Annotated in this window: 48 protein-coding genes and 1 riboswitch (2 of these 49 cut by a window edge); of the genes, 31 read left to right on the forward strand and 17 right to left on the reverse strand. The window is 72.2% G+C overall.

Annotation, left to right across the window (positions count from 1 at the left end):
- Window positions 1-40: the 3' end of a glycoside hydrolase family 9 protein gene (locus tag ACH4U7_RS02830; protein ID WP_398526449.1), read on the forward strand. Its footprint begins 1,832 nt before the window's first position; 40 of the gene's 1,872 nt are visible here — the last part of the coding sequence; its start codon lies off the left edge, out of view; it ends in the stop codon at window positions 38-40.
- 131 nt (window positions 41-171) lie between these two features.
- On the opposite strand, the gene ACH4U7_RS02835 is transcribed toward ACH4U7_RS02830, so the two are convergent.
- Entirely contained in the window at window positions 172-1,959 is a 1,788-nt protein-coding gene (locus ACH4U7_RS02835; protein ID WP_398526227.1) for a DUF6055 domain-containing protein, read from the reverse strand.
- 189 nt (window positions 1,960-2,148) lie between these two features.
- On the opposite strand from ACH4U7_RS02835, the gene ACH4U7_RS02840 reads away from it, so the two are divergent.
- Window positions 2,149-2,592, forward strand: a complete 444-nt coding sequence (locus ACH4U7_RS02840) for a spore-associated protein A (RefSeq protein WP_398526228.1) — start codon at window positions 2,149-2,151, stop codon at window positions 2,590-2,592.
- Window positions 2,593-2,715: 123 nt separating this feature from the next.
- Window positions 2,716-3,123: a PPOX class F420-dependent oxidoreductase gene (locus ACH4U7_RS02845; RefSeq protein ID WP_398526229.1), complete on the forward strand. Its 408-nt coding sequence runs from the start codon at window positions 2,716-2,718 to the stop codon at window positions 3,121-3,123.
- A 71-nt stretch (window positions 3,124-3,194) separates the two neighbouring features.
- Here ACH4U7_RS02845 and ACH4U7_RS02850 read toward each other — a convergent pair whose 3' ends face one another.
- A complete protein-coding gene (locus tag ACH4U7_RS02850) occupies window positions 3,195-3,767 on the reverse strand; it encodes a rhodanese-like domain-containing protein (RefSeq protein WP_398526230.1) in 573 nt (190 codons plus the stop codon).
- Window positions 3,768-3,848: 81 nt separating this feature from the next.
- On the opposite strand from ACH4U7_RS02850, the gene ACH4U7_RS02855 reads away from it, so the two are divergent.
- A complete protein-coding gene (locus ACH4U7_RS02855) occupies window positions 3,849-4,136 on the forward strand; it encodes a metal-sensitive transcriptional regulator (protein WP_014174404.1) in 288 nt (95 codons plus the stop codon).
- A 3-nt stretch (window positions 4,137-4,139) separates the two neighbouring features.
- On the opposite strand, the gene ACH4U7_RS02860 is transcribed toward ACH4U7_RS02855, so the two are convergent.
- Both ACH4U7_RS02860 and ACH4U7_RS02865 read right to left on the reverse strand, forming a co-directional pair.
- Entirely contained in the window at window positions 4,140-4,886 is a 747-nt protein-coding gene (locus ACH4U7_RS02860) for a sulfite exporter TauE/SafE family protein (RefSeq protein WP_398526231.1), read from the reverse strand.
- Window positions 4,883-6,676: a rhodanese-like domain-containing protein gene (locus ACH4U7_RS02865; protein ID WP_398526232.1), complete on the reverse strand. Its 1,794-nt coding sequence runs from the start codon at window positions 6,674-6,676 to the stop codon at window positions 4,883-4,885. The genes ACH4U7_RS02860 and ACH4U7_RS02865 overlap by 4 nt, the downstream gene beginning before the upstream one ends.
- Window positions 6,677-6,945: 269 nt before the next feature.
- Here ACH4U7_RS02865 and ACH4U7_RS02870 point away from each other — a divergent pair, with 269 nt between their 5' ends.
- Complete coding sequence (locus ACH4U7_RS02870) at window positions 6,946-8,673, forward strand: right-handed parallel beta-helix repeat-containing protein (RefSeq protein ID WP_398526233.1); 1,728 nt, start codon at window positions 6,946-6,948, stop codon at window positions 8,671-8,673.
- Between the two features lie 94 nt (window positions 8,674-8,767).
- On the forward strand, window positions 8,768-9,973 hold the full coding sequence (locus ACH4U7_RS02875; protein ID WP_398526234.1) for an XRE family transcriptional regulator: 1,206 nt from the start codon (window positions 8,768-8,770) through the stop codon (window positions 9,971-9,973).
- 32 nt (window positions 9,974-10,005) lie between these two features.
- Here the strand turns inward: ACH4U7_RS02875 and ACH4U7_RS02880 are convergent, their stop codons facing one another.
- Together ACH4U7_RS02880 and ACH4U7_RS02885 are read right to left on the reverse strand one after the other, a co-directional pair.
- Window positions 10,006-12,705 carry a carbohydrate-binding protein gene (locus ACH4U7_RS02880; protein WP_398526235.1) on the reverse strand — a complete coding sequence of 900 codons (2,700 nt, stop codon included), beginning with the start codon at window positions 12,703-12,705 and terminating at the stop codon, window positions 10,006-10,008.
- Complete coding sequence (locus tag ACH4U7_RS02885; protein WP_398526236.1) at window positions 12,702-14,450, reverse strand: DUF2264 domain-containing protein; 1,749 nt, start codon at window positions 14,448-14,450, stop codon at window positions 12,702-12,704. Before ACH4U7_RS02885 ends, ACH4U7_RS02880 begins: the two co-directional genes overlap by 4 nt.
- Window positions 14,451-14,636: 186 nt before the next feature.
- Here ACH4U7_RS02885 and ACH4U7_RS02890 point away from each other — a divergent pair, with 186 nt between their 5' ends.
- On the forward strand, window positions 14,637-15,665 hold the full coding sequence (locus ACH4U7_RS02890; protein WP_398526450.1) for a LacI family DNA-binding transcriptional regulator: 1,029 nt from the start codon (window positions 14,637-14,639) through the stop codon (window positions 15,663-15,665).
- Here ACH4U7_RS02890 and ACH4U7_RS02895 read toward each other — a convergent pair.
- Both ACH4U7_RS02895 and ACH4U7_RS02900 read right to left on the reverse strand, forming a co-directional pair.
- On the reverse strand, window positions 15,644-16,138 hold the full coding sequence (locus tag ACH4U7_RS02895; RefSeq protein WP_398526237.1) for a hypothetical protein: 495 nt from the start codon (window positions 16,136-16,138) through the stop codon (window positions 15,644-15,646). The two genes, ACH4U7_RS02890 and ACH4U7_RS02895, sit on opposite strands and share 22 nt — an antisense overlap.
- Window positions 16,139-16,148: 10 nt before the next feature.
- Window positions 16,149-17,357, reverse strand: a complete 1,209-nt coding sequence (locus tag ACH4U7_RS02900; RefSeq protein ID WP_398526238.1) for an ROK family protein — start codon at window positions 17,355-17,357, stop codon at window positions 16,149-16,151.
- A gap of 150 nt (window positions 17,358-17,507) precedes the next feature.
- On the opposite strand from ACH4U7_RS02900, the gene ACH4U7_RS02905 reads away from it, so the two are divergent.
- The 5 genes from ACH4U7_RS02905 to ACH4U7_RS02925 all read left to right on the forward strand — a co-directional run bounded on the left by ACH4U7_RS02905 (window position 17,508) and on the right by ACH4U7_RS02925 (window position 21,953).
- Complete coding sequence (locus ACH4U7_RS02905) at window positions 17,508-18,521, forward strand: substrate-binding domain-containing protein (protein WP_398526239.1); 1,014 nt, start codon at window positions 17,508-17,510, stop codon at window positions 18,519-18,521.
- A gap of 74 nt (window positions 18,522-18,595) precedes the next feature.
- Window positions 18,596-19,570: an ABC transporter permease gene (locus ACH4U7_RS02910; protein ID WP_398526240.1), complete on the forward strand. Its 975-nt coding sequence runs from the start codon at window positions 18,596-18,598 to the stop codon at window positions 19,568-19,570.
- A complete protein-coding gene (locus ACH4U7_RS02915) occupies window positions 19,567-20,352 on the forward strand; it encodes an ATP-binding cassette domain-containing protein (protein ID WP_398526241.1) in 786 nt (261 codons plus the stop codon). The genes ACH4U7_RS02910 and ACH4U7_RS02915 overlap by 4 nt, the downstream gene beginning before the upstream one ends.
- Before the next feature lie 36 nt (window positions 20,353-20,388).
- Window positions 20,389-21,273, forward strand: a complete 885-nt coding sequence (locus ACH4U7_RS02920; RefSeq protein WP_398526242.1) for a sugar phosphate isomerase/epimerase family protein — start codon at window positions 20,389-20,391, stop codon at window positions 21,271-21,273.
- Window positions 21,270-21,953, forward strand: coding sequence for a nucleoside/nucleotide kinase family protein (locus ACH4U7_RS02925; RefSeq protein ID WP_398526243.1), 684 nt, complete (start codon window positions 21,270-21,272; stop codon window positions 21,951-21,953). The genes ACH4U7_RS02920 and ACH4U7_RS02925 overlap by 4 nt, the downstream gene beginning before the upstream one ends.
- Here ACH4U7_RS02925 and ACH4U7_RS02930 read toward each other — a convergent pair.
- Window positions 21,916-22,821, reverse strand: coding sequence for a lytic polysaccharide monooxygenase (locus tag ACH4U7_RS02930; RefSeq protein WP_398526244.1), 906 nt, complete (start codon window positions 22,819-22,821; stop codon window positions 21,916-21,918). The two genes, ACH4U7_RS02925 and ACH4U7_RS02930, sit on opposite strands and share 38 nt — an antisense overlap.
- 185 nt (window positions 22,822-23,006) lie before the next feature.
- A complete protein-coding gene (locus tag ACH4U7_RS02935) occupies window positions 23,007-23,906 on the reverse strand; it encodes a lysostaphin resistance A-like protein (protein ID WP_398526245.1) in 900 nt (299 codons plus the stop codon).
- Window positions 23,907-24,154: 248 nt separating this feature from the next.
- On the opposite strand from ACH4U7_RS02935, the gene ACH4U7_RS02940 reads away from it, so the two are divergent.
- Window positions 24,155-25,786: a TROVE domain-containing protein gene (locus ACH4U7_RS02940; RefSeq protein ID WP_398526246.1), complete on the forward strand. Its 1,632-nt coding sequence runs from the start codon at window positions 24,155-24,157 to the stop codon at window positions 25,784-25,786.
- A gap of 34 nt (window positions 25,787-25,820) precedes the next feature.
- On the opposite strand, the gene ACH4U7_RS02945 is transcribed toward ACH4U7_RS02940, so the two are convergent.
- A complete protein-coding gene (locus ACH4U7_RS02945; RefSeq protein ID WP_398526247.1) occupies window positions 25,821-27,311 on the reverse strand; it encodes a PQQ-binding-like beta-propeller repeat protein in 1,491 nt (496 codons plus the stop codon).
- Window positions 27,312-27,431: 120 nt separating this feature from the next.
- Between ACH4U7_RS02945 and ACH4U7_RS02950 the strand changes: the two genes are divergently transcribed.
- From ACH4U7_RS02950 to cobM, 13 genes are all read left to right on the forward strand, one after another.
- Window positions 27,432-27,932 (forward strand): MarR family winged helix-turn-helix transcriptional regulator, encoded by a 501-nt coding sequence (locus ACH4U7_RS02950; protein ID WP_398526248.1) that lies wholly within the window; start codon window positions 27,432-27,434, stop codon window positions 27,930-27,932.
- 119 nt (window positions 27,933-28,051) lie between these two features.
- Window positions 28,052-29,323, forward strand: coding sequence for an MFS transporter (locus ACH4U7_RS02955; protein ID WP_398526249.1), 1,272 nt, complete (start codon window positions 28,052-28,054; stop codon window positions 29,321-29,323).
- Between the two features lie 185 nt (window positions 29,324-29,508).
- Window positions 29,509-29,685 (forward strand): hypothetical protein, encoded by a 177-nt coding sequence (locus tag ACH4U7_RS02960; RefSeq protein ID WP_014174380.1) that lies wholly within the window; start codon window positions 29,509-29,511, stop codon window positions 29,683-29,685.
- 235 nt (window positions 29,686-29,920) lie between these two features.
- On the forward strand, window positions 29,921-30,448 hold the full coding sequence (locus tag ACH4U7_RS02965; RefSeq protein WP_398526250.1) for a helix-turn-helix domain-containing protein: 528 nt from the start codon (window positions 29,921-29,923) through the stop codon (window positions 30,446-30,448).
- Window positions 30,435-31,088 carry a hypothetical protein gene (locus ACH4U7_RS02970; RefSeq protein WP_398526251.1) on the forward strand — a complete coding sequence of 218 codons (654 nt, stop codon included), beginning with the start codon at window positions 30,435-30,437 and terminating at the stop codon, window positions 31,086-31,088. The genes ACH4U7_RS02965 and ACH4U7_RS02970 overlap by 14 nt, the downstream gene beginning before the upstream one ends.
- A complete protein-coding gene (locus ACH4U7_RS02975; protein WP_398526252.1) occupies window positions 31,081-32,271 on the forward strand; it encodes an MAB_1171c family putative transporter in 1,191 nt (396 codons plus the stop codon). The genes ACH4U7_RS02970 and ACH4U7_RS02975 overlap by 8 nt, the downstream gene beginning before the upstream one ends.
- A 197-nt stretch (window positions 32,272-32,468) precedes the next feature.
- On the forward strand, window positions 32,469-33,776 hold the full coding sequence (locus ACH4U7_RS02980) for a cytochrome P450 (RefSeq protein ID WP_398526253.1): 1,308 nt from the start codon (window positions 32,469-32,471) through the stop codon (window positions 33,774-33,776).
- A gap of 227 nt (window positions 33,777-34,003) precedes the next feature.
- Window positions 34,004-35,902: a methylmalonyl-CoA mutase small subunit gene (mutA, locus tag ACH4U7_RS02985; RefSeq protein ID WP_398526254.1), complete on the forward strand. Its 1,899-nt coding sequence runs from the start codon at window positions 34,004-34,006 to the stop codon at window positions 35,900-35,902.
- A 53-nt stretch (window positions 35,903-35,955) separates the two neighbouring features.
- Window positions 35,956-38,115, forward strand: a complete 2,160-nt coding sequence (gene scpA / locus ACH4U7_RS02990; protein WP_398526451.1) for a methylmalonyl-CoA mutase — start codon at window positions 35,956-35,958, stop codon at window positions 38,113-38,115.
- A gap of 4 nt (window positions 38,116-38,119) precedes the next feature.
- Window positions 38,120-39,133, forward strand: a complete 1,014-nt coding sequence (meaB, locus tag ACH4U7_RS02995) for a methylmalonyl Co-A mutase-associated GTPase MeaB (protein WP_398526255.1) — start codon at window positions 38,120-38,122, stop codon at window positions 39,131-39,133.
- Entirely contained in the window at window positions 39,126-39,860 is a 735-nt protein-coding gene (locus tag ACH4U7_RS03000) for a (2Fe-2S)-binding protein (RefSeq protein ID WP_398526256.1), read from the forward strand. The genes meaB and ACH4U7_RS03000 overlap by 8 nt, the downstream gene beginning before the upstream one ends.
- An 86-nt stretch (window positions 39,861-39,946) precedes the next feature.
- Entirely contained in the window at window positions 39,947-41,224 is a 1,278-nt protein-coding gene (gene cbiE, locus ACH4U7_RS03005; RefSeq protein WP_398526257.1) for a precorrin-6y C5,15-methyltransferase (decarboxylating) subunit CbiE, read from the forward strand.
- On the forward strand, window positions 41,221-41,964 hold the full coding sequence (cobM, locus tag ACH4U7_RS03010; protein WP_398526258.1) for a precorrin-4 C(11)-methyltransferase: 744 nt from the start codon (window positions 41,221-41,223) through the stop codon (window positions 41,962-41,964). Before cbiE ends, cobM begins: the two co-directional genes overlap by 4 nt.
- A 12-nt stretch (window positions 41,965-41,976) precedes the next feature.
- Here the strand turns inward: cobM and ACH4U7_RS03015 are convergent, their stop codons facing one another.
- Window positions 41,977-43,137: a cobalt-precorrin-5B (C(1))-methyltransferase gene (locus ACH4U7_RS03015; protein ID WP_398526259.1), complete on the reverse strand. Its 1,161-nt coding sequence runs from the start codon at window positions 43,135-43,137 to the stop codon at window positions 41,977-41,979.
- Window positions 43,138-43,340: 203 nt separating this feature from the next.
- Between ACH4U7_RS03015 and ACH4U7_RS03020 the strand changes: the two genes are divergently transcribed.
- Window positions 43,341-44,132: a cobalt-precorrin-6A reductase gene (locus tag ACH4U7_RS03020; RefSeq protein WP_398526260.1), complete on the forward strand. Its 792-nt coding sequence runs from the start codon at window positions 43,341-43,343 to the stop codon at window positions 44,130-44,132.
- Between the two features lie 32 nt (window positions 44,133-44,164).
- On the opposite strand, the gene ACH4U7_RS03025 is transcribed toward ACH4U7_RS03020, so the two are convergent.
- Genes ACH4U7_RS03025 through ACH4U7_RS03035 form a run of 3 tightly spaced genes read right to left on the reverse strand, consistent with a single transcriptional unit; the run spans window position 44,165 to window position 48,104 of the window.
- Entirely contained in the window at window positions 44,165-45,661 is a 1,497-nt protein-coding gene (locus ACH4U7_RS03025; RefSeq protein ID WP_398526261.1) for a precorrin-2 C(20)-methyltransferase, read from the reverse strand.
- The gene (locus ACH4U7_RS03030; protein ID WP_398526262.1) at window positions 45,658-46,299 is read right to left on the reverse strand and encodes a precorrin-8X methylmutase; all 642 of its coding nucleotides are present in this window, start codon (window positions 46,297-46,299) and stop codon (window positions 45,658-45,660) included. The genes ACH4U7_RS03025 and ACH4U7_RS03030 overlap by 4 nt, the downstream gene beginning before the upstream one ends.
- On the reverse strand, window positions 46,296-48,104 hold the full coding sequence (locus ACH4U7_RS03035; protein WP_398526263.1) for a nitrite reductase: 1,809 nt from the start codon (window positions 48,102-48,104) through the stop codon (window positions 46,296-46,298). Before ACH4U7_RS03035 ends, ACH4U7_RS03030 begins: the two co-directional genes overlap by 4 nt.
- A gap of 304 nt (window positions 48,105-48,408) precedes the next feature.
- Window positions 48,409-48,572: riboswitch (cobalamin riboswitch) on the forward strand.
- A 33-nt stretch (window positions 48,573-48,605) separates the two neighbouring features.
- On the opposite strand from ACH4U7_RS03035, the gene cobN reads away from it, so the two are divergent.
- Together cobN and ACH4U7_RS03045 are read left to right on the forward strand one after the other, a co-directional pair.
- On the forward strand, window positions 48,606-52,253 hold the full coding sequence (gene cobN, locus ACH4U7_RS03040) for a cobaltochelatase subunit CobN (RefSeq protein WP_398526264.1): 3,648 nt from the start codon (window positions 48,606-48,608) through the stop codon (window positions 52,251-52,253).
- Entirely contained in the window at window positions 52,250-52,678 is a 429-nt protein-coding gene (locus tag ACH4U7_RS03045) for an NUDIX domain-containing protein (protein ID WP_398526265.1), read from the forward strand. Before cobN ends, ACH4U7_RS03045 begins: the two co-directional genes overlap by 4 nt.
- Window positions 52,679-52,733: 55 nt before the next feature.
- On the opposite strand, the gene ACH4U7_RS03050 is transcribed toward ACH4U7_RS03045, so the two are convergent.
- Window positions 52,734-52,985, reverse strand: a complete 252-nt coding sequence (locus ACH4U7_RS03050; protein WP_398526266.1) for a hypothetical protein — start codon at window positions 52,983-52,985, stop codon at window positions 52,734-52,736.
- Between the two features lie 276 nt (window positions 52,986-53,261).
- Here ACH4U7_RS03050 and ACH4U7_RS03055 point away from each other — a divergent pair, with 276 nt between their 5' ends.
- The gene (locus ACH4U7_RS03055) at window positions 53,262-54,275 is read left to right on the forward strand and encodes a cation diffusion facilitator family transporter (RefSeq protein ID WP_398526267.1); all 1,014 of its coding nucleotides are present in this window, start codon (window positions 53,262-53,264) and stop codon (window positions 54,273-54,275) included.
- Between the two features lie 239 nt (window positions 54,276-54,514).
- Window positions 54,515-56,365, forward strand: coding sequence for a BTAD domain-containing putative transcriptional regulator (locus tag ACH4U7_RS03060; protein WP_398526268.1), 1,851 nt, complete (start codon window positions 54,515-54,517; stop codon window positions 56,363-56,365).
- A gap of 19 nt (window positions 56,366-56,384) precedes the next feature.
- On the opposite strand, the gene ACH4U7_RS03065 is transcribed toward ACH4U7_RS03060, so the two are convergent.
- Window positions 56,385-57,444: the 3' portion of a lipase maturation factor family protein gene (locus ACH4U7_RS03065; protein WP_398526269.1), read on the reverse strand. It continues 386 nt past the right edge of the window; only the last 1,060 of its 1,446 coding nucleotides appear in the window; its start codon lies off the right edge, out of view; its stop codon occupies window positions 56,385-56,387.

The following is a 57,444-nucleotide window of genomic DNA, read 5'->3' on the forward strand; positions in this document are numbered from 1 at the left end:
TGCCGACGATCTGGGCAAGGGCATGGCCTACAAGGGCTGAGCCGGTAAGGGCTGAGCCGGTAAGGGCTGAGCCGGTAAGGGCTGAGCCGGTAAGGGCTCAGTCGGCCACACCACGCCGTCGAGGGCGGTCGCGCACAGTGCGCGGCCGCCCTCGACGCATGAGCGGGGGCGTCAGGAGATGGTGATGGCCAGTTCGTCGTCGGTGAAGGTGCCGTGCGCGGGGTTGATGTCCGTTTCCCCGCCGCGGCCGTCGCAGTTTCGGTCCGGGTTGAACAGCAGATAGGTGCCCGAGGAGCAGCTGATGGCCATCTCGGCGTCGCCGCCCAAAACCACGCTCCCCGACAGATTGGCCCCGCCCTGGACGATGGCGTTGTCCTTGACCACGACGTTGCCGCCGACGGTGGCGCCCGAGTTCACCCAGGACAGGCCCTCGATACGGGCGTTGCCGGTGACGGTGGAGCTGCCGTACACCGCGGCGCGCGGGCCGACGTAGACGCTGGCGGCGACGTTGGCGCGGTTGTCGACCCAGCCACCACCGTTGGAGTGCCAGTGTCCGCCACCTGTGGCGGCGGGCTTCTGGTAGCCCGGCTCAAAGCCGGACGGGATGGCGCCGCTGATCCGGAACTCGTACGGATAGCGGTAGTTCTTGGTGTAGCCGTCGAGGTAGGCGTAGTGGTGCACGGTGCTCGGGGCGCCGGTGACCACCAGGTACACCTCCTTCTCGCCGGGCTGGGTCTGGAAGCTGAGCTGGCCGTCGGCGCTGGTGGAGACGGGACCGTAGCGCGGGGTGCCGTTCTTCACCGCGACAAAGCCGTATGACCAGCCGGACCCGGCGGCCGTGTTGGCATGGCCCTTGAGGTGCAGCTTGATCAGCGCCCCGTCGCTGCTGGGCACCAGCTTGATCTTGTTGTAGCCGTAGTCGGACGGAGCGAGCGGGTCCGGGATGGCGTAGTGGCCGGCGGACTGGGTGACGGCGTTCACCGGGACACCGTTGTAGGCGTTGATGAAGCCCGCGCCGTAGACGTTGTTGATGAACGGCATGATGTGGGACCGGTTGGAGTAGTCGTAGGTGACCTGGCGCTGCGCGTACTCCGCGATCCGCGTGTTCAGCTGGGCCTGGCTGAGGTTGTTGATCCGCCGGTAGACCTCCAGCGGGTGTTCGTTGTTCTTGGCCTGGTTCCAGATGTCGGTGAAGGTCTTCATCCCGCCGTAGCGGTCGACCAGGTACTGCACCAGCATCCAGTTGCCGTAGTGGTGGCGGCTGGAGGAGTAGGCGAGGTTCTCGGTGCGCAGGAGCCGGGTCAGATCGCCCGCGCCCCCGTCCGGGTACACCTGCATCGCCATGTACTCGGCGCCGGTCTCCCAGAACGTCCCGGCCGACGGGTCGGTCAGCCCGGCGCCGCCGCCCTTGCCCATGAAGGTGTAGTTCTGGAACACATGGCCCAGCTCATGGGCCAGTCCCCAGGAGCCGGGCTGGGCCGCGCCGGGGGCGATGTTGATCACGCCGACCTTGCCGTCGGCCTGGCCGCCCGAGGCCCAGGCGTTGAGGTTGCTGTTGTTCCAGGTCTGGGTGACGATCACATCGATCTTGTACTGGGACAGCAGGCCGGTCTCCGGCGTGAACTGCAGCGAGTTGACATAGACGGTGTACAGCCGCTCCAGCTGGCTGAGGATGTCATCGGGGTCGAACCGGTACTGTCCCGAGGCGTTCTTGGGGTCGGTGCCCGACTTCTCTCCCCACAGCAGGATGAAATTGTTCGACTCCTTGGTCCGGTTCTGGGCCCATGGCACCTCGCCGGTCGCCGCCCAACTCGGCGGGATGTACACTGTCTTGGCCGCGGCTGCCGTCGGTGCGTGCGGGCGGGCGGTCGCGGGTGTCACGCCCAGGGCGACGGTGAGCGCCAGCAGCGCCGCCGCCGCGATCAATTGTCGCGGCCATGTCAATAATGGGGATCTCATGCCCGATCCTCCGTTTCCGATGGGGTTCCCGTGGGGTGTGAGGGAATAGTGTCACGGGAGCGCTCCCACGGCCATGGCCGCACCTATGGCCAAACCGGTCGAAGACCCGGTCGGCGCCTACAACCATTCAACCCCCTCGCATGTCACCTAGATGACGCAAAAAGCGTCCAGGGGTAATAAGGGGGATACATGAAGCTTTCTCGCTATATGGCCGCCACCGCGGTGCTGGCCTCCGCCGTCGCGGGCACCGCGGCCCTGGCTCCGCAGGCCACGGCCGCCACCAGGGCCGCGTACAACGGGGTCTGCGGCAGTGGCTACAAGGTGGTGAATTCGGCGCCGATCGGCCAGAAGGGCACCGTCTACCTGACGTACAACTCCGCGAAGGGCACCAACTGCGTGGTGACCGTGCGGAACACCACGGGCGCCCCGGTCTCGATGTTCGCCTACCTCTATGCGAACGGTGGCGAGCCGCAGGAGGACAACGGTATGTACAGGTCCTACGCGGGGCCCGTGTACACCTATGCGCGCGGGAAGTGCGTGGACTGGGCCGGCGGTATCGACAACCAGTCCACCTGGACGTACGGGAGCAACTGCGGATCGCTGAGGGAGCACCGGGTGACCAAGGGCTGGTGACCGGCGGCCGGTTCGCCGCCAGGGCCGATGCCTTCGCGCAACCGCGCGGTCGGGTGGGGTGGTACGTTCCGACCGGCACCCCTGTGGTGTCACGACCCTGCCCCCTGCGGAAAGGCTCTGACTGTGGCGGCCAGCCTCTCGGACGGCTTGAAGAAGTACCTCGACGAATCGCGTGCGTTCGTGACCGTGGCGACCATCTCGCCGGACGGTCGCCCGCATCTGACGGTCGTCTGGGTCATCCGCGATGGTGACGACCTGTTGTTCTCCACGACCGTGGACCGGCTGCAGGGCAAGAACCTCCACCGTGACCCGCGGATAACCCTGATGGTCAACCCGCCGGAGAACCCGTACACCTACGCCGAGATCCGCGGCACCGCCACCCTCGCCCCGGACGGCGACAAGGAAGTGCTGAACAAACTGTCGCTGAAGTACACGGGCAAGGACTACGCCACCTTCAACCCGTCCTCCAAGGACGACGGTGAGCGGGTCATCGTGCGGGTCACCCCGGCCAAGGTCGTGGGCCGGCTCTGAAACACCGCACCCCCCGCGTCCCGCCGAGCGGCCCGCTGCCGCTCGGACGGGCGCGGGGGGTGTTCCCGCGCTCAGCGTCCCCGCAGGGCGGCCAGCGTGGCGTCGAGGTCGGCGGGGCGGGGCCGGTTGTGGGGGAGTCTGGCGAGGAGCGCGGCCATGCCGCAGGTGTTGGTGAGCGCCGAGAACACCAGCCCTCCCGCGATCCCCGCCGAGACCAGCTGCCAGGCCGGGTGCAGCAGACCGAGGCCCAGACCGGTCAGTACGACGGCCCCGGCGGTGAAGCGGACCTGACGCTCCATGCTCCAGGTGGCGCGGGAGGCGGTTTCGGGGCGGTGCAGCTCATGGCCGCGGTCCGCCCAGGCGCTGGTCCCCCCGGTCAGGGTCACGGCGGCCACCCCGTGCTCGGCGAGCGTCCGGCACGCCTTCGCGGAGCGTGCGCCGGACGCGCAGACCAGGAGTATGCCGCCCCTCCCGGCGGCCTCCTCGATCGCGGGCAGGGCGCGGCCGAGTTGGTCCAGGGGGATGTTGTGGGCGCCGGGCAGATGTCCCGTGGCGTACTCGCCCGGTGTGCGGACATCGATGACCGTGAGGTCGTGCAGACTGGCGCGGGCCTGGTCGGCGGTGCAGGTGTCGGGAGCGTTCATGGTGGTGCACATCCTGAGGGTTGTCGACGGTGCCCCATGCGGAGGGTAAATTACCCCTAGGGGTATTGTGGAGGTGTTTTCGTGGAACTGGATCTCGCCGGCGCGGAGCTGAAGGCCGTACTGAACCGGCTGCGGCGTGCTCAGGGGCAGATCTCCGGTGTGATCCGGATGATCGAGGAGGGGCGGGACTGCGAGGACGTCGTCACTCAGCTCGCCGCCGCGTCGCGCGCCTTGGACCGGGCGGGCTTCGCCATCATCGCCACCGGTCTGCAGCAGTGTCTGACCGACGTCGAGGCGCGTGGAAACGCGGACGAGGACCGGGATCAGATGCGCGCCAGGCTGGAGAAGCTGTTTCTCTCCCTCGCCTGACGCTCATACGATCACGTCGATCAGCATGAGCGCCGCCACGGCCAGCAGCACCGAGGCGAAGACCCGCCGGAGCACATCACCGGAGACCTTGGCCGCGAGGCGTTTCCCGTCCCAGGCGCCGAGGACCGCGGTCCCGGCGAAGGGCGCGAGGACCGCCCAGTCGATGCCGTGGGCGCTGCCGCCGCGGGCGAGCAGCGCGGCCAGCGAGTTGGCGGTGATGACCAGCAGGCTGGTGCCGACTGCGGCCCGCATCCGCAGGCCGAGCGCGCCCACCAGGGCCGGTACGGCGAGAAAGCCGCCGCCCACGCCCAGGACGCCCGTCACGGCGCCGAGCCCGGCCCCGGCCCCGGCGGCCCGGCCCGGTCGTACCGGTCGGCTGCCCTCCTCTTGGGGCGCGTGCCGGAACATGCGCAGCGCCGCGACGGCCGCGACGAGGGCGAACGCCCCGGTCAGCAGGGAGGGCGGCAGATGGCCGGCGGCCAGTCCGCCCAGGGCCGCGGGCAGCAGGCCCGCGGCCGCGAAGAGCGCCCCCGTACGCCAGCGGACGTTGCCGTCGCGTGCGTGTGCGTACAGCGCGGTGGCGGAGGTGACGGTGACAATGATCAGACTCGCCGTGGTGGCCGCGGCGGGGGTGAAGCCGAGCAGATAGATCAGAGCGGGGACTGCCAGCACGCTGCCGCCGCCTCCGAGGGCGCCCAGCGCGAGGCCGATGACGGCCCCGGCGGCCAGGGCGAGGAGCGCGGTACTCACGCTGTCCGGCCGCCGTCGCCCGCCACCGCGTTGTTGTTGTCGCCCGCGCCGCCCGCCACCGCGCTGCCGTCGCCCGGGCCGGCCACCACCGGCAGGCCCGCCTCGGCCCAGGCCCCCATCCCGCCGGTGACGTCCACCGCGTCGATGCGGCGCCCGACGAGCAGTTCGACCGCCTGCCGGGAGCGGTTGCCGGTACGGCAGATCACCACGAGCGGGCGGCCCTGGATGCCCTGGGGCAGTGGCGCCCCGGCCGTCAGCGCGGACAGTGGCGCGTGCACCGCGCCGGGCGCGTGTCCGGCGGCCCACTCCTCCGGCTCGCGCACATCCAGCAGCACCGCGTCGCCGTCCAGTCCGGTGCGGGTCCGGGCCTGCTCCGCGGTGATCCGCGCAGGGGCACCGCCAGGGACGCCTGATACGTCCGAGACTCCGGAGACGACCGGCAGACCGGCCTCGCGTGCGGCGTCGAACCCGTCTTCCACGGCGACGACGGACCGGCCGGCGGCGTCCAGCAGCGAGGCGGCGATGGCGGCCCGCATGCCCCCGGCGCAGTGCACCCACACGGTGCCCGCCGGGATCTCCGCGAGCCGGTCCCGCAGCTGGTGTACGGGGATGTGCAGCGAACCCGCGATGTGCTCCCGGCCGCGCTCGGACTCCCGGCGGACATCGAGGACGACCGTCCCCCGGTCCGCGGCCCGGGCGGCGAGCTCGGCGAAGGTGGCGCGCGGGAAGGAGCGTGGCCGCTCCCCGTCCCGCAGCCATGCCGCGAGTGGGCCGGTGGCGGCGGCAGCGGGCCGGTCGATGCCGACGCGGACGAGTTCGCGCTGGGCGGCGGCCAGTTGCTCGGGCGACTCGGCGAGCAGGGTGACCGGCTTGCCCCAGGGGAGCAACCAGGCCAGATAGGTGGCGAGTTGACCGTCGGCCGCGAAGTTGAAGGTGCCGCCGACATGGCCCTCGGCGAAGGCGACGCGGTTGCGGAGGTCGACGACCCATTCACCGGCCGCCAGGCGCGCGGCTATCTCGTCGGCGTCCGCGCGTGCGGGCGGGGTCAGATCGACGGGCGCCGGTCCGGCGGCGTTGGCCGGGCCCATGTGCGCGTAGTACGCGGGTATGTCGTCGAGGCCGGACAGCAGCCTGGCGACAAAGGTGTCGGCGTCCTCGGTGACCGCCTCGTTGGTGGCGCGCTGCTCGCCGATCGTCGTCGCGTCGCCCGCGGCCGGCCCGGAGGAGCAGAAGCTTCCGAAGCCATGGGTGGGCAGTACGGCGGTCTCGTCCGGCAGCTCGGCGGCGAGCCTGTGGACGGACGCGTGCTGGGCCCGGGCCAGCCGTTCGGTCAGCCGCGGTTCGACCAGATCCGGACGCCCGACCGTACCGATGAGCAGCGACCCACCGGTGAAGACGGCCATCGCCCGCCCGGCCTCCTCCAGCACGTACGCGGTGTGGTGCGGGGTGTGGCCGGGCGTGGCCAGCGCGCGCAGCGCCAGCCCGTCGCCGATGTCCACGGTGTCCCCGTCGCCGACCGGCACCCGCTCATAGGCCACCCGGGCCCCGGCGGGGACCAGGTAGGCGGCGCCGGTGAGCCGGGCGAGCTCCAGGCCGCCGGTCACGTAGTCGTTGTGCACATGCGTCTCGACCACATGGGAGATGCGCACTCCCCGTCGAGCGGCCATGGCGATGATCCGGTCGATGTCACGCGGCGGGTCGACCACCACGGCCGCTTCGCGGCCGCCGGCCAGATAGCCGCGGTTTCCCAGCCCTGGCACGTCCACGGTGTCGATGAAGAACACGAGCATGCTCCCTTCGTCTCTCATTTACCCCCGGGGGTATGTGGCCGACCTTAGCAGAATTACCCCCGGGGGTATCTGGGGGATGTGCTAGCTCAAGAAAGCGCTGTCTCTTCCTTGAGTGATGAGATCCAAGAAATGACAACCGACGGGCACAATGCGCCAGTGAGCCAACGGTGTTCGGCGGAAGGCATGCGTGATGCCTTGACAGGGGCGGCTGAGAGCGCTTTCTATGACTCGGCCGCAGCGCGGCAACCATCCCGAGGAAGGGGTCGACGATGACACCTACGCACTCAGCCAGACGCGCCAGACGCGCCGGACGCGGCCGGCTGCTCGGCCCGCTCGTCGCGGTCGCCCTGGGCGCGCTCCCGCTGCTCGGGCCGCCCGCCACCGCCCGGGCCGACGACCCGCCGGGCGGAATCACGTACTACGTGGACTCGCGCGCGGGGAACGACAGCGCTTCGGGCACCAGCGCCGCCACGCCCTGGCGGAGCCTCGATCAGGTCAACCGGACGACGTTCCGGCCCGGCGACCGCATCCTGCTCAAGGCCGGCGGCTCATGGCAGGGGCAGCTGTGGCCCAAGGGGTCGGGCGCGGAGCACCGGCCGATCGTGATCGGCGACTACGGCAAGGGGCCGAAGCCGAGAATCGAGGGGGTTGGGCGGGTCGATGACGCGGTCCGTCTGTTCGACCAGGAGTACTGGGAGATCCGCGACCTCGACGTCAGCAACGCCGTCCCCGCCACCGGCACACCCGGCGAGAACCTGCGCGATCTGCGCGGCATCCATGTGTCGGGGGACGATGCGCGGCGGCTCGACCACTTCGTCATCGAGCGGGTCGACGTCCACGACGTCACGGGCGAGGTGAACTGGATCAGCGGCAGCGTCTCGAACAACGCTCCGGGAATCCACTTCAAGACGGGCTGGGACGGCTCGAAGAAGACCGGCGGCATCATCTTCGACACCACCGTGCCCGACATCACCGCGCCGCCCGCCACCCCGACCGTCCTCAACGACATCGAGGTGCGGCACTCCACGGTGCGCAACACCTCGTTCGCCGGGATCGTGGTGAAGCAGTACACGGGTGACGGGAAGGACGCGAACGGCAACACCATCGCCACCCCGACCGGCTGGGGCACCCGCACCTCGGCCACCGACACCACCTTCACCCCGCACACCAAGGTGACCATCCGGGACAACTACATCACCCAGGCCGGTACGGCCTACGGCTGCAACGGGATTTATCTGACCAATGTGCGAGGCGCCCTGGTCGATCACAACGTGGTCGACGCGACGGGGACCTCGGGCATCGAGACGTACTACTCCGACGATGTGGTGATCCAGCGCAACGAGGTGTACCGGACGCAGCAGAAGGCCGGGGGCGCCGACTCCAACGGCATCGACGCGGACAAGGGCACCACACGGGTCGTCATCCAGTACAACTTCGTGCACGACAACGGAGACGGCTTCCTGCTCTGCCAGTTCGCGTTCGGCGATGTCGTGGTCCGCTACAACATCGTCAGCGGAAACTCCCGGTACCCCATCTATCTGCACTCCGACAAGGCGGCCACCGCGGAGGTCCACAACAACACCGTGTACAACGCCACGAGCCGCTATGTGGTGTACGGCTACGGGGCCTCCCTGGCCGCCCGGTACGACCTTCACGACAATGCCTTCTACTCGTCGGTCGCCGACGCGTCCCTGACCACCAGCCCGACCATCACCTACGGCCGCAACTTCTACGGCGGCGCCACGCTGCCCGTCCCCGCGACCGACACCGCCGCCCGCACGGGCGACCCGCTGTTCCGCAACCCGGCCGTCTCGGGCCCTTACGGCACGGCCGCCACCGGACCGCAGCTCAGCACGGCCCTGGGCTTCGCCCCGGCCAAGGGGTCACCGCTGATCGACGGCGGCGCGGCCACCCCGGACAACGGCGGCCGTGACTACATCGGCACGCGGCTCTACCAGGGCGCCCCGGACACCGGCGCCGTCGAGTACCGGCAGTGACGGCCGTGCCCGGCCGGTGGCGGAACCGCCGGCCGGGCACGCCACACCGGGTACTGGCGAACACACCGCACCAGGTGCTGGTAAAGAGGGGAAGGTGACCCATGACCACCCCGCATCCGCCCCGCGCGTGCAGCCCGGCCGAACCCGTGACCGGTGGCGCTCCGTACGAGCGGATCTGAACCGGCGCCGGTCCGAGCTGACCGCCCGCGCCGCCGAAGCCTTGCCCGCCCACCGGCGGGTGGCCGGCACACCTCTGCTCGCCCGGCCGGGGTGGATCCCCGACCGGCCCGTACCGCTGGAGCGGGTGCGGCTGGTGTGGACCGGCGAGACCCCCGCCACTCCGGTGGACGGGCACAGCCCCGCGCTCGACCCCATCCGGCCGCTGCGCGACGACGGCACACCGTACGCCTCGTACGCCGAGGCCGTCGGTGAGCTGGCGCGCCCCCGCCTCTTCGAAAACCGCGCGTGTTACCGGCTGCTCCAGGTGAGGGGCGATGGCGCAGTCACGCTCACCTTCGGCCGCGGCCACTACTTCGATGTCATCGACATCTGCGAGGCCGCGGCGCATGAATTCGCCGCGGCGAACCCTGCGGGCACCGGCCGGGCCCCGGACCCGGTCCGCACGCCGTTCCGCGCCCTCATCGGCGACCCGACCGATCTGACCGCCCGCCCGGTCATGGCGGGCATCAGCACTCTCGTCCTGCGCCACGACCCGGGCCCCGCCCCGGGGGACAGCACTGCCGAATTCATCCTCCACTGGCGCGATCCGGCGAAGGTCGCCACCGCGGGCGGGCTCCACCAGGTGACGCCGGTCGGCATGTTCCAGCCGTCCCACGACGCCCCCTGGAACGAGGCCAACGACTTCGGTCTGTGGCGCGCGATCGTCCGGGAGCTCAGCGAGGAACTGCTGGGCACGAGCGAGGACTACGGCAGCGACACCGCGCCCATCGACTACGACGCGTGGCCCTTCAACCGGGCCCTGGGCGACGCCCGCGCCTCGGGCGCGGCGAGTGTCCACTGGCTGGGGCTCGGCGTGGACCCGCTCACGTTCGTCATCGACATGCTCACCGTGCTCGTCCTGGACGCCGAGGTCTTCGACGGGCTCTTCCAGGACCTGGCCGCGACGAACGACGAAGGACATCTCGTCGGCGTCGAGGACGGTACCGGCCGCTCGATGGGCGTGCCCTTCCGGGCCGACCACATCGAACGGCTCACGACGGTGGAACCCATGCAGCCCGCCGGGGCCGCCCTGCTCAGGCTCGCCTCGCTGCACCGGGACGCGCTGCTGGGACGGGCCTGACCCGACCCGCCCCAGCAGACACCAACTGGACATCAGCGGCGCAGCGTCAGCCAGTCGAGGGCGGCGACCCGGGGGCCGCCGGTGGCCACGAGATAGACATCATGCGTGCCGGTGACGGTGCGGGGGAGCGCCACCGACCGCTCCTGCCAGGTGTCGGTGGAGCCGGTGTCCGGCACCGGCAGCGTGGTGGCCACCCGGCCGTCCGGGGCGTCGAGCCGCAGTTGCAGCGAGCAGCCCCGGCCGCAGCCGGCGGAGGCCAGCCGTACGGTCAGCTTGTCCGCGCCCGCGCCGAACCGCACCCCGCGGAAGCCGATCCGGTCGCCCGAGCCGAGCACTCCGGTGGCCGCGTCGCCCCGCTCGGCTCCGCGTACGGAAGTGGCCTGTTCGGCCTGGAGGGTGGCCGCGGCGTCCGGGCCGTCCGCGTAGAGCCGGATCTCGTTGACCGCCCAGGGGACCTCGCCGGGGGCCGTCAGCTCGACGCGCAGATAGCGCGCGGTCTGCTGCGGGAACACCGCGTCCTGGGTGAAGGAGCGGCCGCCGACCCGGGCGACGGGGGCGCCCCAGTGGCTGCCGTCGTCGCTGACGGACACGGCGAAGCCGTACGGGTGGCCGGTGGCGTCCATACCGGCGTCGATCGACAGCCGGTCGAAGGTCTTGGCCGCGCCGAGGTCGAGCGTGAGTGACTGGCCCGCAGCCTGTGCGGCCGTCCCCTTCCACTGGGTGGTCTGGACGCCGTCCACGGCGGCCGAGGCGTCGGTGCCGTCGGAGGCAGTGGCCTTCCAGCCGTCGTTGCGGACCCGCGACTGGCAGCCCGGCAGATTGCAGCCGGACGACCAGATCGGCGCGCCGTACTCATACGCCCCCTGGTCGGGGCCCGCGCCCCGGACACTGGTGGTCACGCCGTCCACGGTCTCGCCGGCGTCGATGACGGGCGAGCCCTCGCGCGGCCACAGCTCGCCGTTGCGCGCGTCGGTGTAGCCCGGGTCGGTGGGCGGCAGCAGGTTGCTGCGCACCACCGGGGCCGGGTCGCCCGGCCCGGTGATGTCCATCGGCGCGAGCGCCACGTCGTTGCTGACGTAGGTGCCCGAGGCGTCGGTCGCGCCGCTCAGCCGGACGGCGGTGGAGACACCGAGGCCGTAGGTGGAGTGATGGTCGCGGTTGCCGAGGCTGACGCTGCTGTGGCCGTTGAAGAACGTGCCGCGGGAGCCGGTGTTGTACGCCACGTTGTGGTGCAGCAGGAAGTTGCTCGAGGAGTTGTCGATGTAGTAGCCGACCTGGCCGTCGGCGTCGTGGACGGTGTTGTGGTCGACGCTGGTGCCCTTGGCGTCCAGGTTGCAGCACACATAGAACGGGCTGCCGTCACGCGAGGTGCGCATGGCCTCGGACAGGTCGTTGTAGGCGATGCGGTTGTCGTGGAAGGGCACCCCGTTGAGCTGCCAGGCGGTGTCGATGCTCGCCCGGCCGGTGCGCCGGATCGTGTTGTGGGTGACGGTCTGCCCACTGCCGTTGATCTCGATACCGGGCGTGTAGCTGCCCATCCAGCCGACGTCGTGGATGTAGGTGTTGGTCACGGTGTTCCCGCTGCCGCGCAGCAGCACGCCGGTGCCCGCGGAGTACCCGATATCGCTGTCGCGCAGGGTGTTCCCGCTGCCGCGGATCTGCACCCCCGAGCCCAGCACCCGGGCGGCGACGATATGCCCCTCGAAGGGCGGGATGGCCAGCTCGTCGTCGCGCGGCATGGGCAGGGTCGAGAACTCGGAGATGTAGCGCGCCCGCAATGCCTCGACGAGCACGCCCGTGCTGGTGTCGCCGGTGCGCAGCGAGGTGCCCCACAGATCGAGCCCCCGGACGGTGACATACGAGCTGCCGGCCAGGTCCACGCCCCAGCTCTCGTACTTCGCGGTCACGGTGTGGCCCGCGAGGCCGCCCTTGGGCGGGACCAGGTACAGCCGCTTCGCGTCCTTGTCGTAGTACCACTCGCCCGGCTGGTCGAGGGTGGACTTGGCGCCGACCAGGTAGTAGTTGCGGTAGTTCTGGTTGCCCATGCACAACGGGGTGCAGCGGTAGTTGCCGCCTTTGAAGTCGAGCGCGCCGGTGGCGGTGGCGGTCACCGTGCCGGTCTGCTGGCTCCAGGGGTTGGACCCGGCCCACAGATGGACGGTGGCGCCGGTGAAGTCGCCGGCCGGCAGGTCGGGGTCGTCGATGTGCTGATCGGTGGAGGTCCGCTCGGCCACGGCCCAGGACGGATTGAGCGGATCCGGCCCCGAGTTGGGCCAGCGCCCCTCCATGGCCCGCTCGCCGTCGACGAACAGGGCGTTCTCGCTGGGGTCGAGCGGCAGGTCCACCTCGGTGGCGACCAGCCCGTCGCCCGCGTCCCGCCAGCCCGTCACGGTCCTGGTGCCGTCGACGGTGACGGTGCCGTCCCCGTACGCGGCGATGGTGATCGGCGCGTCCTTGGTGCCCGAGGGCGGGGCGACGCGCTCGCGGTAGCGGCCGCGGTGGATCAGACAGGTGTCCCCGGGCCGGACCAGCTCGGTGCAGCGGCCGATGGTGCGCAGCGGGTGCGCCGCGCTGCCGTCCGCCCGGTCGGCGCCCCAGGTGGCGACGTGGTACGTATGGCCCCGGGACGCGCCGGCCGCGGTGTCGGCCGCCGCGGCCCCGGGGAACGATGTCGTGGCCAGGGCCGCCGCTGCCGCGGCGACCATGGACACGATCCTGAACGCGGATCTCATGTACTGCCTCCCATGGTGGGGTGTGCGGGTGGGCGCCTCCAGGCGGCCTCGCCCTCCGGTCCCGCGGCGGTGCCGAGCACGACACACCGCAGCCAGTGCTCACCGGGCGTCAGTTGTCCGATGAGCGTGGGCAGGGCGGTGCGCCGGGCGAGCACATTGGTGCCGGGCAGAGCGTCGACGACCCGCCCGGTGCGCTGCCCGTCGCTGTCGATCAGACCGGTCAGCCCGGCCGGCCCCCAGGCTCTGGCCCGCCCGGCGCAGGCCTGCCGGGTAAGGCCCGGGTCCCGGTCGATCGCGAAGCCGCCCTCGGCGGTGTGCAGGGCGCGCCCGGTGCGGATGCGATGGGTGCGCAGATGCCAGGGCGGGGCGGCGGTCAGCCAGGTGGTGATCTCGACGTCCGGCCAGGGGTGCCAGGTGCAGCGGATGGTGTCCCCGGCCATCTGTGTGGCGCCGGGCTCCTCGCGGACGCGGTAGTGGTTGCCGTCGTCGCTCAGGGCGAGCATCGAGTCGTACGCCCCCTGCTCCAGGCCCAGCGGACCCGAGGGCAGGCTGAAGCCGAACCGGGTCGAGTACGCGAACTTGGCGTACTTTTCGGCTCCGTGCCGCACCCACGCGTGGTGCTGCCGGCCGGCCAGCAGCGTGACCTCACCGTCCGCGCGCATCAGCACCGCGCCCGCGTGGGGCTGGGCGCTGACGGGGGCGAGGGCCGGGGCGGGCAGCTCCGGCGCGGTCCAGAAGGGATGGTTCGCGGGGAGCGCGAGGGGCAGTAAGGACTTCATCGCCCAGTACGGGGAGCCGGGGGCGTTGTACTGCTCGGCGAGCGCGGGCTGCGGATAGCCGTAGCCGATGGACAGCAGGCCCTCGCCCACGGCCTCCGGGCGCCGCCGCCACCAGCGCAGATGGCGCAGCAGATGCCCCTTGACCACGCCCCACGGCAGCGCCTCGACCCCGGCGTACGGCAGCGCGGCCCAGAACGCGGCCTGCGCGAAGCGGTAGGTGAGGCTGCGGCCGTACGGGACGGCGGCCCCGTCGTCCGCGAACCAGTGCTGGAAGTCCCCCGCGAACAGTGAGGCGCGCATCCGGAAGCGCACCGCGCGCTCGGGGTCGCGCTCACCGGCGAGCGCCGCGTACAGCAGCCCGTAGAAGTGCATCGCCCACGGCACGTAGTAGTCACGGCGCTCGGTGGGTCCGTCCGCGTACCAGCCGTCGCCGAGCGCGAAGGACTCCAGCCGGTCCAGCCTGGCCCGGATCGGGGCGTGGTCGTAGGACACGCCGACCCGGTCGAGGCCGAGGCCGATCAGGACGGGGAAGAACAGCCAGTTGTTCTCGGTGGTGGGGCGGTCGAGGGCGGAGCGCAGCCAGCGCGCGACCCGGTCCCGCTCGGGCCCCTTGAGCGGGTCCCACAGCCGGTCGGGGGCGAGCGCCAGGGCGAAGCCGATCGCGGCCATCTCGACGATCCGCTGGTCGTGGGGGCCGGGTTCGCCCCAGTACTCGGGGTGGTTCGGGTCCGTGCCGGTGGCCAGGCCCTGCACCCAGTGGCCCCAGTGCTCGAAGGCCCCGCCGCCCACGGCGAGCGGCGCGAGCCCCCACAGGGGCCGGGCGAAGGACTCCAGTTCGGCGGCCGTGTCGTCGTGGATGGCGGTGTTGACGCCGAGCCTGAGCCTGGCCCGGCCCTCGCTGAAGTGCGGCAGCAGCGGCTCGGTGAGACGGCGTGCGAACCCCTGCAACGCGTCGCGGTCGGTCATCCCTTCTCGGCTCCGCCATGAGTTCGAAGCGCGGAAAGCGCTGGGCGCATAAGAACACCGGGACCCCATCGGTTCATCGAAGACCACCTCAATGCCGGGGAGCTGATGTTGCGATAGTTTTCGCAACACCGAGATCGTCCCGAAAGGTAGGAGAAACATCGGATGGGGTCAACGGCTGGGGACGAAATGGCGGGGGCGACTTTGGCCGAGATAGCGAAGGAGGCGGGTGTTTCGGTCTCTACCGTCTCAAAGGTGCTGCATAACAGATCCGATGTCTCCTCGAAGACCAGAGCAAAGGTCCAACGGCTTCTGGAGCGGTACGGCTATCTCGCCCGGCACCGCCCCGCGGCCTCGGCGGTGCTGCGCGGCGGGCTGATCGACTTCGTCATCAACGAACTGGACAGCCCCTGGGCGGTCGAGCTGATCCGCGGCGCGGAGGAGGTCCTGCACGGCGTCGGCATGAGCCTGGTCGTCTCGGCCACCCACGGCCGCACCCGGCTGGCCCGCCAGTGGCTGGACTCCCTGGCCACCCGGCCCACCCTCGGCGCGATCCTGGTCGTACCCGAGTTGACCACTGCGCAACACGAGGAGCTGCGCCGGCTCTCCATCCCCTTCGCGCTGGTCGCCCCGGTCGACGAGCCCGCGCCCGGTGTGCCGTGGGTGGGCGCCACCAACTGGCCCGGCGGGCTGGCCGCCACCCGCCATCTGATCGAGCTCGGCCACCGCCGTATCGCCATCATCAGCGGCCCGCAACGGCGCCTCACCTCACGCGCCCGCGCCGACGGCTACCGCTCGGCGCTGGAGGAGGCCGGGCTGCCCTTCGACCCGGAGCTCGTACGGTACGGCGACTTCACGCATGACCTCGCCCACCGGCACGCCCTGGACCTGCTCGCGCTGGACCGGCGGCCCACCGCCATCTTCGCGGGCAGCGACCACCAGGCCCTCGGCACCTTCCGCGCGGCCGCCACCCTCGGTCTGCGTATCCCCGAGGACCTGAGCGTGGTCGGCTTCGACGATCTGCCCTTCGCCGACTGGGTCACCCCGCGGCTGACGACCGTGCGCACCCCGCTCGCCGATATGACCGCGCTCGCCGCCCGGATGGTCCTCCAACTGCTCGCCGGTGAACAGCCCGAGACCACGCGGGTCGAGGTCGCCACGGAACTCGTCGTCCGCGAGAGCAGCGGACCGCCCACTCAGCCGTCGGACAGTTTGTAGTCGTAGTAGCCGGTCGGACCGGTCAACACCGCCTGGAAATACAGCGGTTCGCCATCGGTGTCCAGCGGGACCTCATGACCGGCCACCCGGGTGAAGCCGAGGGAGAGCCCGGGCAGATACACGTACAAGGTCTCGTCCAGGACCGTCAGGCCCATCGCCGCCAGCCGCCCCGGCAACTCCCGGGCCGGGGTGCGGAAGACGTCGATACCGCGGAAGCGGACGGTGATGTCCTCGGGGCCGGGGCGGGGGATCCACACCTCCGCGGCGCCGAGGGTCTTGCCGTCCTCGAGATGGAAGACGATCTCGAACTGCGGGTGCAGCGCGAGCACCTTCATCGAGCGGAACCGCACCGCGGAGCCGTCGTTGCGGACCTTGATCCTGCCCAGCTCCGCTGCCGCGGCCTTGAGGTCGTCCGCGGGCATGCCGAGGGGAAAGCCCGTGATGCCGTGCGGCGGGTCCAGCTCGATGTCCATGGCCCGCATCCTAAGAGGCGGTGCCCTCGACGAGTTGTCTGACCCGCTCCGGTGCGTAGATGCCGTCGGTCAGCAGCTGGGACAGGCCGAGGATGCCGGCGTGCGGATCCAGTTCGCTGCGCACGATCTGGAGGTTGCGGGTGGCCAGCGGCAGCGAGCGGCCGTATACGACCTCCCGGATGCCGGCGAACAACTGCTCGTCGGTGTGGGCGAGTTGACCGCCGATGGCGATGACCCGGGGGTTGAACATATTGACCGCGTCGGCGATGGCGCCCCCCAGGATGCGGGCGGCGCGGCGCGCGAGCCGTACGGCGGTGATGTCGCCGGAGCGGATGAGCCGTACCGCGTCGTCGACCGTGGTCACCTCGTAACCGGCCTCCCTGAGGTCCCGGACCAGGGCCCAGCCGCCGGCGTAGGCCTCCACGCAGCCGGTGTTTCCGCAGCGGCACAGCGGGGGCTCGGCGACATCCTCGACGGTGACCTGGATATGGCCCACGTCCCCGGCCGCGCCGTCCGCCCCCCGGTGGATCCGGCCGCCGGCGATGATGCCGGTGCCCACGCCGGTGCCGATCTTGACCATGAGCAGATGGGCGGTGTCGGGGTAGCGCAGCCGGTGTTCGCCGTACGCCATGGCGTTGACGTCCTTGTCCACCAGCACCGGGCAGTCGTAGCGCGGGGCGAACCAGCCGGGGATGTCATAACGGTCCCAGCCGGTCATGATCGGCGGGCTGACCACGCGCCCGGTGCCGAAGTCCACCGGGCCGGGCACCCCGAGGCCCACGCCGAGGACGTCCGACTCCTCGTGCCGGGTCTCCTTGAGCAGCCGGCCGAACAGCTCGTCGACGAGGGCCAGCACGGCCGACGGCCCGGCGGTCACATCCGAGGGGGCCTCGCGCTCCGCCCGTACCTCCCCGCCCAGGTCGCATACGGCGGTGCGCAGCCCGGTCGCGCCGATGTCGGCCACCAGCAGCACCCCGCGGTGGCGGTTGACGACGAATCGGCTCGCGGGGCGGCCGCGGGTGCGCGCGTCCTCCGGTGCGGGGACGAGGAGTTGGGCGCCGAGGAGGCTGTCGAGACGCTGGTTGACGGTGGTCCGTGAGAGCCCCGTAAGACGCACCACATCCGCCTTGGTCAGGCCTTCGTCGACATCGCGGAACAGGGCGAGAACATCGCCGAGAGCGATCCCGGTCCGGAGAGCGCCTGCGTTGATGGTGTCCACTCGCACACTCTAGCCATGGGTGTGAGTGGACGGAAGATGGCAATCTTGTGACGGAAAAAGTTGAAAGAAGGGTTGCTCGATCTCATAAACGGGGGCTACTTTCAGCCGCATCACCATCGGAAGGGACGCCTGATGCGGAGAAAAGCCACCGTGAGAAGAGGGAGCGTTGTCGCCACCGCTGCCGCCGTCGTGGCCGGAGCCCTGGTCCTGAGCGGCTGTGGATCCGGCGACACGGGCGCGTCGGGCAGCACCAAGGTCGCCGCCGTGATCAAGGGGCTGGACAACCCGTTCTTCCAGAGCATGCGCCAGGGCATCGAGACACAGGCCAAGTCGGAGAAGCTGTCGACGACCGTGCAGGCCGCGAACTCGATCACCGACACCACCGGCCAGGCCGACAAGTTGAACGGGCTGGCCGGCCAGGACTACGGCTGCTTCATCGTCAACCCGATCTCCGGCTCCAACCTGGTCCAGGGGCTGGCCAAGCTCGCCGCGAAGAAGAAGACCATCGTCAACATCGACAACCCCGTCGACGCCAAGGCGGCCAAGGCGGCGAGCGCCACCCCGGCCACCTACATCGGCACCGACAACGTGGCGGCCGGCGAGATGGCCGGCAAGCGGATGGCGGAACTGCTGCCCAAGGGCGGCAAGGTCGCCGTCATCGGCGGCATCGCCGGTGACGTCACCAGCGCGGCCCGCGTCGAGGGGTTCAAGAAGGGCGTGAGCGGCAAGCTGGAGGTGGTCCAGACGGTGGCCGCCGACTGGGACCGGCAGACAGCCCTCACCAAGGCCACTGATGTGATGCGCGCCAACAAGGACCTGTCCGGCTTCTTCGTGGCCAACGACGACATGGGCCTCGGCGTCTCCCGCGCCATCGCCAACGCGGGCAAGACCGGCAAGGTCAAGGTCATCAGCGTGGACGGGGTCAAGGACGCGCTGAAGGCCGTCGAGTCCGGCACCCTGGACGCCACCGTGGCCCAGTACCCGTACGCCATCGGCCTGATGGGCGTCGAGGCGTGCCAGGCGGCCGCCAAGGGCAAGAAGCTGCCCGCCGACGTCAAGGCCCCGGTGGAACTCGTGACCAAGGACAACGCCGGTAAGGCCCTGGCCGCCACGCCCAAGCCCTTCGGCACCTACGACGACCCGTTCAAGCAGCTCCTGCGCTAGGGCCGTCCCCAACAGCGACGCATCCGGCGGGCGGGTGGCGTACCACGCCACCCGCCATCGCCAGGAGGACACACATGGCAAACGCAACGCTCGCGGCACCCGACCGTGACACTTGGCCCACGCGCCTGCGTGACATCGGTTTCTGGGCCGACTGGGCGGCCCTGGTCGGGCTCATCGTGCTCGTGGTGGTCTTTCAGGCCGCCAACCCGACCTTTCTGAGCACCGGCAACATCCAGTCCATGCTGGAGGCCGCCGCGATCCTGATCATTCTGGGGGTCGGACAGACCTTCGTCATCGCCACCGCGGGCATCGATCTGTCCATCGCCTCCACCATGACCCTGGGCGCGGTCGGCTTCGGCCAGGCGTACTCGGCCGGCTGGGGGCTCGCGGCCTCCTGTGCCGTCGCCGTGGCCGCCTCGACCCTCGCCGGACTGCTCAACGGCTTCGTGGTGGCCCGCGGCAAGATCACCGACTTCATCGTCACGCTCGGCATGCTGTCGGCGGCCTCGGGGCTCGCCCTCATCGTCTCCAACGGCAAGCCCGTGACCGTCATCGAACCGGCCCTGCTGAAGCTGTCCACCAACGGCATCGGGATCCTGGGCTGGATGTTCATCATCGCCGCGGCCGTCGCCATTGTGGCCCATGTGGTGCTCTTCCACACCCGGTTCGGCACCCATCTGCTGGCCACCGGCGGATCGCCCGAATCGGCCACCGCGATGGGCATCAGCACCGCACGCATCAAGATCGCGGTGTACGCCGTCGCCGGACTCCTCGCCGGGCTCGCCTCCATCCTGCTGGTCGCGCGGGTCGGGGCCGCCGAACCCGCCGCCAACACGTCCTTCCTGCTGAACTCGGTCGCCGCCGTGGTCCTCGGCGGGGTCAGCCTGTTCGGCGGCCGGGCCACCGTCATCGGCCCGGTCATCGGCGCACTGCTGCTGACCGCGCTGGTCAACGGACTGACCCTGCTCGGCGTCTCCCAGTTCTACCAGCCGCTGTCCGTCGGCATCGTCGTGGTGCTGGCGGCCTTCCTGATGAGGTTTCAGCGATGACGACCGTCAAGTCCGCGCCCCAGACCGCGGCCACCGCCTCGGACGAACTGCTGCGCTGCGAGGACGTCTCGCTGTCCTTCGGCAGCGTACGCGCCCTCGTCGACGTGTCCGTCAGCCTGCGCCGCGGTGAGATCACCGCGCTGGTCGGCGACAACGGCGCGGGCAAGTCCACCCTCGTACGGTGCGTGTCCGGAATCCACCGTCCCGACAGCGGCCGCATCCTCTTCGACGGAGCGCAGGTCGACTTCGGCTCGCCGGAGGACGCCCGCGAGGCCGGCATCGAGACCGTCCACCAGAACCTCGCGCTGGTCGAAGACCTCACCGTCTGGCAGAACCTCTTCCTCAACCGCGAGATCGTCCGCCGCATCGGACCGGTGTCCTTCCTCGACCGCAAGGCCATGCAGAGCCGCGCCCAGGAGATGGTCTCCACCCTCGCCGTCAACGTCCCGGCGGTCACCTCACGGGTGCGGCGGCTGTCCGGCGGCCAGCGCCAGGCCGTGTCCATCTGCCGGGCGGCCGGGTTCAGCTCGCAGCTGGTCATCATGGACGAGCCCACAGCGGCCCTCGGCGTCCAGGAGACCGCGCGCGTCGAAGAGCTCATCCTCAAGCTGCGCGACGACGGCCATGCGGTGCTGCTCATCAGCCATAACTTCGCGCAGGTCTTGCGGCTCAGCGACCAGGTCTGGGTGATGCGGTCCGGCCGCTGCGTCGCGGGCCGCCGGACCGCGGAGACCACGGGCGAGGAGATCGTCGCGCTCATCACCGGCGCGCAGGCCGCCTAGCCACTCATCGACCAGCCACCCAAAGGAACACCGCTCATGACCACCGTGACCCAGGCCAACCCGATCGGCGTGCACGCCCTCGTATGGGCGGGCGACACCTCGCCCGAATCGCTCACGTACGCCATCGACAAGACCAAGGCCACCGGCTTCGACCTCCTCGAACTCTCGCTGCACGACTCGGACTCGCTGGATGTCCCTGCGGCGCGCCGCCAGCTGGAGGACGCCGGACTGCGGGTCGCCTGCTCCCGCGGCCTCGCCTTCGACGCCGATGTCTCCAGCGATGACCTTGCCGTGGTCGAGCGTGGTGAGCGCCTGCTGCACAGCTCCCTCGCCGTCACCCACGGCCTGGGCGGAACACACTTCACCGGCGCGCTCTACAGCGCTCTCGGCAAGTACGCGGGCCCCCTCACCGCGGCCGGCCGGCGCAACGCCGTCACCGTGCTCAAGCGGCTCGCCCAGGAGGCGGCGGGCCTCGGCATGACGCTGGGCCTGGAGATCTGCAACCGCTACGAGACCAACGTCATCAACACCGCCCGCGACGCCCTCGCGCTGGCCGATGACATCGGTGCGGACAACGTCCTGATCCACCTGGACACTTACCATATGAACATCGAAGAGGACGATCTCATCCGGCCGGTGCACGAGGTGGGCGACCGGCTCGGCTATGTCCACATCGGCGAGAACCACCGCGGCTACCTCGGCTCCGGACACCTGGACTTCACGGCCTTCTTCCACGCGCTCGCCGATATCGGCTACCGCGGCCCGATCACCTTCGAGTCCTTCTCCTCCGCCGTGGTCGCCCAGGGCCTGTCCAACGACCTCGCCGTCTGGCGCGACCTGTGGTCCGACGGCGAGGACCTGGCCCGCCACGCCCACGCCTTCATCACCAACCAACTCGCCGTGAGCGGCCGCGGTCGATGACGCCGATGACGATCGAGGATCTCGCGGCCCGCGCCCGCGCCCTGGTGCGGCCCGGGCGGCGCGCCGTTCTCGGGATCACCGGAAGCCCCGGGGCCGGCAAGTCCACCCTCGCCGAACACCTGCTGACCGCGCTGCGCGACGGCCCGGCCGAGGACGGGGGAGAGGGCGTGGGCGACCGGGTCGCCCATGTGCCGATGGACGGCTTCCACCTCGCCGATATCGAGCTCGACCGCCTGGGCCGCCGCGACCGCAAGGGCGCCCCGGACACCTTCGACGCGGCGGGCTACGCCGCGCTGCTGCGCCGGCTGCACCAGGACGAGGACGACGTGGTGTACGCGCCGGGCTTCGAACGGGAGCTGGAGCAGCCGATCGCGGGCAGCATCCCCGTACCGCGCACCGCCCGGCTGGTCATCACCGAGGGCAACTACCTGCTGTACGACGAGGGGGACTGGGCCCGGGTACGGCCGCAGCTCGACGAGGTCTGGTACTGCGAGCTGGACGAGGCCGAACGGCTGCGCCGGCTCGTCGCCCGCCACGAGCGGTTCGGCAAGGACCACGCCGCGGCGGTGGCCTGGAGCCTGGGCACGGACCAGCGCAACGCCGACCTGGTGGCCGGCACCAGGTACCGGGCCGACCTCGTCGTCACCGGTGACGTCGGGGGCGCCGCCGTCGCAGGGTGACCACCACGCCCGCACCGACGGCGAGCGCCGCCGCGCCGCCCGCGTACAGCGTCACCGGGGTGTTCTCGGTGGCGTCGGCGCGGTCGGTGTCCTCACCCGTGTCGGTGCCGGTGTTTTCGGCGGTGCTTTCGCCGGTGGGTGTGTTGGTGGGGGTGCCAGTGGGTTTGGCGGGGCGTTCTGTGGTGTCGGTCTGGCCGCCCTCGGCCGGGGCCTTTTTGCCTGCCGTGTCCTCGGCTCCGCCGAACACCACATCGGAGCACGAGTAGTAGGTGTCGGGCGTGCTGGTGTTCCGCCAGATGGTGAACAGGAGCTGACGGCCCGTCCGGTCGGTGGGCAGCTTGGCCTTGATGCGGTAGGCGTCGTCGACCAGGGCCGGGTCGGTGGCCGTCGCGAACGGCTTCGCGTCCAGGTCGGACCACTTCAGCGGCCGCGTGGGATCGTAGCCCTCCTTGGTGAGATACAGCTCGAACGTCCCGGTGTGCGGGATGGTCGAACGGTAGGTGAGGGTGAGGTCCGCACCGGCGGTCAGCCGTGTCGAGGGCCAGTCGGCGCGGGCCAGATCGAGCCCCTTGTATACGTCGAGCCCCCCGCTGCACAGCTTCCCGTCGGGAATCTTCTGCCGGTCCTGGCCGGCCACCCCGGCCACCCGCAGATTGTCCCACTCGTCCGGGACCCCACCGGCGGCGACGGCCGCCCGGCACGCGGCCGACCGGGAGTTCTCGCCGCCCTCGGGGGAGCAGGCCACCGTCCGGCTGACCGGGGCCGTCGGCGCGCCGTGCGCCTGCGCGGGCCCGGCGGCCAGCGTTATGAACAGGACCGGGGCCGCCCCGAGGAGGGCGGCCACGGCGGCAGTGCGATGTGCGGTCATTCGATGCAGCCTTTCTGGCCCTAGGGTCTGTCGTCAAAGGGGGCGGCCGGCCGCGAGCGGCGTCTGGTGCGGTGCCTCGCAGCGGCGGAGCATCGTCCTCGTACTGGGCGTACTCGGGCGGTGCGACAACGCAGCGAGGCGCCGTGCCAGGCGTCGGGAGCAGGGCGCCCCTTTGACGACAGGCCCTAGCGGCGGGCAGGCCCGCCCGCGCCCTGGAGTACGCGGCGCGCGGGCGGTGCGTTCAACGCCCTTGCCCGGCGGCGGGAGAGCCACGCGAGCCACCCGGCCAGCGCGGCCACCGGAACCGTGGTGAGGAGCATGGTCGCGATCGCACCGAGGCCGTCGGCCCCGTCGCTCAGCAACTGGCCGGTGAGCAGGAAGAGCACCATGTTGTTCCCGGCGTGCGCCAGGCTCGCCACCCAGACGGTGCCGCTGCGCAGATACAGCCACGCCAGGACGACTTCCTGGCACAGCAAGGACACGGTCCAGACCAGCAGGCCGAGCGCCACGTTCTCGAAGTCGGCATAGCCGATGAAGGCGAGCGGGTAGTGCCACACCGCCCAGATGAGGCTCGTGGCCACCACGGACGGCAGGACGCGGCCACCGAACAGCCGCGGCCGGAGATAGCTGGTCCACCCGAACTCCTCGCCCCAGTACACCGGGGTGAGCAGCGGCACGACGAGCATCAGGACCAGCAGCGCCGGCCACCTCGCCACCCCCGGTGCGAGCTCGTCGAGCGGCGACAGATCCGGGTGCCATACGCCCAGGGCGGCCGCGAGCGCCATGGTCACCGCGGCCAGGGCGAGCGGGCCGAGCCAGGCGGCGAGGTAGTACGGCCAGGCGGCCCGCAGACGCGGCCGAAGCCCCGCGTCGGCGAACCCCTCCCGGGTGACCCACCGCCGTACGACGATCGCCGCGATCCCCGGCATACAGAAACCCGGCAGCTGCAGCAGCGGGTTCAGCGCCGACAGGCCCAGGACACCGTGGGCCACGCACAGCCACAGCCAGGTACCGCCGCAGGTGATGGCGAGAAACGCCACGACCCCTCTGTTCCTCTTCGTCTTCGACATACGAGTCTTCGACATACGCGCCTTTCCTTCACAGCCGAACCGGATCCGCGCACCAACGTGTCATTGGCCGGTACGGGCCCACATCGCTGCGCGGAGCGAAATGCTTTTCCCCCGGTGGCGGGAGGTGGCGATGGCTCGTACGGGGGAGGGGCCCGGGCCGTTAATCGGTTCGGTGTCCAGGGCCGTCGTCGCTACAGTGAACGCGTCCAGGTGCGCAGGCGGGGGCCACTTCACCAGGACATCCAGTACGAGGGGGAAATCTCATGGCTCGCTTCAACACCCGTGCCACGCGCCGGGCGGCCGTCTCACCGATCACCACCACCGGGGAGCGGGCGGCCACCCACGAGGGCGCGACCGGATACCTCCGCGACGACAAGAGCGAGCTGTTCCTCCTCGCGGTGTCCAACATGGTCGGTACCGACACCTTCTACGAGCAGGGCGACGACCGCGACGACCGCTACCGCCACCTGGTGCGGAAGCTGGCCGTCGAGGACCCGGAGTGGACCGCCCGGCTGCTGGGCTGGCTGCGCCGCGGGGGCAATATGCGTACCGCGTCCCTGGTGGGCGCCGCCGAGTACGTCAGGGCGCGCCTGGACGCGGCGGCGCCCGGCCACTCGCGGCAGGTCGTGGACTCGGTGCTGCGGCGCGCCGACGAGCCGGGGGAGATGCTCGGCTACTGGACCGGCCGGTACGGCCGGGCGCTGCCCAAGCCCGTCAAGCGCGGCGTGGCCGACGCGGTACGGCGCCTCTATGACGAGCGGTCGCTGCTCAAGTACGACACCGCCGCCAAGGGTTTCCGGTTCGGCGATGTGCTGGGCCTCGTGCACGCCCGTCCGGCGGACGACAAGCCGTGGCAGGGCGACCTGTTCAAGCACGCCCTCGACCGGCGCCACGGCCGCGACACGGAGATCCCCGGGAGCCTGACCGTGCTGCGGGCCGCGGCCGAGCTCTCCGCGCTTCCGGTACCGGACCGCCGGGCATATGTGCTCGACCCCTCGCTGGTCAACGCCCCGGGCGGGCTCGCGGGCGCGGGGTTCACCTGGGAGCGGCTGGCCGGCTGGCTTCAGGGGCCGATGGACAAGGCGGCCTGGGAAGCGGCCATCCCGGCCATGGGCCTGATGGCGCTGGTGCGCAATCTGCGCAACTTCGACGAGGCCGGTGTCTCGGACGAGGTCGCCGAGCAGGTGGCCGCGCGTATCGCTGACCCCGCGCAGGTCGCGCGGTCGCGTATGTTCCCGTTCCGGTTCTGGGCGGCGTACAAGCACACCCGGTCGCTGCGCTGGGGCCACGCCCTGGAGAAGGCGCTGAACGCCTCGCTGTCCAATGTGCCGTCGCTGCCCGGCCGGACGCTGATCCTGATCGACCGGTCGCCGTCGATGTTCCCCGGCTACGGATACTCCACCCCGAACACCTCGGACATCCCGCTCGCCGAGCAGGCCGCGGTGTTCGGAGCGGGCCTCGCGGTGCGGGCCGAGGCCCCGACGCTGGTCGAGTTCGGCATGAGCAGCCGGCGGCTCAAGGTGTCCCAGGGCGGCAGCGCGCTGCGGCTCATGGAGGAGTTCGGGCGGATCAACGGCACCGACATCCCCTCCGCGGTCAAGAAGCACTACGCCGGTCACGACCGGATCGTCATCGTCACCGATGAGCAGACCCGCCCCGGCTGGCTGCCGTCGAACTGCCACGGCCAGTGGGGCGGTATGCCCGAGACGCACATCGACGACCTGGTGCCCGCCGAAGTGCCGGTCTACATGTGGAACATGGCGGGCTACCGGGCCGGGGCGATGCCCTCGGGCGGTGGCAACCGCCATGCGTTCGGGGGCCTGACGGACCATGCCTTCCGCATGATCCCGCTCCTGGAGACCGGCCGGAACGCCCGCTGGCCCTGGGAGGGCTGAGGGCGCGGCAGGGCTGCGGCGGTCGCGTCCTCGGCTACTTGACCGCGAACACCGGTGGCGCGTCCTCCGCCCCGTTCGAGTTGACGATCACGTACCGGCCGCTCTTCACCCGGTGCAGGGCGAGGACGTCGCCGACCGGCGCGCCGCGCAGCGGGGTTCTGCCGTGCTTCTCACCGGTGGCCGGGTCGAGACGCCATACGCCGCCACCGGCCAGGAGATCGAGGTCTCCCGCGCGGTCCTGTGTCAGGGCGGCGACGGCCGCGCCGAGCGATGTCTTCCAGACGCGCCTGCCGTCCTTCAGCGAGTACGCGGCGACGTCCTCGGGAGCGTCCTTGTCCGTCGGGCCGACAGCGGTGATGAACAGCCCTTTGGTCACCACCGACCGGAAGACCGGCCGGGCGTCGAAGGGCTGGCTGTAGCCGTACGGCATGACCTCGAAGTTGAGGTCGTCCTCCGGCCCGGACCGGGGGATCACGGCCTGCCGCCGCCCCTTGTCGTCGAAGCTGATCACCGCGTCGGTCCCGCGGTCGTCGTCCTCGTCCACATACACGACGATCGGGTCGGCCGAGAGCATGAACAGCGCCTTCCACTTGCTCTCCGTCGGCAGCGTGCTGTGCCACTGCCACGCGCCGGACCGGGGGTCGAGGGCGGACAGCCGCATCTTGGGGTTCGCCCCGTCGGTGTTGGTGCACTGCTCCATGACCAGGGCACGCTCGGGCGTCGCGTCGACGGCCAGGGCCTCGCAGTTGCGGTCCAGCGGGCTGCGCCACCTGGCCGCCCCGTCGCGCAGCCCGAGCCCGACGACCGCCTTCTGCTCCAGGGCCACCGCGGTGTCACCGGCGCCGACCAGCCGGGCCTCGGTGGCCCGGGTGACGGAGTCATCGGCGCTGATCTTCTTCGTCCACAGCGTGCGGCCGGAGGACAGATCGACGGCGATCACGGTGTCGCAGGGCTTCTCGTACCGCCCGAGGCCCACCAGACCGATGGCGGACGGCGTGGTACGGCTCATCGTGCACACCGATCTCCGCTCGGGCGCCGGGACGGTCCACCGCCGGGTGCCGTCCGAGGTGTCGTAGGCGAACAGCCCGTCGTTGCGCGCCCTGATGAGGGTGGACGGCCCCGGCATCCAGTCACCGACGGCCCGCACGGAGGAGGGGCGGTCCCGGGGCGCCTCCCAGGCCACGTCCAGGTGCGGCCCGCGCAGCCATTCGTACCCGAGCACGCCCGGCCATACGCCGCCGGCCAGGCCCACCACGACCAGCGACACCATCCAGGGTGTGGCCAGCGATCCGCTGTTCAACGCGACGGCGGTGATCACCCCGAAGGCACCGGCGAAGGTGAAGACGAACGCGAGGATGAGCACCGGCGTGAGCCCTTCGGGGCACGGGTCGTACCGGCCCCCGCACGCTCCGTTCGACTCGCTGGACAGCGCGGACCAGCCCAGCCAGTGGAACACCACGGCGCAGGACACCAAGACCCCCGCCAGGGGCAAGGCGATGGGCTTGACGGTACGCGAAATCGACACGATCCCCCCACAGCTGTGATCAGCGCGCGTACGGCGCGCAGCAGACCTTAACCCCGGGTGCCGGCCGGGCGGCGTACGAGGGCTCGTTCATTTATATAGGTGTGTGATACAAATGAATACATGGGTGATGCAGCTATAGCGGGTGAGGTTCCGGTCGGCCGCGAGCGGCGCGAGGAGATCGCCGACGTCCTGGAACAGCTGGCGGTGCTCGCGGTGCGCCAACTGGGCAAGCGGGACATCAGCATGACCGCCGCCTCCGCCCTCGGCCGGCTGGCCCGCGAGGGCCCCACCCGGCTCACCGCCCTCGCCGCCGACGAGGGAGTGAGCCAGCCCGCCATGACTCAGCTGGTGCAGCGCCTGACCAAGCAGGGGCTGATGGTCCGGGGCGCCGACCCGGACGACGGCCGGGCCGTGCTCGTGTCCATCACCAACGCCGGGCGGCGGCTGCTCGCCGAGCGGCGCCGGGACCGTGTCACGCGCCTGTCCGGCCTGCTGGCCGCGCTCCCGGCCGAGGATCAGGCGACGCTGGCCGCCGCGGTCGGCTCGGCCGCGCCCGTGCTGCGGCGCCTCGTGGCGAGCGTGGCAGGCCCGGGCGGCCGCCCTGCGACGCCCCCCAGCTGACGGTCCGTCACCCCTCCTGTCGTCCCCGGCGCGTGTCGCGCCGTCACCCCGTTTCGCCGCCCCCGGCCGCATCCCCCGAGGGCGCATTCACAGAACGCATTCCTATCCGGGAGTACACCTTGTCCGCTCATCCCAGCGCCCCGAGTCCGTTCCGGCAGCCGAAGGCCGTATGGGCCGTGGCCTTCGCCTGCGTGATCTCCTTCATGGGCATCGGGCTCGTCGACCCCATCCTGCCCGCCCTGTCCAGCCAGCTGCACGCCACGCCCAGCCAGGTGTCGCTGCTGTTCACCAGCTACCTGGTGGTCACCGCCGTCGCCATGCTGGTCACCGGCTTCGTCTCCAGCCGCATCGGCGCCAAGCGGACCCTGGTGGCGGGCCTGGCGGTCATCGTGGTGTTCAGCGCACTCGCGGGCGCGTCCGGGAGCATCAGCGGCATCGTCGGCTTCCGCGCGGGCTGGGGCCTGGGTAACGCCCTGTTCATCGCCACCTCGCTCGCCGTGATCGTCGGCTCGGCGAGCGGCGGGTTCGCCGGAGCGATCATCCTCTACGAGACCGCGCTCGGCGTCGGCATCGCCGTCGGCCCGCTGCTGGGTGGCGAGCTGGGCGGGATCAGCTGGCGCGGGCCCTTCTTCGGCGTCTCCGTGCTGATGGCGATCGCGCTGATCGCCACCCTGGTCCTGGTCCAGCCGACCCCGACCCCGGCCCGCCGCGCCTCGCTCCTCGATCCGCTCAAGGCGCTCCGCCACCGCGGGCTGCTCACCATGGGCCTGATGGCGCTCTGCTACAACTGGGGCTTCTTCACCGTCCTCGGCTACTCCCCGTACCCCATGGAGCTGGGCACTCATGAGCTCGGCTATGTCTTCACCGGCTGGGGCGTGCTGGTCGCGATCTTCTCCGTGTTCGTCGCGCCCCGGCTCCAGGCCCGCCTCGGCATAGCCCGCGCCCTCTACCTGAACCTGGCGCTGTTCGCCCTGGACATCCTGGTGATCGGGTTGTTCACCTCGTCCCGGACGACGCTGATCGCCGCGGTGATCCTGGCCGGCGCCTTCATCGGCGTGAACAACACCATCACCACCCAGGCCGTCATGACCGTCGCCCCGGTCGAGCGCTCGGTGGCCTCCGCCGCCTACGGTTTCGTCCGGTTCATCGGCGGCGGTCTGGCGCCGTACGCCGCCGGCCGGCTGGCCGAGCACTACGACGTGCATGTGCCGTTCTACGTCGGGGCGGTCGCGGTCCTGGTCGGTCTGGCCGTCCTGTCGACCGGCCACTCCCTGCTCGCGGACGCCGAGCGGGCCCAGGCGGCCGAGGCGGCGCTGCACACCCCCGCCGAGAACCGCGTGGAGCGGCTGGAGCGGGACGCGCTCGCCGAGGACGTGGGCTCCGCGAGCTGAGTCACCCGTCCGGCGGCCCCCGCCCGCGACCCCCTCGTGGCCTGGTGCGTCGCGGCGCGGGCGGCCGGCCACCGGCCCGCGGTCCCGGGACGGGGTGTCCACTCCTTGGGAATCAACGCGCACGGCGTTCTGGATCTCGTTAACCTGGCGACACATCCGGTTCAGCCGACACTAGGGAGTGTGCGGTGACCCCCGAGAAGACACAGAGCGACGATTCGCCGACCAAGGACCGCGAGCGGTTCGCGTTCGCGGAGCCGACGGAGGTGGGCAGCCTGGAAGTCTGGGCGAGATCAGCCCCGATCCGGCTCGCCGGGTACGAGGACGACCTGGCCGAGCCGCACATCCTCCAGAGCGTGGACTGACGCGGCAAGCGCCCCTGAACTCACGCGCCCGGCGCGACGGCACAAGGATATTTCCCTTTTGTGCCCCTCTCTCAGCGCTCGCGCTCCTCAACTGCTGGTTAAGTCCGCCCCGGCCATGGTCGGCCGGGGGTGGGCTGGTGCGCCGCCCGATGCCCATGGCAGGATGCATCGCGCGGCCGAGTCCGCCTTAACCAACCGTGAGTGAATGCGCCGTGACCAGCAGGAGGGGGTGCGGATGGCAGTGGGGACCCATGGGTCGCCGGAGGCCGACGGCAGCCCGCTGGCACGGCGGCTCAACTACCTGTTCGCCACCATGCACCCGCCGGGCGCGCCCTACACCAATGCCCATGTGGCCGAGGCCATCAGCGGCGGCGACGAGTACGGCGGGGTCAGCCTGACCGAGCAGTACCTCTCCATGCTGCGCAACGGCAAGCGCACCAACCCGAGCCCGGACGTGCTGCGGGCTCTGGCAAAGTTCTTCGCCGTGCCCGTCGGCTATCTGCTGGGGGACCTGTCCCCGTCGCAGGCCGAGCGGGTCGAGGAAGAGGTGCGGTTCCTCGTCGCGATGCGCGACAAGCGGGTGCGCGGTATCGCGCTGCGCTCGGTGGGCCTGCCACCGGAGGTGCAGGACAGCCTTGCCGCGATCATCTCCCAGTTCCGACAGCAGATGAACCTCCCGCCCGACCCGGCCGACGCCGGCGGTCCGGGCGGTCCGGGCGGCCCACGGGATCCCGACGACGGGGCGCCCAGTGGCCGACGGTGACCAGGATCGGCTGTTCCAGTCCTGGCGGCGGATCGGAGACGAGGACGGTACGGGCATGCGAGTGGGGCGGATACGGCGGCGGTGCAAGCAGCTCATCAAGGAGCTCGGGCTGCCGGCTACGACCGACCTGCCGGGTCTGTGCGACCTCGTGGCGGGCCGTGTGGGCCGTCCCGTCCACCTGGTGCCGATGAGCCTGGGCGGCGTCGTCTCCGGCATGACGGCGAGCACCGACGACGGATTCTGGATCTTCTACGAACTGCGGACGTCCCCCTGGCACCAGACCCATATCGTGCTGCACGAGGTCGGGCACCTCCTGCTCGGCCACGACCAGGACCCCGCCGTCACCGAGGACGCGCTGCGCATGTGGGCGCCGTCGGTCGATGTCACCACCGCCATGCGGCGGTTGGGGATGACCGCGGACTTCGCGCGCCATCACTGCTACGACGACCTGACCGAGCGCGAGACCGAGGTGCTGGGCACCCTCCTCATGGAGCACGTGGTGCCGGCCTCGCCCGACGACGGACTGCCGCTCGAGGGGCGGGCGGCCGAGCTCGCCGCCGCGCTCGGGCCCGCGCTGCGGCATGTTCGCGGTGCACGGACGGGCGGGACCGGTGGCGAGGGCGGGGGCGCGCGTGTTTGACGTCGTCTACCTGTGCTTCGGCGCCGCCGCGTGGGCGATCGTCGCGTACAAGGCGCGCGCCTGGTTCCGCGACCGGCAGAACGCCGACCTGGGCCTGACCTGCGTTATGACGGCCGGTGTGGCGAATGTGTTCCTGCTGTCCGCGCCGAGTGTCTACCGCTGGTTCGACCGCCTGGTGGGCGTGGCCAATCTGGCCATGGTCCTCCTCTACTCCTCGGTGGTGGTGTTCGCCACCGGCGCCCTGGTGCTGATGCTGCGCTGGACCGGGTCGGCGGTGCGGCCCCGTACGGTGGTGACCGCCGTCGGCGCGGCGTGGTCGGTCGCCGTCATCGGCTTCGCCGTCGGCCGCCCCGACGCCGTCGAGCACCCCCGCGACTTCAGCACCGCATACGCGGACGCGCCGGGAGTTGTCACCTTCCTGGTGCTGTATCTGGCCATTTTCGGTTCGGGTCTGGCCGGGCTCGGGGTGCTGTGCCGGCGCTACGCGTCCACCCTGCGCGGCTCCTGGCTCGCCCGGGGGCTGCGGGTGCTGGCCGCCGGGTGCTGGCTGGGCCTGGCGTACTGCGCCTGCAAGGTGATCGGCTTTCTCTTCTCCTGGGCGGGCCGGGACTTGCCCTGGCTGTCCAACGGAGTGGCGCCGCTGACCGCTTCGGTCGCCGCGCTGCTGGTTCTGGCCGGGTTCGCCATCCCGGCGCTCGGGCCGCGTGTCTCCGCCTGGCGCAGGCTCCGCCGGCTGAACCCGCTGTGGCGCGAGGTCACCGCCCAGGCGCCCGAAGTGGCCATGCCCATGGGGCGCCACGGCTGGACCGGCTGGTGGCCGTTCGCCGATCTGGAGTGGCGGGCCAACCGTCAGATGGCGGAGATCCGGGACGTACAGCGCGGTGTCCGGCGCCATGTGGAGGCCGAGGCCCTGGAGATCGCCCGTGTCAAGGGGCGTACTGCCGGACTCGGGGATTGGCAACTTGTTGCATTCATGGAAGCGGCGGCGCTCCGACGCGGTTTGCTGAACCAAGCGGCCGGGCGCCTGCCGGTGCCCGGTGCTGACAGCGTGGTGGTCGAGACGGGCGCCGGGCCGGGCCAGGAGCATGAGCACTTGGCGCGCGTCGCCGATGTGTATCACCAGCCGCTCGTCGACGAGGTGCTTGAGGAGCTGGGCGGACGGACCGCCGCCCAGCGGCAGTGATAGGGGGACCGAGAGCGAGGTGGCCCTGGACGGGGGTCGGGGCCGCCCGTGGCACAGGGCGGCGCCGGGGAGATTCAGCCCCGGCGCCGCCTCTCGGCCACCATGCGTCACCCTGCCCGGGCCGAGCTCGAAGACCGGTCGAGAGACTGGCTCTGACCGACCGGGGCGTCACGGACCAGGCCCTAGAGTCGGGAGCCATGCAGAACTCCGCGAACACCGCGAACACCGCTGTTCCCGGCCCGCCAGAGCCGTTCGACACCCGTGCGCTGCTGGCGGATCCACACGCCGCGTACGCCGAGTTGCGCGAGGCGGGCCCCGTCCACCGGATCCCGGGTCCGGACGGGCGGCCCGCCTGGCTGGTGACCCGCTACGACGATGTGCGGCGGGCGCTCGCCGACCCCCGGCTGTCCCTGGACAAGAGCAACGCGCTGCCCGGCAACTTCCGCGGATTCGCCCTGCCGCCCGCCCTGGACGCCAATCTGCTCAACATGGACCCGCCGGACCACACCCGGGTGCGTCGCCTCGTGGCCAAGGCCTTCACCCCCGGGCGTGTCGAGCGGATGCGGGAGCCGGTCCGGCGCGCCGCGGACGAACTCCTCGACGCCGTCGAGCCGGCCGGCCGGGCCGATCTGATCGCCGCGTACGCCGGACCGCTGCCCATCACCGTCATCTGCGATCTGCTCGGCGTCCCCCAGCGCGACCGCCGGGACTTCCGCGCCTGGAGCGATGCGCTCATCGCCCCCGACCCGGAGCGGCCGCATCTGGCGAAGGAGGCGGTCGGCAACATGCTGCGCTTCTACACCGGTCTGATCGCGAGCAAGCGCGAGGAGCCCGGCGACGATCTGCTCTCCGACCTGATCGCGGTACGGGACGACGCGGGCGGCGGCGCCGGCGAGGGCGGCTTCGGCGAGGGCGGCTTCGGCGAGGGTGGCTTCGGCGAGGGTGGCGCCGGTGAGGGTGGCGACCGGCTCACCGAGGACGAACTGACCTCGCTGGCCTTTCTGCTGCTGATGGCGGGGTACGAGAACGTGACCCACCTCATCGGCAACGCGGTGCTCTCTCTGCTCGACCACCCCGCGCTGCTGCGGGAGCTGCGCGAGCGGCCCGCCGGTATCGCGGCGGCGGTCGAGGAGTTCGCGCGCCACGACGGCCCGGCGCCGCTGGCGATCCGCCGCTTTCCGCTCGAGGACGTGGAGATCGGCGGCGTGACGGTCCCGGCGGGGGAGACCGTGCTGCTCTCCCTGGCCTCCGCCAACCGCGACCCCGGCCATTTCAAGGAACCGGACCGACTTGATCCGGATTTTGGCCGATTGGGGCATCTTGCGTTCGGCCATGGAATCCACTATTGCCTTGGTGCCCCGCTGGCCCGGCTGGAGGCCGAAACGGCGCTGGCCGCCCTGTTGAGCCGCCTTCCGGGGCTGTATCTGGACATTTCGCGCACAGAGTTGCGCCGGCGGCCGACGATTCGCGCACATGGCTTGATGTCGCTTCCCGTCGCGTGGTAGCGGGGGAAAGCGAACAAGCTTTTGATGCATAACTGCGCTTCGATGCGGTAGAAAGGTCCTGAGCCCGCCCGGTGTGCATCCCCCGTCGCACCGGGCGGGCCTTCGTCGTTCAGACGGGCCATCGTCCTCCCCGTCACAGGGCCGGACGGGTTGGAGATTCTGCTAGAGAGCAAGGTCACAGAGGGGGACACTGCTGTCGCTTTAGGTCCTCGCACTAGCCTCCTCCCATGACGGTCCTGCCTGACGACCTGCCGCTCGCCGCCGACTTCCCGGCGGCGACCCGAGACCAGTGGCACCACCTTGTCGAAGGGGTGCTGCGCAAATCCGGCACGGTGGATGCTGTCGGCGCACAGGCCGCGGCGGCGCTCTCCACCGCGCTCGAGGACGGAATCTCCGTCCACCCCCTCTACACCGCGGAGGACGCCCCCGCCGACCCCGGCTATCCCGGGTTCGCGCCCTTCGTGCGCGGCGGCCGGGCGCAGGGCTCCACGGTGTCCGGCTGGGACGTACGCCAGCGCCACGCCCACTCCGATCCCGCACACACCAACCGCGCGGTGCTCGCGGACCTGGAGAACGGGGCGGGCTCGGTGTGGCTGGCGGTCGGCGCGGCCGGGCTGCCCGTGGAGGCGCTGCCCGAAGCCCTCAAGGGGGTCTATCTCGACCTCGCCCCCGTCGTCCTGGACGCGGGCGCCGACTTCGACGCCGCCGCCCGCGCGCTGCTGCGGCTGTACGCCGACCGCCAGGTGCCGACGCGCGCGGCCCTCGGCAACCTCGGCGCCGACCCGCTGGGCCTGGCGGCCCGCACCGGTGACCACACCGACCTCGCGGCCCACCTGTCCGCCGCCACCGAGCTCGCGGCGGTCTGCGACCGCGACCACCCGGGCGTACGGGCCTTCACCGTGGACGCCCTGCCGTACCACGAGGCCGGCGGATCCGCGGCGCAGGAGCTCGGCTGCTCGCTCGCCGCGGGCGTGGAGTATCTGCGCGCGCTGACCGACGCCGGGCCGCTGACGGCCGAAGCGGCCTGCGGCCAGCTGGAGTTCCGCTACGCGGCCACCGCCGACCAGTTCCTCACCATTTCCAAGCTGCGCGCCGCCAGGCGCCTGTGGGCGCGTGTGGCGCAGGTGTGCGGTGCCCCCACCGAGGCGGCGGCCCAGCGGCAGCACGCGGTGACCTCCCCGGTGATGATGACCCGCCGCGACCCCTGGGTGAACATGCTGCGTACCACCGTCGCGGCCCTGGCCGCCGGGGTGGGCGGGGCCGACGCCGTCACCGTGCTGCCCTTCGACTCCGCGATCGGCCTGCCCGACGACTTCGCCCGCCGGATCGCCCGTAACACCTCCACGATCCTGCTGGAGGAGTCCCAGCTGGCGCGGGTGATCGACCCGGCCGGAGGCTCCTGGTACGTCGAGAGCCTGACCGACGACGTGGCCAAGGCGGCCTGGGCCTTCTTCCAGGAGATCGAGCGCGCCGGAGGACTGGCGCAGGCCCTCGCCTCCGGGCTTGTGGAGCGGCGGCTGGCCGCCACCTGGGAGCGCCGCGCCAAGGACCTCGCCCGCCGCAAGGAGCCGATCACCGGCGTCAGCGAGTTCCCGAACCTCGCGGAGCAGCAGGTGGAGCGCGAGCCGGCCCCCGTACCGCCTGGCGGCGGTCTGCCGCGGGTCCGCCGCGACGAGGCGTACGAGGCGCTGCGCGCCCGTTCCGACAGACACCTGGCGGCGGAGGGGACCCGGCCCCGGGTGTTCCTGGCCGCGCTCGGCCCCGCGGCCGCGCACACCGCGCGCACCGCGTTCGCCGCCAACCTCTTCCAGGCGGGCGGCATCGAGGCGGTGCACGAACCCGCCACGGTCGACGCGGAGTCGGCCGCCGAGGCGTTCGCCGCCAGCGGCGCCCGCGTGGTCTGTCTGTGTTCGAGCGACAAGGTGTACGAGCAGGAGGCGGTGACCGTGGCGGAGCGGCTGAAGGCCGCCGGAGCGCTGCGCGTCTACCTGGCGGGCAGGCCCGGTGAGCTGCGCCAGGAGCTGCGCGGGGAGTTGCAGCGGGCCGGGGTTGACGCGTTCGTCTTCGCCGGCTGTGACGCGGTCGAGGTGCTGACCTCGGCCCTCGAGACGATGGGAGTGGCGTGACCGTGAGCGGGATTCCTGACTTCTCCACGGTCGACCTCGGGACACCGGAGGAGGTGTCCGGCGCGGCGGGTGCCGCCGCGTGGACGGAGGCGCTGCAGAGCGCCACCGGCAAGGGTGTCGAGGACCTGGTGTGGGACACCCCCGAGGGCATCGGGGTCAAACCGCTGTACGGCGCCGAGGACCTGGCCGGCCTCGACTTCCTGGGCACCTACCCGGGCATCGCGCCGTATCTGCGCGGCCCGTACCCGACGATGTACGTCAACCAGCCCTGGACCATCCGCCAGTACGCGGGCTTCTCCACCGCCGAGGAGTCCAACGCCTTCTACCGCCGCAACCTCGCCGCGGGCCAGAAGGGCCTGTCGGTCGCCTTCGACCTGCCCACCCACCGCGGCTACGACAGCGACCACCCCAGGGTCACCGGCGACGTCGGCATGGCGGGTGTGGCCATCGACTCCATCTACGACATGCGTCAGCTCTTCGACGGCATCCCGCTGGACCGGATGAGCGTGTCGATGACGATGAACGGCGCGGTGCTGCCCGTACTCGCGCTCTACATCGTCGCCGCCGAGGAACAGGGCGTGGCGCCCGACAAGCTGGCCGGGACCATCCAGAACGACATCCTCAAGGAGTTCATGGTCCGCAACACCTATATCTATCCGCCGCAGCCGTCGATGCGGATCATCTCCGACATCTTCGCCTTCACCTCGCAGCGGATGCCGCGCTACAACTCCATCTCCATCTCCGGATACCACATCCAGGAAGCGGGCGCCACGGCCGACCTGGAACTGGCGTACACCCTCGCCGACGGTGTGGAGTATCTGCGAGCGGGGCTCGACGCCGGGATGGACGTGGACGCCTTCGCGCCGCGGCTCTCGTTCTTCTGGGCGATCGGCATGAACTTCTTCATGGAGATCGCCAAGCTGCGGGCGGCCCGGCTGCTGTGGGCCAAGCTCGTCGGCCAGTTCGACCCCAAGAACCCCAAGTCGCTGTCGCTGCGCACCCATTCGCAGACCTCCGGCTGGTCGCTGACCGCCCAGGACGTGTTCAACAACGTGGCCCGCACCTGTGTGGAGGCCATGGCCGCCACCCAGGGCCACACCCAGTCGCTGCACACCAACGCCCTCGACGAGGCCCTGGCGCTGCCCACCGACTTCTCCGCGCGTATCGCCCGCAACACCCAGATCCTGCTCCAGCAGGAGTCCGGCACCTGCCGGGTGATCGACCCGTGGGGCGGCAGCGCGTATGTGGAGCGGCTGACCCACGACCTGGCCCGGCGCGCCTGGCAGCACATCCAGGAGGTCGAGGCCGCGGGCGGCATGGCCAAGGCCATCGACGCAGGCATCCCCAAGATGCGCGTCGAGGAGGCCGCGGCCCGCACCCAGGCGCGGATCGACTCCGGGCGGCAGCCGGTGATCGGCGTCAACAAGTACCGGGTCGACAGCGATGAGCAGATCGACGTCCTCAAGGTCGACAACTCCGCGGTCCGCGCCCAGCAGTTCGAGAAGCTGCGCCGGCTGCGCGCCGAGCGCGACGAGGCCGCCTGCCAGGACGCGCTGCGCGCGCTCACCGCGGCCGCCGAGTCCGGCCCGGGCGCGGGCCTGGAGGGCAACCTCCTCGCGCTCGCCGTGAACGCGGCCCGCGCCAAGGCCACCGTCGGCGAGATCTCCGACGCGCTGGAGAAGGTGTACGGGCGCCACTCCGGCCAGATCCGTACGATCGCCGGTGTGTATCGAGACGAGGCCGGACCGTCCTCCGGCGTGGACCGCACCCGCGCGGTGGTCGAGGAGTTCGAGCGCGCGGAGGGCCGCCGCCCGCGCATCCTGGTCGCCAAGATGGGCCAGGACGGGCATGACCGCGGCCAGAAGGTGATCGCCACCGCCTTCGCCGACCTGGGCTTCGACGTGGATGTCGGCCCGCTCTTCCAGACGCCCGAGGAGGTCGCGCGGCAGGCGGTCGAGGCCGATGTGCACATCGTCGGCGTCTCCTCGCTCGCGGCCGGCCACCTCACGCTGGTGCCCGCGCTGCGCGAGCAACTGGCCGAGGCGGGGCGGGAGGACATCACCATCGTGGTGGGCGGGGTCATCCCGCCGCAGGACGTGCAGACCCTGCACGAGGCGGGCGCCGCCGCCGTCTTCCTGCCCGGCACGGTCATCCCCGACGCCGCGTACGAGCTGGTGCAGACGCTGGCCGCGGACCTCGGCCACGAGCTGTAGGCCCATGCCGGCGAAGAGGAAACCGACCATTGACATCGACACCTACGCCAAGGGTGTGCTCGACGGATCCCGTGCGTACATCGCCCGCGCGATCACGCTCGTCGAGTCCACCCGCCCCGACCACCGTGACCTCGCCCAGCGGCTGCTGATCGAACTGCTGCCGCATGCGGGCGGGGCGCGCCGGGTGGGCATCAGCGGCGTGCCCGGCGTGGGCAAGTCCACCTTCATCGACGCCCTGGGCTCGCTGCTCACCGGGCTCGGCCACAAGGTCGCGGTGCTCGCCGTCGACCCTTCCTCCAGCCGCACCGGCGGCTCCATCCTGGGCGACAAGACCAGGATGGAGCGGCTGGCGGTCGACCCGGCCGCCTTCGTCCGCCCTTCGCCCAGCGCGGGCACGCTGGGCGGGGTGGCCCGCGCCACCCGCGAGTCCATGGTGGTCATGGAGGCGGCGGGCTACGACGTGCTGCTGGTCGAGACGGTGGGCGTGGGCCAGTCGGAGACCGCCGTGGCGGGCATGGTCGACTCGTTTCTGCTGCTCTCCCTCGCCCGCACCGGCGACCAGCTCCAGGGCATCAAGAAGGGTGTGCTGGAGCTCGCGGACATCGTCGCGATCAACAAGGCCGACGGCCCCCATGAGCGCGACGCCAAGGCCGCCGCCCGCGAACTCAGGGGCGCGCTACGGCTGCTGCAGCCCGCGGACGCGCCCTGGAACCCCCCGGTGCTGACCTGCAGCGCCCGCGAGGGCACCGGCCTCGATGTGGTGTGGGAGCGGCTGGAGCAGCACCGCCGGGTGCTGGAGGCCACCGGCGCGCTGGACACCAAGCGGCGCGACCAGCAGGTCGACTGGACCTGGTCCATGGTCCGCGACCAGCTGCTGACCCGGCTGCGCGAACACCCCGGGGTGCGGCGGCTCGGCCCCGTACTCGAACAGCAGGTGCGCGACGGCACGCTGACGGCAACGCTGGCCGCCGACCAGCTGCTGGAGGCGTTCGGGACGCCGACCGACACGGATGGGTGACCCGCCGCTGTCGGCGGTCGAGGTGGGGCCGTTCTTCGCCCTGCGCACCGACCCCGGCAATCCTCGAGATGAGGGTTACGCGCTGATCGGTGAGGCGTACCGGCTGACGCCCGAGGGCGCCGCCGCGCCGCTGCTGCGCGCCCGCGTCGAGGCGGTGGCCGCGAGCCTGCGCACCGATGAGCCGAGGGTCGCGGCATCGCTCGTCTTCCAGGGGCTCGCCGCCCGGGTGTGGTCGATCGCCCTCGGCCAGGCGGCCCTGACCGGCAGGGTGTCGCGCCTCCGCTGCGACCGGCTGTGGTGGCACCCTGGGCGCGCCGCCCCCGACGACCTGTGGTGGCCCGGCGTGCCGTCGGTCATGGGCGAACCCGGAGGGCTCGCCGGTCAGGTGGGTGACGCGGGGTACACCAATCTGCTGCCGTTGCACGCCGCCGTCACCCGGGCCTACCGGGTCTCGGGGCGGCTGCTGTGGGGGAACGCAGCCTCGGCGCTGGTCGGTTCGCTGCGCGTCCTGTACGACTGGTGCCAGGCGCACGGCCACCCCGAGGCGGCGGAGCGGGCCACCGACCTGGCCCGTGCCCAGCTGGCCCACCCGCCGCTGCGCGACGCCGGCACCCTGACCTCCCCTCCGCCCGCCTTCCGCCGCCGCACCTGCTGCCTCTACTACCGGGTGCCGGGCGGCGGCCTGTGCGGCGACTGCGTACTGCGCGGGCCGGCCCTCGGCCGCTGACCCGGGTCGGGGTTCCGCCGCAGGTCACAGTAGAGTTCCGGGCGTCGCCCCGCGCACGTCCCGCACACCGAAAGGTCCGTAACGCCGTGAACCCCGCCCACCCCCCGGTCACCGTCGTAGGGCTGGGCGCGGACGGCTGGGACGGGCTGGCGGTGAGGGGGCGCGAGGCGTTGCTGGCGGCCGAGGTGGTCATCGGCGGCCCGCGCCAGCTGAATCTGCTGCCCCCCGGCTGCACCGCTGAACGTGTGCCGTGGCCGTCGCCGCTGCGGCCCGCCGTGCAGGGGCTGTTCGCGGCGTACGCCGGGCGGCGGGTGTCCGTGCTGGCCAGTGGCGACCCCATGTTCTTCGGCATCGGCCGCACCCTGGCCGAGGAGTTGGGCGCCGACCGGCTGCGGGTACTGCCCCATCCGTCGTCCGTGTCCCACGCCTGCGCGCGGCTGGGCTGGCCGGTGGAGGAGACCGAGGTGATCAGCCTCGTCGGACGGCCCATCGCCTCCCTGTCCCGCTCCCTGCACGCCCGGCGGCGGCTGCTCGTCCTCAGCGCGGGCGCCGCCACCCCCGCCGAGGTCGCCGCACTGCTGCGCGACCGCGGCTTCGGCCCCAGCCGGATGCGGGTCCTGGAGCAGTTGGGCGGCGAGCGCGAGCGGCACCTCGAAGGCACCGCCGACCACTGGCCCCACGCTTCTGGCGACCCCCTCAACGTCATCGCCGTCGAATGCGCCCCCGCCGCGGACACGCTGCGCCTGTCCGCCGTCCCCGGGCTGCCGGACCAGGCGTACGAGCACGACGGCCAGCTGACCAAGCGCCATGTGCGCGCCGCCACGCTCGCCGCGCTGGCCCCCGCCCCCGGAGAGCTGCTGTGGGATGTCGGTGGCGGCTCGGGTTCGATCGCCGTGGAGTGGATGCGTACGCACCGGAGTTGCGCCGCGGTGTCCGTCGAGCGGGACCCCGTACGGGCCGAGCGCATCGGCCGCAACGCCGCCGCGCTCGGGGTGCCCGGGCTGCGCGTCGTCACCGGCGCCGCCCCGAACGCGCTGACCGGACTGCCCACCCCCGACGCGGTGTTCATCGGCGGCGGCCTGACCGCGCCCGGCCTGCTGGAGGCCTGCTGGGCGGCGCTGCCCGTCGGCGGGCGGCTCGTGGCGAACACCGTGACGCTGGAGTCGGAGGCGCTGCTCGCCGACTGGTACCGGCGGTACGGAGGGGAGCTGGTCCGGATCGCGGTTGCGCACGCAGCCCCGGTCGGCGGCTTCACCGGATGGCGGCAGGCGATGCCGGTCACCCAGTGGGCCGCGGTCAAAGCGACGGCCGAGCCCGCTGCCGAACCCGCGGTGGAAGCCCCCGAAGGAGAGACCTCCCCATGACCGTGTACTTCATCGGCGCGGGCCCCGGCGCCGCCGACCTGATCACCCTGCGCGGCGCCCGCACCCTGGCCCGCTGCCGGGTGTGCCTGTACGCGGGCAGCCTGGTGCCGCGCGAACTCCTCGCCGAATGCCCGCCGGACGCCCGCCTGGTCGACACCGCCCGGCTCAACCTCGACCAGATCACCGACGAGCTGGTCGGGGCCCACCGAGCGGGTGAGGACGTGGCCCGGCTGCACTCCGGCGACCCGTCGGTGTTCAGCGCCGTCGCCGAGCAGATGCGGCGGCTGGACGCGCACGGCGTGCCGTACGAGGTGATCCCCGGCGTCCCCGCGTTCGCCGCCGCCGCGGCCGCGCTGGGGCGCGAACTGACCGTGCCGACCGTCGGCCAGACCGTCGTCCTCACCCGCATCGCCCAACAGGCCACCCCGATGCCGGACGGCGAGGACCTCGCCACCCTCGGCCGCAGCCGGGCACTGATCGTGCTGCACCTGGCCGCCCGGTACGTGGACCGGGTGGTGGCCGAACTCCTCCCGCACTACGGCGCCGACTGCCCCGCGGCGGTGGTCGCCCGGGCGAGCCGCCCGGATGAGCTGGTGCTGCGCGGCACGCTCGGCGATATCGCGGACCGGGTGAAGGAGGCGGGGGTGGTGCGCACCGCCGTCATCATGGTGGGCCGCACGCTGGGCGCGGAACAGTTCCGCGACAGCCACCTGTACTCGGCGCGCCGCGAGCGGTCTTGAGGCGGGGGAGCGTCAGGTCGCCGCGCCCCTTGGCCCCCGAGCCGCCGCGCGACCCACGATGGCGCCCGCGCGGTCGATGCAGATGACGTCCACGGCCACCGGCGCCCCACGCAGCACCCCGAGCGCCGTCTCCCGCGCCGCCACCGCGACCAGATCACCGAGCGGCACCCCGCGCGCCGCGCACAGCTGCACCGTCTCCAGGCCCGTGTTGGCCGCCGCCACCGCCGCCACCAGCTCCTCGTCCGCCCCGCCACGGCGGGCCAGCTCCGCGAGGAAGCCCTTGTCCACCTGCGAGCGGGAGGAGTGCAGGTCCAGATGTCCGGCGGCCAGTTTGGAGAGCTTGGCGAAACCTCCGGCGACGGTCAGCCGGTCCACCGGATGGCGACGCAGATACTTGAGCACCGCCCCCGCGAAGTCGCCCATGTCCAGCAGCGCGTCCTGCGGCAGTCCGTGCACGGCCACCGCGACCTTCTCCGAGGTCGCCCCCGTACAGCCCGCCACATGCCGGCGCCCCGCCGCGCGCGCCACATCCACGCCGCGCCGGATGCTGTCGATCCACGCCGAGCAGGAGTACGGCACCACGATGCCCGTCGTCCCGAGGATCGACAGCCCGCCGAGGATGCCCAGGCGCGGATTCCAGGTGCTGCGGGCGATCTCCTCGCCGTGGTCCACCGCGATCTCGACCTCGGCGTCCCCGGTGCCACCGAGACGGGCCGCGACCGACGCGATGTGATCGCGCATCATCTGCCGGGGGACGGGGTTGATGGCGGGCTCGCCGACCGCGAGCGGCAGTCCGGGACGGGTCACCGTGCCGACGCCGGGCCCGGCCCGGAAGACCACACCGCTCCCGGGCGGCAGCAGCCGCACCGTGGCCCGCACCACCGCGCCATGCGTGACATCCGGGTCGTCACCCGCGTCCTTCACCACCGCGGCCATCGCCCGGTCCGCCGTCAGCTCCTCGCCCGCGAGCGCGAACGCGGGCCGCTGCCCCTTCGGCAGTTCGATGGTCACCGGATCGGGAAACTCCGCGCTGAGCAGCGCGGTGTACGCGGCCGTCGTCGCCGCCGTCGCACACGCCCCGGTGGTCCAGCCGTGCCGCAACCCCGAACGCTCCAGCTGCGCACTGCGGCCCCCGGCCGGAGCGGTCCCGGGCTTCGATGTCTGCTCAGCCACGGGAAGCGCCGCCTCTCGTTTCCGCGCCGACTCCTCGCCGGCCATGGCCCGCGGGCGCATCTCCCCAGGCGGCCGACCCGCACACCGATGGAAGCGAGGAGAGGCCCGGCGCCGCGCGGCCGGCCGCGGCCATGGCAGGGTTGACCGGGCGCGGCCGGCAGGCCGCGGACCGGCCCGGCACCGCGCACCACGGAAGGCACCCGATGACACCGAACCCGGCGGAGGCCGCCCCCGGAGCCCGGCCGCGCCGGCCCCGCCATGTGCTCATCCTGGGCGGCACCACCGAGGCGCGCCGACTGGCCGCTGAAGTCGCCGACGCCCCCGGGCTGCGCGTCACCAGCTCGCTGGCCGGGCGTGTCGCCGAGCCGCGGCTGCCGGCCGGGCAGGTGCGGATCGGCGGGTTCGGGGGCCCCGAGGGCCTGGCTCGCTGGCTGCGCGAGCAGCAGGTGGACGCGCTCATCGACGCCACCCATCCTTTCGCCGGCACGATCAGTTTCAACGCGGCCCGCGCGGCCGCCACGGCCCATGTTCCCCTGCTCGCCCTGCGCCGCCCCGGCTGGGTGCCCGGCCCGGGGGACCGGTGGCACTGGGCAGGGTCGCTGGACGAGGCGGCCGGGCTGCTGCCCGCCCTGGGGCAGCGGATCTTCCTCACCACCGGGAGGATGGGCCTGGCCGCCTTCGCCCAACTCACCGAGCAGTGGTTCCTCGTCCGCTCCGTCGACGCGCCTGAGCCACCGGCTCCGCCGCACATGGAAGTGCTGCTGGACCGCGGCCCGTTCAGCGTGGCGGGGGAGGCGGAACTGCTGCGCCGCCACCGCATCGACGTGGTGGTCACCAAGGACAGCGGCGCCGGTGCCACCGCCGCCAAGCTCACCGCGGCGCGCGAGGCCGGGCTGCCGGTCGTCGTCGTCCGGCGCCCTGCGGCCCCGGACGGCGTGCCGGTCGTGCCCGACCCGGCGGCCGCCCTGGCCTGGCTGGGCACCACCCTCGGCTGACCTGCTCACCTGCTGACCGTCCGCGCCGTGGGTCAGCGCTCCGGGTAGCGGCGTGGCGTCCAGACGATCTCGGTGCCGTCGCCGCGCCGGGCCGTGCGGGTTTGGGACGAGCCGACGAGCAGGATGGTGCGCATATCGACCTGGGCCGGGTCGAGGTCGGCCAGCCTGACGATCCGTATCCGCTCCTCGGGGCCGCCCACGTCCCGGCCGAGCACGACGGGCGTGTCGGGCGCGCGGTGTTCGAGCAGCAGTTCACGTGCCTTGCCGACCTGCCAGATGCGGCTGCGCGAGCCGGGGTTGTACAGGGCGAGCACCAGGTCGGCCGCGGCCGCGGCGCGGAGGCGTTCGGCGATGACCTCCCAGGGCTTGAGCCGGTCGGACAGGGAGACAACTGCGTAGTCGTGGCCGAGCGGGGCGCCCGCGCGGGCGGCGGCCGCGTGGGCCGCCGTCATGCCGGGCACCACCCGGACCGGCACCTCGCGGTACGGGTCCTCGGCCGCCGCCTCCAGCACGGCCGTGGCCATGGCGAAGACGCCCGGGTCGCCCGAGGAGACGACGGCGACCCGCCGTCCGCGCCGGGCCAGGTCGAGCGCGAACTCGGCGCGTTCGGCCTCCACCTTGTTGTCCGAAGCGTGCCGGCGCTGCCCCGGGCGCTTCGGCACCCGGTTCAGATAGGTGGTGTAGCCGACCAGATCCTCGGCGGCGGCCAACTCGCCCCGCGCCTCGGGGGTCAGCCACAGCGGGCCCGCCGGGCCGAGGCCCACCACCACGACCTCGCCACGGCGCGCCGGGGTTTGCGTGTCGATCCGGCTCGGCAGCACCGCCACCGAGAAGTAGGGCACCGACTCGGGGTCCACCTCGGCCAGTGGCGCGACGCGCTCCGCGCCCATCGTGGCCCGCTCCACGTACTGGGCCTCCGCCAGCCGACCCGAGCGCTCCAGCGCCCGCCGCACCGCCGGGAAGGTGCGGCCGAGCTTCATCACGGCGGCCGCGTCGGTCGTGGCCAGGCGGGCCGTCAGCTCCTCCTCCGGGAGTGTGCCGGGCAGGACGGTCAGCACCTCCTCGCCCTCGACCAGCGGCGCTCCGATCCTGGCGGCGGCCGCGCTCACGGAGGTGACACCCGGGACGACCTCGGTGGGGTAGCGGTCGGCCAGGCGCTTGTGCATATGCATGTATGAGCCGTAGAAGAGCGGATCGCCCTCGGCGAGCACCGCGACCGTGCGCCCCGCGTCCAGATGGGCGGCCAGCCGGGCCGCCGCGTCCGCGTAGAACTCCTCCATCGCGCCGCGGTAGCCGCCGGGGTGGTCGGTGGTCTCGGTGGTGACCGGATAGACCAGTCGCTCCTCGATGTGGTCGGGCCGCAGATGACGCTCGGCGATGGAGCGCGCGATGCTCCGGCCGTGCCGGGCGCTGTGGTACGCGACGACATCGGCCTCGGCGATGACCTCCACGGCGCGTACGGTCATCAGCGAGGGGTCGCCGGGGCCAAGACCCACGCCGTAGAGCCGGCCCGTCTGCTGCTCGCTCACTCTTCCTCGCTCGCAATCGCGTTGACCGCGGCCGCGGCGATGGCGCTGCCGCCACGCCGGCCGCGCACCACCAGGTGGTCGAGCGCGGCCGGATGCCCGGCCAGCGCCTCCTTGGACTCGGCGGCGCCGATGAAGCCGACCGGTACGCCGATGACGGCCGCCGGGCGTGGCGCGCCGGATTCGACCATCTCCATCAGACGGAACAGCGCGGTGGGCGCGTTGCCGATGGCCACCACCGCGCCCTCCAGCCGGTCCCGCCACAGCTCCAGCGCGGCGGCGCTGCGTGTGGTGCCCATCCGGCGGGCCAGTTCGGGTACGGCGGGGTCGGACAGGGTGCACACCACGTCGTTGTCCGCGGGCAGCCGCTTGCGGGTCACACCGCTGGCCACCATGTGCGCGTCGCAGAGTACGGGCGCGCCGGCGCGCAGGGCGGCGCGGGCGCGGGCGACCACCTGGGGGGAGTACGCGAGGTCCTGGACGAGGTCGACCATGCCGCAGGCGTGGATCATCCGTACCGCGACCTGGCTGACGTCGGCGGGCAGACCCCGCAGATCGGCCTCGGCGCGGATGGTGGCAAAGGAGGCGCGGTATATGGCCGCGCCGTCCTTCTCGTAGTCGAACACTGTGCCCTCGATCATGTCGTTCCACGGGCCGCCGCCACGGCGCCGGCCACTTGCTCTGCTGTCACGTCCACGCCCCGCGCGGACCCTGTGGCATCTCGTACGGCGACCTGGTAGCCCTCGCCCGTCGCCAGCACGTCGACCCACCGGACCGGCCCGCCGGGGTGGCCGCAGCGCCGCTCGCAGCCGGAGAAATACACGGGCAGTCGGCTTCGCGGCGGGCCCGGTCGGCCGTCGCCGGACGCCTCGCCCGCCACCGCGCGCGCCGCCTCGGCACGCACATCGGCCAGGGACTTGGCGCAGCCGGGCCGTCCCGTGCACGCGCCGACCCCGAACCAGGGGGAGCGCGGCGCGGTCACCAGCCCGGCGTCGGCGAGTTCCCGCAGCGCGGCCTCGGCACCGCCCGGGGAGAAGCCGGGCAGCACCACGCCGCGCCAGGGTGTCACACGCAACTCGCCCGAGCCGCTCCGGGCGGCGAGCTCGGCGAGCAGCCGCCACCGCGCGGCGGTGAGCCGCCCCAGCGGGACGGCGACCGACACCGCGCACCGCCCGTCCGGCCCGGCGACGAGCCCGACGAGTGGTGTGCTCGGCGCGGTGGTTGGGGAGTGAGGGCTGAGGGGTATGGCCTGGATTCCTGCATCGGCGAGTCGCCCGGCCAATTGGTCGGCCGTCACGGCGTGTCGCGCCGGCAGCTCGCTCACACGCCACGCGCGTGTGCCACTCGCGCGCACGGCGTCGAGAAACGCCACCGCGGCCAGCGCCGCCGCGCGCGGCGCGTCCGCGGCGCGTACCCGGAGCTCGGCGCCCGGAGTGTCGGCACCCTCCGGCCGGCTGCCCCGGCGCGCCGGGACGGCTGCCGTGCCGGGGACGCCCGCCGCGCCGCGAGTGCCCGCCGTGCGGGGCGCGCTCGCCGTGCGGGGGGCGCTCGGCGGGCCAGGGGTGCCCGCCACGCCGGGTGTGCCTGGCGTGTCTGGGGTGCTTGCGGCGTCAGGAGCACCCCCTGCGCCCTGGGGGCTCGCACTGTCAGGCGCCCCCGCCGCACCAGGGGCGCCCGCGGCGCTGCGAGTGCCTGCCGTGCGGGGTGCGCCCGCCGCACCAGGCGCACCCATCGTGCCAGGCGCACCCACCGTGCCAGTCGTCCCCGGCAGGGCAGGTGCGCCCGCCGCGCCACGGGTGTCCGCCACGCACGCCCCGGCGGGCTCCGGGCGCGTGTCCGATCGCGCGCCCGGACGGGCCGGTTCGTGCCCCCCGGCGGAGCCGAGCCGCAGCACCGCCTCGCCGTCCGGCGCTGCGATCAATGTCACATCCGCGCCCAGCGCCGCCACATCGCCGCGCCCGTCGTCGAGCGCGAACAGGAACCGGCCCGACAGCCCCGCCAGTTCGGCCAATCCGGAACCCGCGGGCGCGTTGTCGCACAGCAGGGCGTCCAGCTCTCTCGCCCACGCCGAGACATCCGCGTGCCCCGCCCCGTCCAGCCCGGACAGCGGGGACGCCACGATGTTGCGCACCCGGTCGTGGCGGTCCGACGGGAGCAGCCCTGCCGTCCGCAGCCGGGCCGCGAGTCCGGCTCCGCACCCCGCGTCGAGGCCGCGCAGCTGCAGATTGCCCCGGGAGGTGAGATCCAGCCGGCCGTCGCCCAACTCCTCGGCCGCGAGCGCCAGCACGAGCGCCTGACGCACCGTCAGGAGCCCGGCGGGCAGCCGCACCCGGGCCAGTGCGCCGTCGTCCGCCGAGTGCAGGCGCAGCGCGCCGGGGCAGGCGTCGTCGCGACCGCGCGCGGGGGTTTCGTCCCCTGGTGGGGCGGTTGTCGGGGGGAGGGGCATGGCGGCGAGCATACCGACGATTGCGTTCGGCTCACCGCCCCGCGGCAGGTCAGAAGCGCTCGGACCGTCCAACAGCAGGGCCCGCGGCGTCGCGTGCCGATGGCTCTCTCCCCCAGCTACCGCTGGCAGGCGCCCCCAGCCGCACCGCGCTCGTCGCACGCAGGGGGTACCTCCCAGCGGTAGCTGGGGGAGCCGCCGCGCTCTCCTCACGCGGCACACCCGGACTCGGCCCTCGACCCTCCCCGCAGGCCCTGCGGGCCTGGGAGGTACCCCTCCTTCCCCCGCGTTCCCTACTGCCGGACGGTTTTACTATGCTCACGGCGGGTCGGTCCCGGCCCGCCACAACAAAAGACGGCAAAAAGGGTAGGAAGCCGGTGGAAATCCGGCGCGGTCCCGCCACTGTGAGCGCGGCAGCCGGTATTGCGACGGCCGCGCGAGCCAGGAACTCCCGCCGTCTTCAACCCGCCCGGGGCGCGGACCCCGAGGAAGGCCTGCCGTCGCATGATCCTGCTGCTGTCGACGTCCGACACCGACCTGCTCAGTGCCCGCGCGGCACAGACTCCGGTGCCCTATCGGCTCGCCAACCCGGCCCGGCTCCCCCTGGACGAGCTGCCCGCGCTCCTCGACGGCGTCGAACTCGTCGTCGTACGGCTGCTCGGCGGGGTGCGCGCCTGGCAGGAAGGGCTCGACGCGCTGCTCGCCGGGGACCGCCCGGTCGTGGTCCTGACCGGCGAACAGGCCCCGGACGCCCAGCTCATGGAGGCGTCCACGGTCCCGGTCGGGATCGCCGCCGAGGCCCACGCCTATCTCGCGCACGGCGGGCCCGGCAACCTCGGCCAGCTGGCCCGCTTCCTGTCCGACACCGTCCTGCTGACAGGCCACGGCTTCGAGCCGCCCGCACCCGCGCCCTCGTGGGGCCCGCTGGAGCGCACCGCGCGCGAGGACGTCACCGGCCCGCGGATCGCCGTGCTCTACTACCGCGCCCACCACATGAGCGGCAACACCGCCTTCGTCGAGGCGCTGTGCCAGGCCGTCGAGGACACCGGGGGCCGCGCGCTGCCGCTGTACGTCGCCTCGCTGCGCGCACCCGAGCCCGAGTTGCTGGAAGCCCTCGCCGAGGCTGACGCGGTGGTGACCACCGTGCTCGCCGCGGGCGGTACCCGGCCCGCCGAGGCATCGGCCGGCGGCGATGACGAGGCGTGGGACGCGGGCGCGCTGGCCGGGCTGGACGTCCCGGTGCTCCAGGCGCTGTGCCTGACCGGCCCGCGCGCCGCGTGGGAGGCGAATGACGAGGGTCTTTCGCCTCTGGACGCGGCGACCCAGGTCGCCGTCCCGGAGTTCGACGGACGGCTGATCACGGTGCCGTTCTCCTTCAAGGAGACCGACGAGGACGGCCTGCCCGTCTATGTCGCCGACCCCGAGCGCGCCGCGCGTGTCGCGGGAATCGCCGTACGACACGCCCGGCTGCGCCACATACCGGCGGCCGACAAGCGCCTCGCGCTCGTGCTGTCCGCCTACCCCACCAAGCACTCCCGCATCGGCAACGCCGTCGGCCTGGACACGCCCGCCAGCGCCGTCGCCCTGCTGCGCCGGCTGCGCGCGGACGGCTTCGACCTCGGCCCGGTGGAGGGACCCGAGGCGTTGCCCGGTCTCGCCTCCGGCGACGGTGACGAGCTGATCCGGGCCCTCATCGAGGCGGGCGGCCACGACCAGGACTGGCTCACCGAGGAGCAGCTGGCCCGCAATCCGGTCCGGATCCCCGCCGCCGACTACCGCCGCTGGTACGCCCGGCTGCCGCAGGAGCTGCGCGAGGCGGTGGAGGGGCACTGGGGGCCACCGCCGGGCGAGATGTTCGTCGACACCAGCCGCGACCCCGAGGGCGAGATCGTGCTGGCCGCGCTGCGCCGGGGCAATCTGCTGGTCGTCATCCAGCCACCGCGCGGCTTCGGCGAGAACCCGATCGCCATCTACCACGACCCCGATCTGCCGCCCTCCCATCACTATCTGGCCGCCTACCGCTGGATCGCGACCCCCCAGGCCGACGGCGGCTTCGGCGCCGACGCCATGGTGCACCTGGGCAAGCACGGCAATCTGGAGTGGCTGCCCGGCAAGAACGCGGGCCTGTCCGCGGCCTGTGGCCCCGACGCCGCGCTGGGCGATCTGCCGCTGATCTACCCGTTCCTGGTCAACGACCCGGGGGAGGGCACACAGGCCAAGCGCCGCGCCCACGCCACCCTCGTCGACCACCTCGTGCCGCCCATGGCCCGCGCCGACTCCTACGGCGACATCGCGCGCCTGGAGCAGCTGCTGGACGAGTACGCCGCCATCTCGGCGATGGACCCGGCCAAACTCCCCGCCATCCGCGCCCAGATCTGGACCCTCATCCAGGCCGCCAGGCTCGACCACGACCTCGGCCTGGAGGACCGGCCGGACGACGACGGCTTCGACGACTTCCTGCTGCACGTGGACGGCTGGCTGTGCGAGGTCAAGGACGCCCAGATCCGTGACGGCCTGCATGTCCTCGGCACCGCCCCCTCCGGCCCCGAGCGGGTCAACCTCGTCCTGGCCATTCTGCGCGCCCGGCAGATCTGGGGCGGGACCACGGCGCTCCCCGGGCTGCGCGAGGCACTCGGCCTCGACGAGTCGGCCGCCACCCGCACCGGCGCGGACGAGGCGGAGGACCGCGCCCGCGCCCTCGTCCAGGCGATGGAGGGCGCCGACTGGGCCCCGGAGGCCGTCGAGAAGGCGTGCCTGGGGCTGCCCGAGGAGCAGCACGACGCGGTGACCGCGATCCTCGACTTCGCCGCCCGCGAGGTCGTGCCGCGGCTGGCCGCCACCACTGACGAGATCGATCACGCCGTGCACGCCCTGGGCGGCGGCTTCGTGCCCGCGGGCCCCTCCGGTTCACCGCTGCGCGGCCTGGTCAACGTCCTGCCGACCGGCCGTAACTTCTACTCCGTCGACCCCAAGGCCGTGCCCAGCCGGCTGGCCTGGGAGACCGGCCAGGCGCTCGCCGACTCGCTGCTGGAGCGCTACCGCCGCGACAACGACGGTGCCTGGCCGCGCTCCGTCGGCCTGTCGCTGTGGGGCACCAGCGCGATGCGCACCTCGGGCGACGACGTGGCCGAAGCGCTCGCACTGCTCGGCGTCCGCCCGGTGTGGGACGACGCCTCGCGGCGCGTCACGGGACTGGAACCCGTCCCCTTCGACCAGTTGGGTCGCCCCAGGGTCGATGTCACCCTGCGCATCAGCGGCTTCTTCCGCGATGCTTTCCCGCATGTCGTGGCGCTGCTCGACGACGCCGTACGCCTCGCCGCCTCCCTCGACGAGCCCGAGGGCGACAACTACATCCGCGCCCACGCCCAGGCCGACCTCGCCGAGCACGGCGACGAACGCCGCGCCACCACCCGTATCTTCGGCTCCCGCCCCGGCACCTACGGCGCGGGTCTGCTCCAGCTCATCGACAGCCGCGACTGGCGCACCGACGCCGACCTGGCCGAGGTCTACACGGTCTGGGGCGGCTACGCGTACGGCCGCGGCCTGGAAGGCCGGCCGGCCCGCGCGGAGATGGAGAGCGCCTACCGCCGGATCGCGGTCGCGGCCAAGAACACCGACACCCGCGAACACGACATCGCCGACTCGGACGACTACTTCCAGTACCACGGAGGCATGGTCGCCACCGTGCGCGCCCTCAAGGGCACCGCCCCGGCCGCGTACATCGGCGACTCCACCCGCCCCGAGACGGTCCGCACCCGCACCCTGCACGAGGAGACCTCCCGGGTCTTCCGCGCGCGCGTGGTCAACCCGCGCTGGATCGAGGCGATGCGCCGCCACGGCTACAAGGGCGCCTTCGAACTCGCCGCGACCGTCGACTACCTCTTCGGCTACGACGCCACCACGGGCGTGGTAGCAGACTGGATGTACGACAAGCTGGCCCAGAGCTATCTCCTCGACCCCGAGAACCGCTCCTTCCTCCAAGAGGCCAACCCCTGGGCGCTGCACGGCATGGCCGAGCGGCTGCTGGAGGCGGAGAGCCGCGGCCTGTGGGAGCACCCGGACCCCGAGGTCCTGGCGGCGGTGCGGGAGCTGTACCTGGAGACCGAAGGAGGCCTGGAGGGCGCGGCGGGCGGGGAGGACGAGGCCGAATGACCGACTCGGGGAGTGGGGCAGCGCCGCTGGAGTCGGTGGGCTGGGTCTGCGTACGCGACGGGCAACTGCTGGCGGTGCGCACCCGCGGGCGCGACGCGTTCTATCTGCCCGGAGGCAAGCTCGAACCGGGGGAGGACGGGCCGCAGGCTCTGGCCCGGGAACTCGCGGAGGAACTCGGCCTGACCGCCGCGCCCGCGGCCCTGGCCGCAGGTGAGCCCTTCGTCATCGAGGACGAGGCACACGGCCAGGGCGGCCGACGGCTGCGGATGACCTGCTATACGGGCGCGGCGCAGGGCGAGCCGGCCCCGGGCCGGGAAATCGCCGAGCTGGCCTGGCTCACGGCGGACGGGGCCGGCCGCTGCGCCCCCGCGCTGCGCCAGGTGCTGCACCGGCTGGTCGCCGAGGGCCGCGTCCGCCGCGCGTGACGCGGCCCGCCCCGACCGGGCCCGTCCGGCGCCGGATATCACCCGGCGCCGGATATCAGGAGTGCTTGAGGGGCGCCGGGGAAGCCGCGGGCCGGGAGGCCGAGCGGACGCGCTCGGGCCAGGGCGGACAGTTCACCAGCTCGGCCCACTCCCGGTCGTAGCGCCCCGGCACGGCCCGGCCCGCGGAGGCCCAGCGCTCGACCAGGGCGGCGTAGATGGGCACACAGGTGCTCTGATGGAGCGTTTCGCCGCCCGCGGTGCTCCGGTCCAGCGCTCTGCTCGGCTGCGAGAGAGAACGGCGTCGCATCGTCGTCGTCATGTCAGGCCAACGCGCCGCGCCCGGCGCGGTCACCGGCTCCCCGCGGAGCTCACCCGGACCGGGGCGGTCTCGCACATATCACCGACCGTGCCCGACAATGAAAAGCGTTGCCGAATTCAGAAAGGCATACCGCGTCGCCGCCGGTATCGCCGCCCGTGCCACGTGATTGCGGCACTTGATAACCGTGTCCATTGCAGCCTTTGGATTATTTTCCGATGTGCTGTTCAATTGCGCTGTTCCGATGGTTGATTCGAGGAGGCGCGGGTGGGCACCCATACGCACGGACACGGGGAGGGCCACGCCGGGCACAGCCATGGGGTGGCGGAGAACGCCGACCGTCGCTGGCTGCTGGCCGCGCTCTCGCTGATCAGCGGCTTCATCGTGATCGAGGGCGTCATCGGGGTGGTCGCGCGCTCGCTGGCGCTGATCTCCGACGCCGCCCATATGCTCACCGACGCCGCGTCCATCGTTCTCGCGCTGTTCGCGATCCGGCTCGCGGCCCGCCCCTCACGCGGCGGCTACACCTACGGTCTCAAACGCGCCGAAATTCTCTCGGCCCAGGCCAATGGGCTCTCGCTGCTGCTCCTCGCGGTGTGGCTGGGCTATGAGTCGGTGGAGCGTCTGATCGACCCGCCCGATGTGAACGGCGCTCTGGTCCTGGCCACCGGACTCGCCGGAGTGGCCGTCAATATCGCGGCGGCCTGGTGCATGTCCAAGGCCAATCGCAGCTCGCTCAACGTCGAAGGCGCCTATCAGCACATCCTCAACGACCTCTTCGCCTTCATCGGCACCGCCATCTCCGGTGTCGTCGTTCTGACCACCGGTTTCGCGCGTGCGGACGCGATCGCCTCGCTCGTCGTGGTCGCGCTCATGGTCAAGGCCGGCGTGGGGCTCGTCCGGGCCTCCGGCCGGGTGCTGCTGGAGGCCGCGCCGAGCGGGGTCGAGCCCGACGAGATCGGCGACCGGCTGGTGTCCCACGCGGCCGTGGCCGAAGTGCACGATCTGCATGTCTGGCAGATCACCTCGGGGGAGGTCTCGCTCTCCGCCCATGTGCTGGTCGCGGCCCCGGACGGCGACTGCCACGCCGTTCGCGAGGATCTGGAGCGGATGCTGGGCGAACACTACGGAATCACCCACACCACCCTCCAGGTCGACCACCTCGGCGACCGTCGGCCGCCGAACGACGCAGACGGCCCGGCGATCGAGGGCGACGCGCGCGACGAGCACTGCCTCGCCGCCCATGGGCCGGTGCACCGCTCGGCGCCGCACGGCCATTGACACATTCGCGGTGCGGGTAATCCGCCACCCCGGTTCGGAAAGATATGCGCCGAACTGATCCGCGATTTCTGGGCGCGTACGGGCTCATCAATTGAATCGCGTATCAACAGGCACAGGTGCGAATGAGCCGAAATAGGCCCCGAATCCAGTGATCATGTGGGTCGGAGGTATCCTCGGCTACGAACTGAATACGGGGGAACGGGCAGGGCCTTGTCGCCAATGAACCGGGGGGTTCGCGAATGAGGTTTCAGGTTCTGGGAAGTTTCGAAGTCCTGGACGACTCCCGCGTCCGTACGCCGAGCGCCCCCAAGCTCCGCCGGACCCTGGCCCTGCTGATACTGCGGCACAACGAGGTCGTGCCCACCAAGGCCCTCATCGACGAACTGTGGGGAAGCAGTCCCCCGGACAAGGCCATTCGCGCCGTACACACCTATGTCTATGAACTCCGCCGCAACCTGGCCCGTCCGGGCTGCGGCGGAGAGCTGTTACTCCAGACCCGGCCGGGCGGCTATGCAGCCCGCGTGCCGGAAAGCGCGATCGACCTCAATTCCTTTCGGGTCCTGGTCGAAGAAGGCAGGGAGGTGCTTGCCGCCGGGGACCCGGGACATGCCAGGGGAGTACTGAACCGAGCCCTGGGGATGTGGCAGGGCAGCGCCCTGGCCAATGTGGACTGCGGGGAACTGCTCGAAGCGCATGCCACCGCGCTGGAGGAGCGCCGGCTGCGCGCCCTGGAGATGCGAGTCGAAGCCGATTTCCAGCTCGGCCGGCACCATGAGCTGAACGGTGAGCTCAAGGCGCTGGCCGCGGCCAGGCCCCTGCACGAAGGCATCCACGCCAAGCTGATGCTCGCGCTCTACCGTTCCGGGCGGCGCGGCGAGGCGCTGAAGGTCTTCCACGATCTGCGCCGCCATCTGGTCGACGAGCTGGGCCTGGAGCCGGGCGCCGAACTCCAGCGGCTGCAGCGCTCCATGCTCGCCGGGGACCCGTCGCTCGACCCGCCGACCGCCCCGCCCCCGCCGCCCCGCCGCGTACAGCCCCCGGCCCCGCCCGCCCAACTTCCCCGGGACACCGTCGACTTCACCGGGCGGCAGGCCGTGCTCGACGAGATCGCCGGCCTGCTCGCGGCCCACGGCGACACCACGGGCCTGCCCGTGGTGTCGCTGGTCGGTATGCCGGGTGTCGGCAAGACGGCCACCGCCATCCACCTCGCCCATGCGGTCCGCGCCCGCTACCCCGACGGGCAGCTGTACGTACCTCTGGGCGGATCGCAGCCCACCCCGGCGACCGCGGCGGAGGCGATGGAGCACATCCTGCGGGGGATCGGCGTGGCGCCGCGCGACATCCCCACCACACTGGGCGGGCGGACGGCGTTGTTCCGCACCTGGAGCTCCGACCGCCGGGTGCTGCTGGTGCTGGACGACGCCGACTCGCCGCGGCAGGTCGAACCGCTGCTCCCGGGCGGCACCGGCTGCGCCGTGCTGATCACCGCCCGCTCCCTGCTGTACGGGCTGCGCGGGGCGCGGACCGTGGCGCTCGGCTGCCTGTCCACCGCGGAGGGCGGGCAGCTGCTCACCCGGCTGATCGGACGGGAGCGGACGGACGCCGAGCCCGAGGCCGTCGCCGACGTGGTGCGGCTGGCGGACGGGCTGCCCCTGGCCATCACCTTCCTCGGCGAGCGGCTGATGGCCTTGCGGCCGGTCGGTATCTCCTGCGTACTGGCGAAGATACGATCCGCCAAGGGGCGGCACCGGCTCTCCGAACTGTCGGCGCTGGGGCTCGACCTGTACGACCGGCTGGACAGCTGCTTCCGCAAGCTCGACGAAAACACCCAGGAAGCCTTTCTGCGGCTGGCCCTGATACCGCAGCGGCTGTTCACCGCCGGGCAGGGCGCCCGGGCGCTGGGCACGGACACCACCACGGCCGATGTGGTGCTGATGCGGCTGGTCGACGCCTCACTGGTGGAGGTCTCGGAGGAGCGGGCGGCGGGCGGGCGGCACTACCGCTTCCGGGAACCGGTCCGCGAATACGCGCTGGAGAAGGTGGCGGTGGCGCGTACGGCGCCGTCGGTGCGCCACTTCATGGGCTTCTGAGCCGCGGGCACCCCCCTGGCTATCGGTCTCGCCGGTCCGGGCGGTCGAGGGCGACCGGGGGCAGGAATTCGCGGATGAGTGTGCGGTGCCACCACGCGCCGGTCGCCCGCAACTCATCCCAGGTCGTGAAGCGGTACAGAAACAGCCGGGCGCGGATGTGGGTGGGCGGCGCGCCGGGGAAGGGGCACACCCGTAGCAGCTTCAGTGTGGCACGGTCGCCCTCCAGCAGCTTGGTGACCAGCGGGCCGAACCAGGACCGGGCGTAGGCCGGTGAGATCCCGGCGAACCACATCATCCAGTCGAGCCGCAGATGGTACGGGGCGAACTGGCGCGGCATCCGGCGCACATCGCCCGGCTTGCCCCGGAACTCGTACTCCTTCCACACCGCGTCCGGCGTGGGCACCGGCTCGTCGGTGCCCTGGATCACCACCTCGAACCGGGCGCGGTTGACGCTGCCGAAGGCGCCGTAGGTGTTGACCAGGTGCAGCGGGTTGAACGAGTAGTTCATCAGCTGACTGCCCGACACCAGGTTCCGGGCCGGCCAGTAGCTGAGCACCACCACCAGCACGGTGGCGGCCAGCACCAGGGCCTCGTACCACACCGGGGGGCCGGCGAGCGGCGGCGGCTCGGGGAGCCCCAGCGCCTGGGCCGCGCGCCGCCCGTCGACCGCGGCGAGGGCCAGCAGGATGGTCACCCAGTTCAGCCACGAGAAGTTGCCGGACGCGACCAGCCACAGCTGGGTGACCACGATCACGCCCCCGGCCACGCTCGCCACCGGCTGCGGCGCGAACAGCGCGAAGGGCACGGCCAACTGGGCGACGTGGTTGGCCGCGACCTCGACCCGGTGCAGGGGCCCCGGCAGCCGGTGGAAGAACCAGCTCAGCGGGCCCGGCATCGGCTGTGTCTCGTGGTGGTAGTACAGACAGGTCAGCTGCCGCCAGCAGCGGTCCCCCCGGATCTTGATCAGCCCGGCGCCGAACTCGACCCGGAACAGCAGCCAGCGCAGCAGCCACAGCACCAGGACCGGCGGCGCGGTGCGGGCGTTGCCGAGGAAGACGGCGAGAAAGCCGGTCTCCAGG

It is taken from the genome of Streptomyces sp. NPDC020845 (assembly GCF_044334165.1).
Classification (GTDB): Bacteria; Actinomycetota; Actinomycetes; order Streptomycetales; family Streptomycetaceae; genus Streptomyces.

What these genes read in the sequence shown, in the direction of transcription:
- mutA (WP_398526254.1), top strand. Translation starts at nt 34,004, where the DNA reads ATGACGGTCCTGCCTGACGACCTGCCGCTCGCCGCCGACTTCCCGGCG.
- ACH4U7_RS02890 (WP_398526450.1), top strand. Translation starts at nt 14,637, where the DNA reads ATGGCGGGGGCGACTTTGGCCGAGATAGCGAAGGAGGCGGGTGTTTCG.
- ACH4U7_RS03060 (WP_398526268.1), top strand. Translation starts at nt 54,515, where the DNA reads ATGAGGTTTCAGGTTCTGGGAAGTTTCGAAGTCCTGGACGACTCCCGC.
- ACH4U7_RS02895 (WP_398526237.1), bottom strand. Translation starts at nt 16,138, where the DNA reads ATGGACATCGAGCTGGACCCGCCGCACGGCATCACGGGCTTTCCCCTC.
- ACH4U7_RS02935 (WP_398526245.1), bottom strand. Translation starts at nt 23,906, where the DNA reads ATGTCGAAGACTCGTATGTCGAAGACGAAGAGGAACAGAGGGGTCGTG.
- ACH4U7_RS02870 (WP_398526233.1), top strand. Translation starts at nt 6,946, where the DNA reads ATGACACCTACGCACTCAGCCAGACGCGCCAGACGCGCCGGACGCGGC.
- ACH4U7_RS02910 (WP_398526240.1), top strand. Translation starts at nt 18,596, where the DNA reads ATGGCAAACGCAACGCTCGCGGCACCCGACCGTGACACTTGGCCCACG.
- cobN (WP_398526264.1), top strand. Translation starts at nt 48,606, where the DNA reads ATGATCCTGCTGCTGTCGACGTCCGACACCGACCTGCTCAGTGCCCGC.
- ACH4U7_RS02930 (WP_398526244.1), bottom strand. Translation starts at nt 22,821, where the DNA reads ATGACCGCACATCGCACTGCCGCCGTGGCCGCCCTCCTCGGGGCGGCC.
- ACH4U7_RS02925 (WP_398526243.1), top strand. Translation starts at nt 21,270, where the DNA reads ATGACGCCGATGACGATCGAGGATCTCGCGGCCCGCGCCCGCGCCCTG.
- ACH4U7_RS03020 (WP_398526260.1), top strand. Translation starts at nt 43,341, where the DNA reads ATGACACCGAACCCGGCGGAGGCCGCCCCCGGAGCCCGGCCGCGCCGG.
- ACH4U7_RS03030 (WP_398526262.1), bottom strand. Translation starts at nt 46,299, where the DNA reads ATGATCGAGGGCACAGTGTTCGACTACGAGAAGGACGGCGCGGCCATA.
- ACH4U7_RS02865 (WP_398526232.1), bottom strand. Translation starts at nt 6,676, where the DNA reads ATGCTCGTGTTCTTCATCGACACCGTGGACGTGCCAGGGCTGGGAAAC.
- ACH4U7_RS02950 (WP_398526248.1), top strand. Translation starts at nt 27,432, where the DNA reads ATGGGTGATGCAGCTATAGCGGGTGAGGTTCCGGTCGGCCGCGAGCGG.
- ACH4U7_RS02880 (WP_398526235.1), bottom strand. Translation starts at nt 12,705, where the DNA reads ATGAGATCCGCGTTCAGGATCGTGTCCATGGTCGCCGCGGCAGCGGCG.
- meaB (WP_398526255.1), top strand. Translation starts at nt 38,120, where the DNA reads ATGCCGGCGAAGAGGAAACCGACCATTGACATCGACACCTACGCCAAG.
- ACH4U7_RS03000 (WP_398526256.1), top strand. Translation starts at nt 39,126, where the DNA reads ATGGGTGACCCGCCGCTGTCGGCGGTCGAGGTGGGGCCGTTCTTCGCC.
- ACH4U7_RS02840 (WP_398526228.1), top strand. Translation starts at nt 2,149, where the DNA reads ATGAAGCTTTCTCGCTATATGGCCGCCACCGCGGTGCTGGCCTCCGCC.
- ACH4U7_RS03050 (WP_398526266.1), bottom strand. Translation starts at nt 52,985, where the DNA reads ATGCGACGCCGTTCTCTCTCGCAGCCGAGCAGAGCGCTGGACCGGAGC.
- ACH4U7_RS02885 (WP_398526236.1), bottom strand. Translation starts at nt 14,450, where the DNA reads ATGACCGACCGCGACGCGTTGCAGGGGTTCGCACGCCGTCTCACCGAG.
- ACH4U7_RS02850 (WP_398526230.1), bottom strand. Translation starts at nt 3,767, where the DNA reads ATGAACGCTCCCGACACCTGCACCGCCGACCAGGCCCGCGCCAGTCTG.
- ACH4U7_RS02965 (WP_398526250.1), top strand. Translation starts at nt 29,921, where the DNA reads ATGGCAGTGGGGACCCATGGGTCGCCGGAGGCCGACGGCAGCCCGCTG.
- ACH4U7_RS03045 (WP_398526265.1), top strand. Translation starts at nt 52,250, where the DNA reads ATGACCGACTCGGGGAGTGGGGCAGCGCCGCTGGAGTCGGTGGGCTGG.
- ACH4U7_RS02920 (WP_398526242.1), top strand. Translation starts at nt 20,389, where the DNA reads ATGACCACCGTGACCCAGGCCAACCCGATCGGCGTGCACGCCCTCGTA.
- ACH4U7_RS02835 (WP_398526227.1), bottom strand. Translation starts at nt 1,959, where the DNA reads ATGAGATCCCCATTATTGACATGGCCGCGACAATTGATCGCGGCGGCG.
- ACH4U7_RS02915 (WP_398526241.1), top strand. Translation starts at nt 19,567, where the DNA reads ATGACGACCGTCAAGTCCGCGCCCCAGACCGCGGCCACCGCCTCGGAC.
- ACH4U7_RS03035 (WP_398526263.1), bottom strand. Translation starts at nt 48,104, where the DNA reads ATGCCCCTCCCCCCGACAACCGCCCCACCAGGGGACGAAACCCCCGCG.
- ACH4U7_RS02980 (WP_398526253.1), top strand. Translation starts at nt 32,469, where the DNA reads ATGCAGAACTCCGCGAACACCGCGAACACCGCTGTTCCCGGCCCGCCA.
- cobM (WP_398526258.1), top strand. Translation starts at nt 41,221, where the DNA reads ATGACCGTGTACTTCATCGGCGCGGGCCCCGGCGCCGCCGACCTGATC.
- ACH4U7_RS02940 (WP_398526246.1), top strand. Translation starts at nt 24,155, where the DNA reads ATGGCTCGCTTCAACACCCGTGCCACGCGCCGGGCGGCCGTCTCACCG.